This is a genomic window from Streptomyces sp. NPDC107765 (genome assembly GCF_055657085.1).
The window spans coordinates 848,224-902,627 of the sequence record NZ_JBVKBL010000001.1 but is presented as its reverse complement, the minus strand read 5'-3'; the positions used below and the strand labels follow the sequence as shown (position 1 = coordinate 902,627).

Sequence of the window (54,404 nt, the reverse complement as noted above, 5' to 3'; positions counted from 1 at the left end):
TCGTCCACGGCCTCGACATCACCGTCCCCCTGGGCATCGACCGCCGGGTCCCCGAGGACCGGCTGCGCGTCCTGCTGGACCACGTCACCCTCCGGTCCGCCAAGTTCTTCGGCGCCGACCTCCGCGGTCTCGCCCTGCACGCCGACGACCTCGACTGGTCCTTCGGCACCGGCACCCCGCTCACCGGCAGCGCCCAGGACCTGTTGCTGGTCGCCTTCGGCCGCAAGCTCCCGCCGGGCCGTCTGCACGGCGCGCAGCAGGACCGGTTCCTGGCCGCCTGAGCCGCCCGGCCCTGCCGCGGATCCCGGGAATCAGCCGGCGAGCTCGGGACCGTCCGCCCCGGCACCGTCCGTCCCGGGGCCGTCCAGCCCGTGCCGGGCCAGCAGCGGGGCGAGGTCCGGATCGCGTCCGACCACCGCACGGAACGCCGCCATGGCGTCGACGCTGCCGCCCCGGGCGAGGAGTTCCCGGCGGAAGATCTCCCCGCTCTCACGGACCGGCCGCCCGTTCTCCCGGAACCACCGCACGGTGTCCGCGTCGAGCACCTCGGCCCAGCGGTAGCCGTAGTAGCCGGCCGCGTAGCCGTGGGCGAAGATGTGGTTGAAGTAGCCGGTGCGGTACCGCGGCGGGATCGCCGCCGACGCCAGGCCCGCGCGCTCCAGCGCGGCCGCCTCGAACGCCTCGGCCCGGTCCGCGTCCGGCAGGCCGTCGTCCGCCGACAGCGAGTGCCAGGCCCAGTCCAGCACCGCGGCGGCCTGGTGTTCCACCATCCGGAAGCCCGCACCGAAGGTCGTGGCCGCGCGCAGCCGGGCCGGCAGCTCGGCGGGCATCGGCTCGCCGGTGCGGTGGTGCCGGGCGTAGTGCGCGAGGACCTCGGGCCGCTCCGCCCACATCTCGTTGACCTGGGAGGGGAATTCCACGAAATCCCGCGGCACCTGGGTGCCGGACAGCAGCGGGTACCGGACGTCCGAGAACAGCGCGTGCAGCGCATGCCCGAACTCGTGGAACAGCGTGGTGACTTCGCTCCAGGTCATGAGCACCGGTTCGCCGGCCGGTGGCTTGGTGATGTTCAGGTTGTTCACGACCACCGGCCGCTGGTGCAGCAGTTGGGACTGGAGGACCAGCGAGTTCATCCAGGCGCCGCCCCGTTTGGACGGGCGGGCGTGGAAGTCGCCGAGGTACAGACCGAGCGGGCCGCCGTCCGCGTCGTGCACCTCGAAGACCCGGGCGTCCGGGTGGTACGCCACCAGGTCGGGCCGCTCGGTGAAGGTGATTCCGTAGACCAGCCCGGCGGCGTGGAACACCCCGTCGTGCAGCACGGTCTCCAGCTCCAGATAAGGCCGCAGATCGGCCGCGTCGAGGTGGAACCGCTCCTTGCGGACCCGTTCCGCGTAGTACTGCCAGTCGGCCGCGCGGATCTCCGGCACCCCGGCCGCCTCGGCCAGCGCTGCGGCCTCCCGCTCCGCGTTGGCGAGGGCGGGCCCGGTCAGCCGGGCGAACAGCTCCTCCACCGCGTCCGTGGTGCCGGCCGTCCGGTCGGCGACCTCCCAGGCGGCATGGCTGGCGTGGCCGAGCAGCGCGGCACGTTCGGCGCGCAGCCGGGCCACCGCCACGGCGACCGGGCCGTTGGTGTCGGTGCCGCGGCCCAGCGAGGCGGCGAGCAGCCGTTCCCGCAGCGCGGGGTCGTCCAGCGCGGCCAGCTCGGTCTGCTGCGTGAAGTTCTTCAGCACCAGCGCGAACCGGCCCTCGTGTCCCAGCGCCCGGGCGTTCTCCGCCGCGGCGGCGATCTGCGCCTCGGGGAGTCCGGACAGTTCCCCGGCGCTGTCCACGATCAGCGCGGCGGCGGCGGTGGCCGCCCGGACGTTCTGCTCGAACCGCGTGGACAGCGTCGCCAGCTCGGCGTTGATCTCCCGCAACCGGCGCTGCTGTACGGCCGTGAGCCGCGCGCCGGCCCGCACCCGGAGCGTGTGATGGCGTTCCAGCAGCCGCAGTTGTTCCGGGTCGAGGCCGAGCTGCTCCCGCCCGGCGTGCAGCGCGTGCAGCCGCGCGAACAGGCCGGGGTCGAGCAGCAGCGCGTCGTCGTGGGCGGCCAGCCGGGGGGCGATCTCCGCCTCCAGCGCCTCGATCTCGTCGTCGGTGTCCGCCCCGGCCTTGAGGAAGAACACCCGGCGCACCCGGTTCAGCAGCACGCCGCTGCGTTCCAGTGCCTCCACGGTGTTCTCGAAGGTCGGCGGCCCGGCCCGGCCGGCGATCGCCGCGACCTCGTCCAGCTGCTCGGCCATGCCGCGTTCGAAGGCGGGCAGATAGTGATCGGTGCGGATCCGCGCGAAGGGCGGCAGCTCGTAGGGAAGATCACTCGGCTCGAAGAAGGGGTTCGACGTCACGGGATTTGAGCGTACGCCCGGGGCGGCGCGACCGGGCCCGTTCCCGGGAAGCGTCGGGGGGCCTTTCGTGGTGTCATCGAAGGGCGAGGCAAGCAACGCTCCTGAGACGGGAGGAATCATGGCCGGCAAGCTGCGAGCCCGAGAGATCATGACCGGCGGTGTGCGCTGTATAGGCGCGCACGAATCGCTTCAGGACGCGGCCAAGATGATGCGCGACCTGGAAGTCGGAGCCCTGCCCATCTGCGGTGACAACAACAAGCTCATGGGCATGATCACCGACCGCGACATCGTCATCACCTGCTGTGCCGAAGGCGTGGACCCGGCGACCGTGCAGGCCGGTTCGCTGGGCGGGGAACTGCACTGGATCGATGCCGACGCGGACGCCAACGAGGTCCTGCAGACCATGGAGAACCACCACATCAAGCGTCTGCCGGTGATCGACGTCGCCGGTGGCCACCGTCTGGTGGGCATGATCACCGAACAGAACCTGGCCAAGAACCTCAGCGACCGCCAGATCGCCGAGTTCGCCACCCGCGTGTACGCGACCGCCTGAGGGGAACGCCCTCGGCGCGGCCCGCACCCGTCCGCCCGCGGGCCCGGCCCCCGGCCGGGCATGCGGGCAGGCCGTCCGCGGCGCCACGGACGGCCTGCGACCCTCACCGTGCGTCAACCGGTGACCCGGCGGCCCGGGTTACCCGGACGATCCGGCGCGCCGGACGTCCAGGAATCCATCCGGGAATCCATCCGGAAAATCCCCAACGTCCTTCGGTGGATACCGAATTCACTCGGTGGCGCCGGAGTGTGAGCGCGGTACGGCGAGCCGGGTCCCCGGGAAAATGAGGTCCGGATTGGCGCCGATCACCTTGCGATTGGCCCGGTAGAATTCCTGCCAGCGGAATCCGTGGGCGGCGGCGATACCGCACACCGTGTCGCCGGAATTGACGACGATCGAGCCGTGGGTACCCCGGTGCCGAATGGCCTTTTTGGTCTTGTTGGCCATTTTCGCCTTGTTGGCAGGGTTGGTCTTGTTGGGCTTGTACCGCTTTTCGTGGAACTGCGGGTGGTGGACCCGGGCCCGGGCCGGCGCCTGGACGTGCCGCCGGGGCGCCGTGTGCGCGGTGCCGGACGGTGGCGTGCCGTGCCGGGCCGCCGAGTTGAGCCCCAGCCGGGCCGAGCAGGCGGGCCAGGCCCCCCAGCCCTGGCGCGCCAACACCCGTTCCGCCACCTGGATCTGCCGTGCTCGGCTGGCGTGCGCGGCTCGCGAGCCGTACGCCTGGCCGCCGAACGAGCGCCAGGTGCGGTGGGCGAGCTGGAGCCCTCCGGAGAATCCGTTGCCCGTGTCGATCCGCCAGTTCCCGCCGCTCTCGCATCCGGCCAGCCGGTCCCAGGTGCCGCTGCTCACCGCGCCGGCGGGCTGCTCGGCCGCCACGTTCAGCGCCCCGGCCGCCAGCAGGACGGCCGCCGCCGTGATGCCCCGGACCCCATTGCCCCGGAACTCTCCCCGGGTGGTCGATTCCGATACCTGAGGAAATTCCATGCGTTGCTCCCCTCGCTCGCCGCGCAGTTCCCTGGCGGCTCTTCGGAACGCCTGACGCCTATCGGATTTCCCGGCCGAGTGCGGTGGTGCGGGGTGCCCGTGCACTCGTCGGTGAATTTCCGGTGCGGCGCCATGAATTCGACGGGCAAGAGACAACCACGCGCCGAGTTCGGCTCGGCAGAGCGCGCGGTAGCGCCGTCGCGGCCCGCCCTGCCCCCTTGTCGCGGCGGCCGGGCCGTGCCTGCGCAGGGTGCACCGGCCGTGACCGGCAGGGGCGCATCCCCCGTGCCGTGGCGCATCCGTCCGGGGCTGCCGGCGATCACCCACCCGCTCCGGGGGTGTCCGCCGAGCGCATCCGGACCTCTCGGTGCATGCGCTGCGCAGGCACGCATGCACCGCGCACAGACCTTTGGTCAGTGCTACGGCTCGTCGGACGGCGGGGTGTGCGGGCGACCACCCGTATCGCCGGGGAGCGAGGTGCTGCTGACGCACCGTCGCGTTCGGCGCGAACCCAACCGCCGGGTTTCGAACGCTAGTTACCGGTGATGAAACCTCGCGTCAATGTGGCGTTGATCACGCCGTGTGGGTAAAAGTGCAGGTCGGGAGCACACTGTGCAATTGATCGATCACTTTCTGCTGATTCTGTGCGAAGCCTGATTAACCCTGAGGCCCCCTCTCATCGGTGAGAGGGACAGGAACGGCTTTCCGTTCCGCCCCCTCCGCAACGACGCGGAGCGGGGCTGCACCTCACAAGAAGGGAGGGCTCGTGGAGCACTTGCGGCACGAATGGCCCTGGTACGCGCTGGCACTGGTCGGCGCCTACCGGTTGACCGCCACAGGACTCGACGCCCTTGTCCGCCACGTGGTCCGCGCCGCCTCGCAGGTCCGCGCGGAGCACCCGTACGCCCCCGCCCGTCCGTACGCCGGACCGGCCCCGCGCGGCCCCCTCGGCCCGTACCGCCCGCGCCCCGGCGCGTTCCCGGACGTCATCCCGCCGCCGCTGCGGCCCCCGGCCGGCCCCCGCTGTGAGGAGAGCCGGTGAACGAGCACTCTCCCCTGGCCAGCCCCACCGATCTGCCACTGGACTTCGAGGTCTTCTTCCAGCGCGAGCAGAAGGCCCTCCTCGCCGTCGCCGCGTCCCGGCTCAGGGACCGCCGGGACGCCGAGGAAGCCACGCTGGAAGCCGGCCGCCGCATGTACGTCAAATGGGAACGCATCCTCGCCCACGTCAACCCCAAGGCCATGACCTACACAATCCTGCACGGCGTGATCTCCGACTTCTACCGCCGCGAGATCCGCAACAGCCGGGTCCAGCCCTACGCCGACCCGCCGGACACCGCCTACCTCCAGGAGCTGCGCAGTTGCGAACCGCTCGACCTCGCCCTGGACGAACTGGAGGCCACCGCACCGCTGCAGGCCAACTCCGTGCGCCTGCGCCACCTCGCGGGCCTCTCCTACGAGCAGATCGCCGAGCGGCTCCACACCACCCCGGGCGCCGCCAAGGTCAGCACCAGCATCGGCCTGCAACGGCTCAAAGAGCTCATGACGAACGGTTCCTGCGGGACCGGAGAGGACGCGTGATGCCCGACGACCCGCTCGTGGACCTGCTGCGCCGGCAGGCCGAAGCCATCGGCCGGGAGTTCGCCGACCACGACCCGGTGGCCTTCACCCAGCGGCTGGCCGCCCGCATCGCCGACGGCACCGGCCGGGAACCCGACCCGGTCACCCGCGGACCGGTCGGCGGCATCCGCCCCACCCCCGTACGCCCGGCCGCCGCCCGCGGGCGCCGGCGCCGCCGACCCACCCCCCTCCTCGACCCGGACGTCCCTCCCGCGGCCGTTCTCGCCGAGGCCCGGCGGCTGTGCCACGTCGTGCTCCGCTCCAAGGACATCGACACCCTGGGCGCCTTCGCGGCCGACTACGACGCGGCCGGCGCACGCACCTTCGCCTGCCTCCTCTACACGCTCGACAAGTGGGACAGCGCCCTGTACTGGTGGCGGTTCGCGGCCGGCGCGGGTGACGAGCTCGCCGCCCACCTGCTGGCCGTGCACCACGCCGCGGTCGGCCGCAGCACCGACGCCCGGCTCTGGCGCGCCGTCGCCCGCATGATGGGCTTCGCCGCCGAACGGCACCTCCCGCTCCCGGTCCGCGGCACGACCGAACTCGCCCTGGGCTTCGCCCGCACCTGGGACCGCACCCTGCAGTCCTTCCTCCAGCACAACCACCTCCCGCGCGAACTCGCCGCCCACTGACCCCGCCGGACCCACCGCCCGGCAGGCACGCCATGCCTGCCGGGCCTCACCCATGGAGCGCAAAGATCGTTCACCACCGAGCTCCCCGGGTGATTCCGCCCCGAAGAGGGGTACGGGCAGGACGGGACCGGCACGGCTCGCCGCGCGCGTGACCGAGGCTGCGCGGGCGAATGATCAAGGTCCCGGGGCGAGCGACCAGGAGGAGCGGCGGACATGCACACCGAAGAGAGCGACCACGGCAGCGCGGCGGGCGGGTCCGGGACCGCGGCGCCGCCCGGTGGCGCCGGCCGCGCACCGCTGGCCGGCACCGTGGCGCTGGTGACCGGCGCTTCCAGCGGCATCGGCGCGGCCACCGCGCTGGCCCTGGCCCGCGAGGGCGCGTCCGTCGCGCTGGTCGCCCGCCGCCGCGCACGGCTGACGGAACTCACCGCGACCCTCGACGAGCTGCGCGCCCCGTCCCTGGCGGTGGCCGCCGACCTCACCGACCCCGCACTGCCGCAGCGCACCGTCGACGAGACCGTCGCCCGCTTCGGGCGGCTCGACATCCTGGTCAACAACGCGGGCCACGGCGCACGCAACCCCGTCGAGCACAGCGACCCCGAGGACTGGGACCGGATGGTCGACCTCAACCTCCGGGCCGTCCTGCGGATGTCGCACGCCGCGCTCCCGCATCTGCTCCGCGCGGCGGCCGACGCCCCGCGCGGCGTCGCCGACCTGGTGACCGTCAGCTCGGTCGCCGGCCGGGTGCCCCGGAAGGACAACAGCGTCTACTCCGCCACCAAGCACGCGGTGTGCTCCTTCAGCGAAGCGCTGCGGCAGGAGGTGACCGGCCGCGGCGTCCGGGTCGGACTGGTCGAACCGGGCTTGACCAGCACGGAGATGACGCTCGGCGGCCAGGCCGCCGTGGCGCACGGAGTGCCGCAGGAGAGCTGGCTGCGGGCCGAGGACATCGCCCGCTCCCTCACCTTCATGGTCACCCAGCCGGCCCATGTCGCGATCAACGAGATCACGGTCCGGCCGACCGCCCAGGAACGCTGACCCGCGGCGCACGGGGGAGGGGCGCACACCGGGCCGGGGAGGGGCGCACGCCGACATGCCGGGCGGCCGGGGGAGGGCTACCGTCGGGGCCGTGCGACTGCTGCTCCTCTCCGACACCCATCTGCCCAAGCGCGCCAAGACCCTGCCGCCCCAGCTGCTCGACGAGGTACCGCGCGCCGATGCCGTCCTGCACGCCGGGGACTGGGTCGACACCGCCACCCTGGACCTGCTCCAGGCCCGCGCCCGGCGGCTGATCGGGGTGTACGGCAACAACGACGGCCCCGAACTGCGCGCCCGGCTGCCCGAGGTGGCCCACGCCGACCTGGCGGGCCTGCGGTTCGGCGTGGTGCACGAAACCGGCCCCGCCCAGGGCCGGGAGCGCCGCTGCGCCGCCCGCTTCCCCGACCTCGACGTCCTGGTCTTCGGGCACAGCCACATCCCCTGGGACTCGGTCGCCGACGGCCGGCTGCGCCTGCTCAACCCCGGCTCCCCGGTCGACCGCCGGCGCCAGCCGTACTGCACGTACATGACCGTGGAGATCGCGTCCGGCCGGCTGACCGACGTCGAGCTGCACCGCCTGCCCCGGCGGACCTGAGCCCCGTCGGCGGCGCCCCTCAGTACCCGAGCAGCCCCCGTACGTACGCCGCCTGCCCCGCGTGCTGCAGACCGTCGGCGATCACGCTGACGAGGCGGACGCCCATGGTGACCGGCGGGGTCCAGGACCGGTCGACGACGCGCTTCAGGTCCTTGTCGGCGATGCCGGCGAGATACTGCACCGTGCTGTCGTGGACGGCCTCGTGATAGCCGGTGAGCAGTTCCTCGCCGATGTCCTTCACCGCCGCCACCTCCTTGCGGGAGTGGCCGTAACCGGTGTCATCGGCCGGGAACGGCAGGCCGAAGCGCTCGTACCAGCCGTCCGACGTCCACAGCTGCTCGGTGCCGGCCACCCCGGCCAGGTGATCGTCCTGGATCCTGGTCAGATGCCAGACCAGCCAGCCGATCGAGTTGGCGTCGGCCTCGGGACGGGTGCTGAGTTCGTCCGGACCGAGTCCGGTGACCGCCTCCTCGACGGCCTCCCGGATACGGCCGAAGGCATCGACGAGCAGGTCCGTGCTGGCGGTCATGACAGCCTCCTTGGCGGCGACACGGTTCCCCCGCGGCGCGCCCATCGTCGCAAGCCCGGCGCACGAATCGTGGGAGGCCGGTCCGTCCGCGTCAGCACCGCGGAGGCCACCGGCGGCCGGATCCGGCGTATCCGATATTCCGGGTCGGTCACGGCTGCAACCAGCGAGTGGGGCAAACAGTCCTACCGGGCATGAAAAGACGATTCTCGCTGCGCATACCTCGGCGCATACCGCGGCCGTCCCGAGCCGGACGCCGGGCCGCCGCCGCGCTCGCCCTCACCACGCTGACCGTTCCGCTGACGGTCGCCCTCGGCTCCCCGGCCCGGGCCGCCACCGCGGCCGCCGCCTGCACCGCGTCCCGCGGCCCCTACCAGAAGCAGGCCGAGCGCTTCCTCGGACTGCCCGTGGACGGCCGGCAGTCGGCCGCCGACTGCCGCGCGATCCGGGCCTTCCAGACCAGCCACGGCATCACCCCCAACATCGGTTACGCCGGGCCCGTCACCTGGGGCGTGATGAACCTGGTCGCCCAGCAGCGGGCGGCCGGCCACCACCCCAACAAGGCGCACCACTGCCCGACCACGAAGGGCCGCATCGCCTGCGTCGACCTCACCCGCCAGCTCAGCTGGATCCAGGACGGCTCCCGGCTGGTGTACGGGCCGGTGCCGATCCGCAGCGGCCGGGACGGGTACGAGACCCGCACCGGCGCCAAGAAGATCTACTGGCGCCATCTGCACCACGTCTCGACGCTGTACCACGTGGCCATGCCGTACAGCCAGTTCTTCGACGGCGGCCAGGCCTTCCACTCCATCAGCGGCAGCGTCTGGTCGGCCCCCGGCTCGCACGGCTGCGTCAACATGCGCAGCGGCGACGCCGCGAAGTACTGGTCCCTGCTGCGGACCGGTGACGACGTCCAGGTCTACGGACGCAAGCCCGGCACCTGACGGGCCGGGCGACGCGGTCGGGCGAGGGGCCGGGTGACGGCCGGGGGTGCGGCGCCGCGGAACGGACCGTCGCCCCCGGCCGCTCGCTCAGTCGGTGGCCAGCAGTGTGTAGAGCGCCATCGGCGTCACATAGCCGGACCAGCGGCCGTCCGCGAAGAGGTGCACCCCACCGTCCTGGTAGCACTGGTCGACGAGCTGGGAGCAGATCATGTGCCGGGTGCTGGTGACATAGCGGCGCAGGCCCGGCACGGGCACGTGGAAGCGGTGCGTGGCGATCGCGAGGTAGTCGAGGAAGCTGTAGGGCACGCCGACATAGCGCGTGGCGGCCCGGCAGATGGCCGAGCGCTGCTGTGCGGTGAGCCCTTCCGGGCAGACGTAGAGCACCTCGGCGCCGTCGTACCCGGCGAGCGGCCGGATGCGCGCCCCGCCCGGCTCGGCCTCCAGCAGCCGGTCGTCGGGCAGGACCAGGAAGGCGTGTTCGTAGTCGGCGAAGCCGTCGCCGTTGATCCACTGGCCGAAGCGGATCAGCCGGCCGGTGGCGCCGTCGATGCGGGTGAGCCCGATGTCGCCGGGCTGGGGGTGGGTGTGCTTCATGAGCGGCTCCCGGGAGCGCGGAAGGGTGAGGCGCGGAGGGGGAGAAGGAGAGAAAGGGGGAGGTGCGGAGAAGTGGTGCGGAGAGGTGATACCCGCTGTACGCGCCTGTGCACCCTGGGTGAGGGGACGGAAATTCGCTCAGTGCCGCCGGTCCGCCGCCGCTTCCCCGATGGCCGTGAGGATGTCGCGGGCCCAGCGGGCGGGCGGCGGATCGTCGAGCAGTGCCGCCAGGCGGCCGAGGTGGGCGGTGCGTTCGCCGGGTGTCATGGTCAGCGACCGGTACAGCGTGTCGACGAGGTCCTGCGGTGAGCGCGGGTCGGTGAGCAGTGCCGCGGTGCCCAGTTGGGCGGCCGCGCCGGTGTGCCGGGAGAGGATGAGGACCCCGGGGCGACCGGTCGCGGCGTGGCTGGCGATGAACTCCTTCGCGGTGAGGTTCATCCCGTCCTGGAGAGAGGTCACCCAGAACACCTCGGCCGCGAGGTACTGGTCGACCACCTCGGCGAACGGCAGGGCCCGCGGCAGATAGTCGATCGGCCGCCAACTGCCGCTGCCCCAGCGGTCGTTGACCTCATCGATGGTGTGCTCCAGAGCCGCCCGGGTGGTGTCGTGGATCCGGATCCCCGGCTCCGGCGGCGGGCACACCAGCCGGAACACCAACCCGCCGCGCAGCGACGGTCGTCGGGCAAGCAGTGCGTCGATCGCCCGGACCTTCTCCAGGGGTGCCTTGGCATAGTCGAGCCGTTCCACCGACAGGACCAGGAGCGGCCCGCCGCGGGCCGTACCGGCGCGGACGCTGCGCGCGCGGGCCAGCTCTTCGACGGCCCGGCGGTCGATGCCCAGCGGATGCACGCCCGTACGGGGCATCGGCGCGGCGCCGGCCAGCACCTGCCGGAAGTGGCCGGCGAACGCCTCGGTGTGGAACCCGGCCCAGTCCAGGCAGGCGAGGGAGTCGCGCAGCCGGCCCGCGGTCGGCAGCCGGCCGAAGGCGTCCGCCGGGGGAAAGGGCGTGTGGTGGAACAGCCCCAGCCGCAGATCCGGGCGCGCGGCGCGCAGCATGCCGGGCACCAGCCACAGGTTGTAGTCGTGCAGCCAGACCGTGGCGTCGCGGGCCGCATGGGCGCTGAGGTGGTCGGCGAAGCGGGCGTTGAACCGTTCGTAGTGACACCAGGCCGCAGCGCTGTACCGCATCCGGCCGGGCTGCGACATCAGCACCGGCCACAGCGTCTCCTTGCAGGCGCGGTGGAAGTACTGCGTCCACTGCACGCCGTTCACCGGCAGGAACGCCAGCGGAAGCCCGGTGCGGTGCGGACGTCCGGGCTCCGCAGCGGCATGCGGTGCGGTGCCGTCCTCGACCAGCGCGGTGGCCCACACCCCATCCGGCCCGTCGGCGCCGAACAGGCCCTGGAGGGTGGGTAGTACGCCGTTGGGGCTCACCGGACGCCGCCACCGCCCGTCGGCCCAGCGCACCGGCGGGCGGTGGTACCCCACCACCACGGCGTGCGTGCGCTCGACCCAGCCCAGACCCTCCAGGGCGGCGAGGATGCCGGCCGCACCGGCCCGGTCCGGCCGGAACACCTCGGCGCGGTCCGCGATCCGCTTCCGCAGGGCCGGCTCCGCCCCGCTCATCAGGACGCCGTGGGTGCCGAGTTCGAACAGCGACAGGTCGTTCAGCGAGTCGCCCGCCACCAGCACCGACCGCAGGGACCACTGGAGCTTGCGGGCGAGCAGGGCGAGCGCCCGGCCCTTGCTCGCCGGGGCGGGCAGCACGTCGAAGTAGCGCCCCGCCGAGTACGTCCATCCGCAGCCCAACTCCCTTACGGCGGCGGTGATGTCGTCGGTGAGCCGCCCGGGGCGCAGGAAGAACGAGCAGCGGCCCTCCTGGACCACCCCCTCCTGGTACTCCAGTTCCGGGAACCGCGCCATCCGCTCACGCACCCGCCGGTGTCCAGGCCAGCCTTCGCGCAACTGGTTCTGCACCACGTCGACGCGGCTCCGGTCCGATCCGTCGATCACGCTCGCCCCGACGTCGGCGATGATCCACCGGGGCCGGGGGACCAGCGGGTCCCGGTCCAGGATCCGCTCGACGGACGCGAGCGAACGGCCGGTGGCGAACACCACGGTCACCTCGGGGTGCCGGTCCAGCGCCGCCCGCAACCGCCGGCGGTCCGCGCGGTCACCGCCGAGCAGGGTGCCGTCCAGGTCGGTGACGAGCACCTTCGGCGCGGGGGCGGGCCGCTCGTCCGGTCGCAGCGATGTCATGGTGCCCCCGTTGTCCTCTGAGCCGTGGGTGGTGGAACGGGAAGACGCTCAGCCGTGGTGCGTGACCCCAGGCGACACCGGCGGCCGGCACCTTCCGGCTGAGCGGGTCGGTACCGAAGTCCGTCGCCCGCACTTCCTTCCCGTACGCGACGGGTTCCGCCGGCTCCCGGAACACCGGAGCCACCGAGTAGGACCCGGCCACCTGCACCCGGCCGGCCACCGCGCCACGCCCATGCGTCATGGCGGGACTGTAGGCAGCCACGCGGTGCAACAAACCTGTTACGAAGGCGAATTGGCCGAAATGGTGGTCTTTCCCGGCCGGTGCGGCCCGAAGTGAGGTCTTGGGAAACGGCCTGGGATCGTGCCCCCGCCGGTGCGCGGGCGGTGAGACTCCCCCTTCGTCCGCGACGTCGAGGCCACCACTACGGGCGCATGACCTGCTGCCGTCCGCGGGCCGCCCCCGCGGCGAACCGTGCCGGTGTCGTGCCCATGTGACGGGTGAAGTGCCGGTTCAGATGCGCCTGGTCGTGGAACCCGACCGCCGCCGCGACCGCGGCCGGCCGCCGGCCGTCGAGCAGCAGCCGGCGCGCCCACTCGATCCGTTTTCCGGTCAGATAGGTGTGCGGCGGTATCCCGTAGGTCTGTTTGAAGCAGCGGATCAGATGCGTCGGGTGGGCGTGCAGGGTGGCGGCGGCCTCCTGGAGCGACAGGCCGGCGCTGACGCGGGCGTCGAGCAGCTCCCGCAACTCGGCGGCCAGCCGGCTGCCCTCGCGGCCGGGCGTGCGCGGCCGCCAGGTGGCGAGGTGCCCGTGCAGCCGCTCCCGTATGAACGCCAGCCGGGATTCGGCCTCGAACGTGTCGCCGGTGGCGCCGAGGGCCGTGTGCAGCTGGTGGATGCGCCCGCGCAGCAGGGCGTCGTCGAGCAGGGGGCGGTCCACCGCGCGGCCGGTCAGCCGCTCGGGCAGCACGGACGTGTCGAGGTAGAGCACCCGCTTGCGGAAGCCGCCCGCGGTGACCGTCCGGCCGTCGTGGGGGACACCGGGCGGCAGCAGGACGACCGTCCCCGTGCCGGTCGCGCCATGACGGTCGCGGTCGAGCGCGAAGTCGACCGTTCCGTCGTCGAGGATCATCAGGTCCCAGGTGTCATGGGTGTGCGCCGGGTAGGCGTGGTCGGTGAAGTGCGCATGCAGGACTTCGGAGATGCCCGGCACGGAGGGCCGCCAGGCCGTCACCGATGTACGGGGCGGGAGGACCGGCGTACGGGGCCGGGAGGCGGTCGGGGGCCGGTCTGCAGTCATGCCAGGAACGTACAAGACCGGTGAGCGGGGTGTCCGGGAGGCTGTCACCAGCCCGGATGCGAACGGTCCGGGCCGACGTACGGTAAGGAAGGACCGGTATGCCCCAGGCTCCCGTCGCGATCAATCTCGCGGACAAACTCGCGCAGTTCTCCGACCTGTGGTCGCAGAAGAAGGTGGCCGACCTCAATGACTACGAGGTCAAACTCGCCAAGCTGAAGGGGGAGTTCGTCTGGCACACCCATGAGGACACCGACGAGCTGTTCCTGGTGATCAGTGGCCGGCTCACCATCCAGCTGCGGGACGGCGATGTGGTCCTCGGCCCCGGCGAGTTGTTCGTCGTGCCCCGCGGTGTCGAGCACTGCCCGGTGGCGGACGAGGAGACCGCGGTCCTGCTGCTCGAACCGGCCGGCACGCTCAACACCGGTGACGCCGGAGGCCCGAGGACGAAGGCGGCCGAGGTCCTGGAGTAGGGGAGCCGCCGGCCGCCTCGGGTCGATGTGCCGCCTCCCGTCGTCCGGGAGGCGGCACCCGGTGCAGGCGTCAGTGCTGCACCACGAACGCCCGTCCGTGCTTGCTGCCGCCCGCGCAGGACGACTTCTCGGCGGCCGTCATCTTGCGGGTCTTGACCGTCACCGCGTTGCTCTGCCCGTCCGTCCCGTTGGTCGCGGGACCGGTGACGGTGTCCGGCACGAACCAGTAGTAGTGGCCCCACTTCGGGCTGTCGTAGTGCGTCTGCCAGGTGCCGGAGACCGTCTGCATGACCTGCGCGCGGGAGATCCAGCCGACCTCACCGGGCTTGACGGTCATGGTGAGGGAGCTGTTCTCGGTGTGCGAGCTGGACCAGGTGTGGCTGTACGTCGCGGTGACGCTCAGGTCGATCAGGCCGGCGATCTTGCCGCCGGCGGTCACCGAGGCGCCCGCGGAGTCCGTCGAACCCACCGTGTCCGACCAGCCCATCGACTGGGTGGCGTCCGACGTGCTGCAGTTGTAGAGCGAGTCGGAGACCTGGTGGAAGTCCCCGAGGTACGCCTTGCCGAGCACCGGCTCGTTGAAGCTGCACTTGCCCTCGCCGGAGGCGCAGTCCGCCATGAGCTGCTCACGCGTCGGATCGTCCGCCGCGACGGCCGGTGCGGCCATCGCGGTCACCAGTCCCAGCGCCACCGCGGACAGCACCGCTCCTCGGCCCGCCGACCGTATGCCGCCCCTCGTCCACCGGCTCGTCCCCCGGGTCATCGTGGTCATCGTGCGCCCGCTCCTCGTGTCTCTTCCCCCGTGTCCATCGCTGTTGCATTTGAGACTGGAGTGAAAAGTGATTCAACTACACCAAGAATTCGTAAAGTTGTAGTTGATGAGGCAACAGAGCGTTTACATGCGCTCCGAAGTGCCTGCGCCGTTGAGGACGGTGTGGACGGTGCGGGCCACGAACTCCTGGTCCAGCGGGAGTTGACGTAGCGTCAGGCGGAACCAGGCGGCGCCGGCCAGTAGATCCACCAGCAGTGTGGGGTCGGCGTCCGCCGCGAGTTCGCCGCGGGCGACGGCACGGTCGAAGACCGGCAGCTCACGGGCGAGCCGGTCGGCGAAGAACTCCCTTATGTGGCCCGCGAGTTCGGGGCTGTGGGTCACGGCGCCCAGCGTCGCCACCGCGACATCGCAGGACGGCGGGGCGGTCAGAAGGGTGACGATCGCCCCCAGCAGGGCCTCCAGATCACCCTGGAGGCTCCCTGTGTCAGGCAGGTCGAAGTCGAGCCGTCGCGCCCCGATGAGCGCGGCCCCCAGGAGGGCCCCCTTGGACGGCCACCAGCGGTAGATCGTGGTCTTGTTGACGCCGGACCGCTGGGCGACGCCCTCGATGGTCAGCCCCTCGTAACCGTGGGCCGCGAGCAGATCCAGCGTCGCTTCGAAGATCTCCTGCGCCTTCCGTGGCCCCCCGGTCCGCCTCCCGCCGGGATGTCCGCTTGGCTCACCCCGTCCGGTCCGCCGCTCCTGTCCGCCCTGCTGCCCACTTCCGTCCATGGAGGAAGTCTAACGGCAAAGAACAACGCAACGTTGCGTTGCATTTCCTGTTAGCGTGCCGGGCATGACACCACCACCCTCAGACGCCGGGCTGCCTCTCGTCTTCGTCCACGGCATGCGCGTGAGCGGCACGATGTGGCACCCCGTGATCCACGCCCTCGGCACCCGCCATCCCGCGGTCGCGCCCGACCTGCCGGGCCACGGCTCCCGGCGCGGCGAACCGTTCACCCTGCCCGCCGCCGTCGCGGCGGTCACCGACGCCATCGACGAGGCCGGCGGCCGGGCGATGCTCATCGGCCTGTCCCTGGGCGGCTACGTCGCGACGGCCACCGCTGCCCGCCATCCGGAACGCGTCGGCGGACTGATGGCGATGGGCTGCACCGCCGTACCCCGCGGCGTGCTCCGCACCGCCTACCGCCAGGCGGCGCGCCTCGGCGGCAGGCACCCCGAGGCGGCCAACCGGCTGAGCGCCTACGCCTTCCGTCGTGCGCTGCCCGCCCCGCTGGCCGAGGCCATGGTCGCCGGCGGTCTGAGCAGCGAGCTGATGCCGAGCGTCATCGAGACCGTCTGCGCAATGGACCCGGTGTCCCTGCTCGCGGCCTACCCGGGCCCGGTCTGGCTGGTGAACGGCGCCCGCGATCAGCTCCGCCGCGACGAGCGCCGCTTCCTGGCCGCATGCCGGGACGGCCGCCTCGTCGTCCGGCCCCGCTGCGGACACCTCTCCGTCCTGTCCGACACGGCCGCCGTCACGCGCCAGATCCTCGACGCCGCCACGGTCGTGGCCGCCCGCACCCACGCCCCCGCCACCGCGGACGGCACGATGCAGGAAGGAGCCGGACGATGACCGCACGTGAATGGACCGTCGAGGAATCCCTGGAGTGCGCCGCCCCGCCGCACGTCCTCCACCGGGCCGTATCGGACCTCCGGCGGATGAAGGAGTGGAGTCCGGAGGTCATCGGGGTGTGGCGGCGCGGTGACCGGTTCGTGGGATTCAACCGCCGGGCCGGCTGGGTGTGGTTCACCCACTGCCGGATCGTCGTCGACGAGCCCGGCCGGGAGTTCGCCTTCGACGTCGCCACCTTCGGCCTGCCGGTGGCCCGTTGGGGCTACCGCTTCGCCCCGGCGGCGGACGGCAGCGGAACCCGGGTCACCGAGTACTGGATCGACCACCGGCGCGGTGGCTGGCGCGCCCGGATCGCCGAAACGCTCGGGCTGCTCTTCACCGGCACCCCGGCCGGGCGGCGCGCCACACGCAACCGCGCCGGTATGCGGGCGACCCTGCGACGACTGTGCGCGGCCTGCGAAGTCCCTTGATGCTGCGCACCTTCGAGGGCTGCGCAGCCGGGGCCGGCGGGGCTGCGCGCGCACGCGGACCACGCACGCGGCCGGCACCGCGTGCGGGCCTCATTCCGCCCGGGTGGAGGTGGCCACCACGAGCCGGCAGCGGGGGCTGCCGTCCGGGCGCCGGCCGAGCTCCGGCAGGGCGTGCAACCGCACAGTGAAGCCGGCGCGGGTCAGCTCCGCATGGACGTCACTCAGCCGGAACGGCCGGTAGTACATGACGAACGGCGGGTGCCACAGCGCGTTGCGGACCCGCATCGCCGCGTCGAAGGCCGCCAGCATCCAGTACGCCGCCGACCCGGGCCGGGACGGCGCCGCGATCGGGAACGCGAACCGGCCGCCCGGCCGCAACACGGAGTGGACCTGCGCGAACAGCCCGGGCCGCTCCCTCGGCAGGAAGTGCCCGAACGCCCCGAAGCTCACCACGAGGTCGAAGACCGGGCCGAACGGCAGGGCCCGCGCATCCGCGCGTACCCACTCCGACCGTGGCGGCCGGGCGGTCACCGTCTCGCGGGCACGGCCCACCGCGAGCATCCCCGCACTGAGGTCGACCCCGGTCACCCGCTCCCGGCACACCTGCCGCAGCACGTCCATGCCCGCGCCCGTACCGCAGCACAGATCGAGGCCGCTCCCGAACGGACCGAGCTCGCGCAGCGCTCGCGACACCGGAGCCAGCACCGACTCCGGCGTCCGGAACGGCGTGTGGTCGAACTTCGGCGCCAGCAGGTCATAGCCGTGCTCGACGGACGACAGCGCCTGCACGGCGAGTTCACGGAACGTGGGACCTTCGGGTGCGAACATCCGCCTCAGCATAGGTCGGTCCACGGCCGAAAGGGGGCGGGCCGGCCGGCGTCACAGCGCCAGGAGCTGGATGAGTGCGGCGCCGAGTCCCCCCGCCCCCAGGGCGAAGGCGGCACAGCCCAGACCACCGTCCCGCCACCGGAACGGTCTGTCGAGCGCGAAGCGGCCCGGGCCGATCGCCGCGATCGCGAGTGCCACGGCGGCGAGGCAGAGCGGGTACTCGATGCCGCCGCCGGTCGACCACAGCCCCTTGGGTACGCCGAGGATCATCGCGTTGATCATCACGCCGATGACGGCGGCCGCGGCGAGCGGCGTGAACAGACCGGCCGCGAGTCCGAGGCCGCCGAGGAATTCGGAGGCTCCGGCCAGACCCGCGTAGAACCTGCCTGGATGGAAGCCGAGTCCGGCGAACGCCTTGCCGGTTCCGCCGAGCCCGTAGCCGCCGAACAAGCCGAAGAGTTTCTGGGCGCCGTGGCCGGCCATGAGCAGGCCGACGGACAGGCGCAGGAGGAGCAGACCGAGGTCCGCGCCGAGCGGGGGAGAGCGAAGGGTGTCCGAGCGGGCCTGTACGTCCGGCCGTCGCTCAGCGAGCAGTCTCATGATGGTGTCGATTCCGGCACCGGCGCGTCGGGTGCCGCGGTGTCGAACACCGGCGCCGGTGCGCTCACAGTGGGGGAACGTCGAGGTGGTGGAGCAACGTCGGCCTCTGCCGACCTGTCGGGTGCTGTGTCGGGAGGGGTCGGCCGGAGCGGGTTCGGGCCGGGCCCTCTACGGCCGATGGTGCTACGCCCGGCAGCCCCTGCCTAGAGGCTCAGGAAAATTTCCTTTCTTCTTCAAGGGGGCGGCCCCGCCCCGGCAGCCCGGCCCCGGAATCGATGCCCAGCCGTTCGTCGAGCCGGTCGAAGACGCCAGCTGCGGCCGCCAGCTCGCCACCACCTCGACGACCCCGGGGTCGGCGACCGCGGCGGTGATGGGGGCGGCCACCGCACCGCGCCCGGCGCCGCCCGCGCGTAGCGATCACCGCACCCTGTGCGACTTCGCCCCGAGGCCCCTGGCCTGGCATGATCGCGGGCATGGCTGAACGCGTGATTGCCGCATGTGACGGCGCCTCCAAAGGAAACCCCGGGCCCGCCGGCTGGGCCTGGGTGCTCGCCGATGCCGGCGAAGCCGTGGTCCGCTGGGAGGCCGGTCCGCTGGGCACCGCCACCAACAACGTGGCGGAGCTCACGGCACTGGAACGCCTGCTCACGGCCACCGACCCGGCCGTGCCGATGGAGATCCGGATGGACTCCCAGTACGCGATGAAGGCCGTCACCACCTGGCTGCCCGGCTGGAAGCGCAAGGGCTGGAAGACCGCCGCCGGCAAGCCCGTCGCCAACCAGGAACTCGTCGTCCGCATCGACGAACTGCTCGCCGGCCGCACGGTGGAATTCCGCTATGTGCCCGCGCACCAGGTGGACGGCGACCGGCTCAACGACTTCGCCGACCGCGCCGCCAGCCAGGCCGCGACCGTCCAGGAAGCCGCCGGCAGCGCCCTCGGGTCGCCGGAGCCCCCGGCCGCGCCGGACACCGCCCGGCCGGCCGGCACCCGCCGCCGCGCCACCACCGGGCCCACCGCGAAAACGGCCTCCTCGCCGCGCCGCCGCACGTCCGGGAACGCCGGGCGCACACTCAACGCGAAGTTCCCGGGCCGCTGCCGCTGCGGACGCTCGTACGCGGCCGGCGAACCCATCGCGAAGAACCCGGACGGCTGGGGCCACCCGGACTGCCGCGACGGTGTCGGAGCGGCCGCGGACTGACCCGGCCGCCTTCGCCGGGGCTCCGGTGGACGAACCAGGGCAGGAAGAACTGCGTCGCCGGGCCGACCGCGAGCGCGTACAGCACGGTCCCGGCACCGACGCTGCCGCCGAGCAGCCCGCCCACGACCAGCACACCGATCTCGATCAGCGTCCGGACCAGCCGGAGCGAACGCCCGGTGGCGGCGGACGCGCCGGTCATCAGCCCGTCCCGGGGGCCCGGGCCGCACCGCGCGCCGACGTAGACGGCGATGGCGAACGCGTTGAGGAGGACGCCGCCGGCGAGCAGGCCGATCCGGGCGGGGAGCCCGAGGTGCTGGGGGAGGAGCCGGAGCCCGAGGTCGGACGAGCCCGCCACCACCACGAGGTTGGCGAAGGTGCCGAACGTGGGCCGCTGCCGCAGGGGGATCCACAGGAGCAGGACGAGTGCCCCCACAAGGCCGGTGAGGGTGCCGAAGCTCAGGCCGGTGCGCTCCGCCAGCCCCTCGTTCAGCACGCTCCACGGACTGAGGCCGAGCCCGGCCCGCACCATGAGCGAGAGGCTGGCTCCGTAGAGGGTGAGGCCAGCGAACAGCTGGGGCAGCCGCCGCAACGGGCGCTCGGCGAGGGGGAGCGGGGTGAGCGGGGGAGGGGCGGGAACCGTGGCCCTTCGAGGGCGACCATCCCGGTCCGTAGTGCTGATGTCCTGCCGCATGGGCGTGCTTGCCTCCTGCCGTGCCGTACGTCTGTCTCCCCGTACGGCGTCATCCGTCGTCGTCCCACGTGCTTGCCAGGCCCGCTCTCCAGGCCAATGCGGCCACTTTGTAGAGTGATTGGCCCGGATGACACGGCCAATCGCAGGAGAATGGTGTGGTGGACGCAGCTCCGTCCCGGCCCGCGGGCCGGGCGCCCCGTCCGGGCCGGACGGTGGGGGCCCGGCAGCTCGCCGCGTTGCTGCCCGATCCGGCGGGCACCCGGCCCGCCTACCGCCATCTCGCCCAGGCCCTCAGCACGTTGATCCTCGACGGCCGCCTCGCGCTGCACACCAAGCTCCCCGCCGAACGGGAACTGGCCGTCGCACTCGGCACGAGCCGGACCACCATCACCGCCGTGTACGACCTGCTGCGCGAGAGCGGCTACGCGCACAGCCGACAGGGCTCCGGCACCTGGACGGACCTGCCCGAGGGCGGTACCCCGCGCGGCATCTCACGGCTCATCGGTCCGCAGGACACCGCCATCGACCTGGCCCGAGCCGCCCCGGGCCTGCCGGAACGGACGCTCGTCGACGCCCTCACCCGGGTCGCCCCGCAACTGGCCGAGCACGCCCCCACCCCCGGCTACCACCCCTACGGCCTGCCGGACCTGCGCGCCGCCGTCGCCGAGCGCTTCACCCGGCGCGGCCTGCCCACCCTCCCCGAGCAGATCCTGGTGACCTCCGGCGCCCAGCACGCCCTGACCCTCGTCATCGGACTGCTCTGCCGCCCCGGCGACCGGGTCATGGTGGAGAACCCGTCCTACCCGAACGCCCTCGATGCCCTGCGCCGCGCCCAGCTCCGTACCGTGTCGGTCCCGGTGACCGACGAGGGCTGGGACATCGAGATCATCGAGTCCACCCTGCGTCAGGTCGTGCCCCAACTCGCCTATCTGATACCGGACTTCCACAATCCGACCGGCTGTCTCATGCCCGAGGAGGAACGCGTCCGCACCCTGCGCGCGGCCGCGCGGTCCGGCACCTGGCTGGTCGTCGACGAGACCCTGACCGACCTCGCCCTCGACGTCCCCGCGCCGCCGCCGTTCGCCGCGCACGCCACTGCCGCAGGGACCGGGCAGGTCATCACCATCGGCTCGATGAGCAAGACCCACTGGGGCGGTCTGCGCATCGGCTGGCTGCGGGCCCCCGCCCGGCTGGTCACCGAACTCGCCGGTCAGCGCGTCGCCACCGACATGGGCGGCTCCGTCGTGGACCAGCTGCTGGCCCTCACCCTGCTGGCACAGGCCGAGGACCTGCTGCCGCCCCGCCTGGAACAGCTGCGCCGGCAACGCGCCGCCCTCGCCGCGGCGCTGGCCGAGCACCTCCCGCAGTGGAGCTGGCGGCTGCCGCCCGGCGGGCTGTCGCTCTGGGTCGACCTGGGCGAGCCGGTCGCCTCGGCGCTGGCGGAACGGGCGCTTGCGCACGGCGTACGGATCGAGGGCGGTGCCTACTTCGCCACCGACCCGGGCATCTTCGAACAGCGCCTGCGCATTCCCTACACCATGCCGGCGGACACCCTGCGCGAGGCGGTGCGGCGCATGGCCACCGCCCTCGCCGACGACCTCACGGACCGGTCCGCCGCCCGTCGGCCGCACTGGGTGGCGTGAGTGCCGCCGCGGTGGCCCGTACGAAACCCGTCGGGTTGTCGAGCATGATGTTGTGCCCGCAGTCCGGGACGGCCACGACGTGCACCCCCGCCCGGACGAGTTCGTCGGCACCGGGGAGCGGACCGTCGGCCTCCGGCAGCAGGTAGGTGCGCGGGACCGCAAGCTTCAGCAGGAGCTCCCGCATGGTCGGCGAGGTGCCGCGGACGAGGTGGGTGGCACTGCGGTGCAGCGCCTCCCGGCCGGCCAGGCGCATGGTGGACCACCAGTGCGGCCCGGCCCGCTCGCCGGTCTCCGCCCAGCCGCGGGAGAGGAACTCCTCCTCGGAGTACGCGGCGATCCCTCGGCTGCCCCCGGTGCCGGGCGCCGCCGTGAGGGGATCGAGGTTGGCGTCGACGAGCACCAGGCGGGACACCAGCCGCGGATGCCGGGCGGCCAGGACGATGGCCACCGAGCCGCCCATGCTGTGCGCGATCAGCTCGGCACCGGCGACCCCGGCCGACTCCAGGGCGGCGGCCAGGGCATCGGCGTGCGCTTCCAGGGTGTAGTCGAAGTCCGTGGGGCGGTCGCTGATGCCGTGCCCGAGCAGATCGACGAGCAGGGAGCGGCGGCCCGCCAGTTGGGGGTGCACCGCGACCTCGGCGAAGTACGGGAGCGACGCGGCGCCCAGCCCGTGCACATACACCCGGCAGGGCTCGTCCCCCGGCAGTTCCACCCATCGCATCCGGTCGCCCCCGGGCGTCACCACGGCACTGTGCACAACCTGCTCCCCTCGCAGCGTTCCACTTGCCCACGTCGCTCCACGCGGCGTGCCCGGGATGCCCCCGCACGCCCGTGCGCAAGGTCATTCTCTCGCCCCCTTCCCGCACCGGTCCCGGGAGGTCCCCCCTCGCCCCGGTTACGCCGATTCGGCCGGTTACCGCGGAACGGCCCGCTGAATGCGGTCCGCGCCGGGGACGATGGACCTCAGTGACGATGTTCCCGGCACCAGGAGCCCCGATGACCACGGACCGCCACGGGCACGTGATGAGCGACACCAGTTCCGAAGCCCTCGTCCTCTACGAACAGGCGCTGGACGACCTGCTCTTCTTCCGCCCGCGGGTGGTGGACTCGGCCCGGGCCGTGCTCGCCGACTCGCCGCGGTCGGTCATGGGCCAGGCCCTCGCCGCGTACCTGGGGGTGCTCGGCACCGAGGAGAAGGACGCGGCCGAGGCCCGCACCGCCTTCCACGGCTTCCTCGCCGGCCTGGACGAGGAGAAACTGACGCCCCGTGAGCGGATGCACCTCGCCGCCGCGACGGCCTGGCTGGACGGCGATATGCACGGCGCCGGCCACATCCTGGGCGACCTCACCGTGGCCTTCCCCCGCGACGTGCTCGCCCTCGTCGCCGGGCACCAGCACGACTTCCTCACCGGCGACGCCCAGCGCCTGCGCGACCGGGTCGGCGGTGCCCTGGACGCCTGGGACGAGCACGATCCGCACCACGGCCCGCTGCTCGGCATGTACGCCTTCGGCCTGGAGGAGTCCGGCCACTACGAACGCGCGGAGGAGACCGGCCTGGCCGCCCTCGCGCAGCACCCGGACGACGTCTGGGGCATCCACGGCGTGGCGCACACCTACGAGATGCGCGGACGCTTCACCGACGGCATCCGCTTCCTGGACGACCGCACCGGCAACTGGTCCGGTGACACCCTCCTGACCGTCCACAACTGGTGGCACTACGCCCTCTTCACCCTGGAGACCGGCAACACGGCCCGGGTACTGGAGATCTACGACGCGGCCCTGCACCACGACGGGTCCCCGGGCGCGGCGATGCAACTGCTGGACGCCGCGGCCCTGTTGTGGCGGATCCGTCTGGCAGGCGACGACCAGGGCACCCGCTGGGCCCGGCTCGCCGATGCCTGGGAGCGCCGCGCGGACGGTCCGCACTACGCCTTCAACGACGCCCATGCCGTCATGGCCTACGTCGGCGCCGACCGCATCGACCGGGCGGAGCGACTCGTCAAGGACCGGGAGGGCTGGGTGACTTCGGCCCCCGCGGTCTCCAACCGCTGGATGACCGCGGAGATCGGCCTGCCGGTCTGCCGGGCACTGATCGCCCACGGCCGGCACGACCACGCCGCGGCCGTCGAGCACCTGCTGCCCGTCCGCCACCGCCTCAACGACTTCGGCGGCAGCCACGCCCAGCGGGACGCCCTCCAGCGCACCCTCGTCGAGTCCGCCCTCCGCGCGGGCCGTACGGACCTGGCCCGTACGCTGCTCAGCGAACGCAGCAACCTGCGCCCGGTCTGCCCGTACAACTGGTCGGCCAAGGCCCGCCTCGCCGACCTGCTCGGCGACCACGCCGGAGCCACCGCGGCCCGCCGGCGCGCCGCCGACCAGGCCGCGGTGTGAGCCGCAGGGGACGAAGGGGGTAACGGGTCATGGACAGAGTGCTCAGGTGGCTGGTGTGGGCCATGGGGGTCGCGTGTGTGGCGATCGGGGCCTTCCACCTCGTGCTCGGCATCGCTTCGGTACCGGGCGAGGGCTCGGCCGGGGCGACCGTGGACAGCCGGGAGCGGTTCTACAACGCGGTCTTCCTCGGGTACGGCCTGGCCTGGATCTGGGCGGCCCGGCAGTCACCGATCCCGGCGAAGGCGGTGCGCGCCCTCGCCGGGATCTTCCTGCTCGGCGGGATCGGCCGACTGCTCTCCCTGGCGGTGCACGGTCCGCCGCAGTGGTTCCAGCTCCCGCTGACCGTCCTGGAGCTCGTCCTGCCGCCGGTGTACTTCTGGCTGGCGGACGCGGAGGAGCGGGCCCGGGCGGCAGTCGCGGAGCGCTGATCGGCCCGGTACGCCTCGCGCGGCAGAACAGATTTTCGAATCTCTCGGTACGCTGGAGGCATGGGCACGCAACTCCAAGGCTCGCTCTTCGACCAGACCGACGAGATCCGACTCGGCCCGCTGCGCGGCATCCGCCGGACCGAGCTCGGTGACGGGGCCTGGATCGATCTGCTGCCCGGCTGGCTGAGCGGGGCGGACGCGTTGTTCGTCCGGCTCGCCGCCGACGTCCCCTGGCAGGCCGAGCGCCGGCAGATGTACGACCACGTCGTCGACGTCCCGCGGCTGCTCGCCTTCTACCAGGCCGACGACCCGCTGCCGCACCCCGTCCTCACGGAGGCCAGGGCGTTGCTCTCCGCCCACTACGCCGACGAACTGCGCGAACCCTTCACCACGGCCGGGCTCTGCTACTACCGCGACGGCCGGGACAGCGTGGCCTGGCACGGCGACCGGACCGGACGCGGCAGCCGGGCGGACACCATGGTCGCCATCCTGTCCGTGGGCGCGCCGCGCGATCTGCTGCTCCGGCCGCGCCGCGGCGGCAGCACCGTACGGCGGCCGCTCGGGCACGGCGACCTGATCGTCATGGGCGGCTCCTGCCAGCGGACGTGGGAGCACGCGATACCCAAGAGCACCCGGGCGGCCGGACCGCGGATCAGCATCCAGTTCCGGCCGCACGGTGTGCGCTGACCGGCCGGTCCGTGCGATGACCGGCGGCACCGTCCCGCGCCCGGCCGGTGACCCCCTTTTTCACGACAACTTCCGTCCCACGCTGACCGGAATGCGTCCCTCGGGCAACGTCCGTGCCGTCCCGTCGGTCCTACCGCGCGGACTTCATCCATCACCATCCTTTGGGGGCAGAAATGCGACGGTTGGCGACAGCGGCCACGGTGGTCGTCCTGACGGGCGCCGGGGTGCTCGGGACGGCCGGAATGGCCGGCGCCGCGACCGGCCCGGTGGGCAAGCACGGCACGGTCACCGCCTGCACGACGAACTGGGGGAGCCTCGACAAGACGGCGACCGAGGCGAACGCCCAGCCGCTGAAGAACATCACCACCAGCCAGAACACCTGCTACGACCGCATGGTCTTCGACCTCGGCGGCGCCACCGGCAAGATCGGCTACCACGTCGGCTATGTCGACGCCTTCCACCAGGACGGCTCCGGGGAGAAGATACCGGTCCAGGGCGGTGCCATCCTGCAGGTCTACGTCTCCGCCCCCAGCTACGACCCGGCGACCGGCAAGCAGACCTACGCCGGGACGGCCGGCAAGCCGCTGCCGGGCGTGAAGATCAGCGGCTACCGGACCTTCAAGGACACCCGCTTCGGGGCGAGCTTCGAGGGGCAGACGCAGATCGGCCTCGGTGTGCGGGCCAAGCTGCCGTTCCGGGTGCAGCAGTCCGGCAACCAGCTGATCGTGGACGTCGCCCACACCTGGTGAGCCGCCTCCGCCGGTGAGACCGTGAGCCACCTCCGGCACGGCCGACCCGGGGCCGCCCGGCCCCGGGTCTGGCTACCGGGGCGTACGGGCATATATGCCTGTGCCGATGCCCGTGCGCTTGCCGGTGCGGGTGTGGCGGACCCGGGCATTCCGCGGAAGGAGCGGTGGCGATGGAACGGACCACGTGCTGTGTGGTGGGCGGCGGCCCCGCCGGAATGGTCCTCGGCCTGCTGCTGGCCCGGGCCGGCGTGGAGGTCACCGTCCTGGAGAAGCACGGCGACTTCCTGCGCGACTTCCGCGGCGACACCGTGCACCCCTCGACGCTGGCGCTGCTGGACGACCTCGGCCTGGGCGAGCGGTTCGCGGCCCTGCCGCAACGGCGGGTGACGAGCGTCCAACTGCCGCTCGGGCCGGGCCGTTCGCTGGTCACCGTCGGGGACATCGGGGCGCTGCCGGGCAGGTTCAACTACATCGCGATGGTGCCGCAGTGGGACCTCCTCGACCTCCTGGCGGACGAGGCCCGGCAGGAGCCGTCGTTCTCCGTCCGTATGAGCACCGAGGCGACGTCGTTCCTCATGGATCAGGGCCGAGTGAGCGGCGTGCGGTACCGCACGGCCGACGGGCGGACCGGGGAACTGCGGGCCACCCTCACCGTGGCCTGCGACGGCCGCGGCTCACTGGCCCGGACGCTGCCCGAACTGGGACGGGAGGAGTTCCCCTGCCCGATGGACGCCTGGTGGTTCCGGCTGCCGCGGCACGGCGGCGATCCGCACGGGCTCGTGGGCGGCGTCGGCGACCGTTTCCTCACCGCCATGATCGACCGCGGTGACTACTGGCAGTGCGCCGGACTGATCCCCAAGGGGACCGACGCCGCACGCCGCGCCGCCGGCCTCGACGCGTTCATGGCCCAATTCACCGCCGCTGTTCCCTGGCTCGCCGACCGGGCGCACGCCGTGCGGTCCTGGGACGAGGTCAAGCTCCTCGACGTACGCATCGACCGGCTGCGGCGCTGGCACCGGCCCGGCCTGCTGTGCATCGGGGATGCCGCGCACGCGATGTCGCCGGTCTTCGGCATCGGCATCAACCTCGCCGTCGAGGACGCGGTGGCCGCCGCCCGGTACCTCGTCGAACCGCTGCGCGCCGGGGCGGTGGGCCTGCGGGACGTGCGCGGGGTCCAGCGCCGGCGGTGGCCGACGACGGTGCTCACCCAGGGCCTGCAACGGGCGGCGCACGCCCGGGTCATCGAGCCGGTGCTGACCGGCCGGCCGCCGTTCGGCCACCCGCGGCGCGCCGAGCGGCTGGCCGAACTGCTCACCCGTTCCCGGTGGTTGAACCGGGTGCCGGCGTACTTCCTCGCCTACGGCGCCCTGCGCGAACGCCCGCCGGCCGCCTCGGTGCGCTGACCCGGTTGGCCGCGCCTACCGGTGCGCCGGCCCCGAAAAGCGTTTGACGCCCGCCACCGTCCGGCGGTCGGATGGCGCCCCATGAGCAGCACAGGGCCGATGCATCCCGGCCTGCACCCCCTCGACGACGACCTCGTACGGCGGCTGGTCGCCGGGCAGTTCCCGCGCTGGGCGGGGCTGCCGGTGGAGCGGTTTCCGTCCGGCGGCACCGTGAACGCCATGTACCGGCTGGGCGACGACATGGTCGTACGGCTGCCGCTGGTGCCGGGCGGGGCGCCGGACGTCTCGTTGGAGCAGGAGTGGCTGCCCCGCCTCGCGCCGCGGCTCCCCACGGTGATCCCCGAGGTGCTCGCGGCCGGGGAGCCGGCCGAGGGGTATCCCTGGCCGTGGTCGGTGTACCGGTGGCTGGCGGGGGAGAACCCCGCGGCGGGTGCGCTGAGCGAGCCCGTGCTGCTGGCCGAGGACCTCGCCCGGTTCGTGACGGCGATGCGGAGCCTCACCTTCTCCGGGGCGCCGGCGGCCCACCGCGGCGGGCCGCTCGCCTCGCTCGACGCGGCGACCCGGTCGGCCGTCGAGGAACTGCGCGGCATCCCGGAAGAGGCCGTGGACGGCGATGCGGTGGCCGCCGTATGGGAGGACGCGCTGCGCACCCCCGCCTGGGACGGGCCGCCGGTCTGGCTGCACGCCGATCTGATGCCGGGCAATCTGCTGGTGGCCGGCGGCCGGCTGACCTCGGTGATCGACTTCGGCTGCATGGGGGTGGGCGATCCGGCCTGTGACCTGTTCCCGGCGTGGAACCTGCTGCCGGCCGACGCCCGGAAGGTCTTCCGGGCGGCGCTGGGCGTGGACGACGCGACCTGGATCCGCGGCCGGGCCCGGACGCTCTCCCAGGCGCTGATCGCCCTGCCGTACTACCGGCGGACGAACCCGGCGATGGCGCACAACGCCCGGCATGTGATCCGGGCGGTGCTGGCCGAGGGCTGAGGTTCCCGGGAGAGGCCAGGGCCCCGGCAGCGGGCCGAGCTCCTCAGCCCTCGTCCGCGCTGTCGTCGGGCACCCAGCGCAGCACGTCGCCCGGCTGGCACCGGAGCGTGCGGCAGATCGCTTCGAGCGTGGTGACCCGCACCGCCTTCGCGCGTCCGTTCTTCAACACGGCGACGTTGGCGGGCGTCATGCCCACGGCAGCGGCGACGCCGACGACGGCGACCGTCACGTACGGCGCGGCGAACGCCGAGCCACGGGTGGCGCAGCAGGGTGGTCCGCACCTGCCGGGCCACGTTCGCGGCAGGGCACTGGCCCGTCATCCGGCGGCCGCGCCCGGTAGCCGGGCCGCCCGCCCCTGCAATGGCCCCGCCCCTCCAACGGCCCCGCCCCACCTGCCCCGCGCCCCGTCCCGGGATAGACAGGAACGACGAGCCGACGCCCACCGCGCGCATGCCGCTCACCGCACGCATGCGCCGCACACCACGCGTACCACGCGGACGTGCCGGGCCCTGAGGGTGAGAGGAGTGGCAGCGGACCGATGAACGTCGTCGTCGACCTCAATCGCTGTCAGGGGTACGCACAGTGCGCCTTCCTCGCCCCCGAGGTGTTCACGATGCACGGCGAGGAGGCCCTGCTGTACCGCCCGGTCGTCCCGGACGGGCAGCAGGAACGCGTGCTGCGCGCCGCCGCCGCGTGCCCGGTGCAGGCCATCCTCGTGGGAGCGGAGGCCGGTACCGGTGAACGGTGACCCGCGCGACGGCCGGATCGTCATCGTCGGTGCCTCGCTCGCCGGTCTGCGGGCCGCCGAGACGCTGCGCGACGAGGGCTTCGCCGGCTCGCTGACCCTGATCGGCGACGAGGCCCAGCCGCCGTACGACCGGCCGCCGCTGTCCAAGCAGGTGCTGCTCGGGCGGGTCTCCGCGGCCGACACCGGGCTGCCGCAGCGCCGCCCGGTGGACGCGCACTGGCGGCTCGGCGTACGGGCCACCGGGCTCGACCCGATGGGCAAACGCGTGCTGCTCGCCGACGGCACCGAGGAGCCGTACGACCGGCTGCTGATCGCCACCGGAACCCGGGCCCGGCCCTGGCCGAACCCGGAAGAGGCCGCACTGGAGGGCGTGTTCACCCTCCGCACCAGCGGCGACGCGGCCGGGCTTGCCGCGCGGCTGGCCGCCGGGCCGCGCCGCGTCCTGGTCATCGGCGCCGGCTTCACCGGCTCGGAGATCGCATCCGGCTGCATCGAGCGGGGCCTCGCGGTGACCGTCGCCGAGCGCGGACCGGCGCCGCTCGTCGGGGCGCTCGGCGGCACGCTGGGCGCCCTCGCCGCCAAACTGCAGCGTGCGCACGGCGTCGACCTGCGCTGCGGCGTGACGGTCACCGCCCTGGAGGGCGACCGCGCCGGGCGGCTCATCGGCGCCCGGTTCTCCGACGGGACGCGGATCGACGCCGAGGTCGCCGTGGTCGCCCTGGGCGCGGTCCGCAACACCGAGTGGGTGGCCGAATCCGGCATCGCCGCCGGGCCGCGCGGGGTCACCTGCGACGCGGGCTGCCGGGCGTTCGACATGTACGGGATCGTCACCGACGACGTCTTCGCGGCCGGCGACGTGGCGCGGTTCCCGCACCCGCTCTTCGAGTACCAGCTGCTGTCCCTGGAGCACTGGGGCAACGCCGTCGCCCAGGCAGAGGTGGCAGCCCACAACATGGTCAACCCCGGGCCGCGCCGACGCCCGCACCTGACCGTGCCGGCCTTCTGGTCCAGCCAGTTCGGCCTGAACATCAAATCCGTCGGCGTCCCCACCTTCTCGGACCAGGTGGTCATCGCCCAGGGCTCCCTCAAAGAGCTCCGGCTGGTCGCCGTCTACGGCTACCGGGGGCGGGTCACCGCGGCGGTGAGCGTCAACCAGGCCAAATCGCTGGAGTACTACCAGCGCCTGATCGAGACCGCGGCACCGTTCCCGCCCGGGCCGGGCGCCGCCGACCAGGGCGAGTCCCCGTCCCCGGTCCCCTCCGACGTCCCGGACCCCAAGGTGCTCTCGCACGGCCCGACCGTCGCCCTCACCGGCCATCTGCCCGACCGCCGCCTGACCCTGGTCCAACCGGGCCGCTGAGACCACGGACGGACCACCGTCCCCCACCGCGTGAGGAGCCCCGCCCATGGCCGCGGACCCCGAGACCCTCTTCGAGCGGATCACGGACTACGCCAGCCGCCCCGACCCCTACCCGCTCTACGCCGAACTGCGCGAGCACGGCGTGGCCCGGCAGCAGGACGGCAGCTACCTGGTCGGGACGTACCACGACATCAACGCCCTGCTGCACGACCCGCGGATCAGCTCCGACCGCCGCAACCGCACCGAACCCGACGAGCTGGGCGACGCGGAGCGGGGCATCCCGCCGTCCTTCATCGGCCTGGACGACCCCGAACACCACCGGCTGCGCAGCCTCGCCATGCGCTCCTTCGGGCCGCCCCACAACCCCGGCCGGATCGACGCCCTGCACGGCGAGATCACCCGCATCGTTAAGGACCTGCTCGCCCAGCTCCGGACCAAGGACCGCATCGACCTCGTCGACGAGTTCGCCTACCCGCTGCCGGTCACCGTGATCTGCCGGCTCCTGGGCGTACCGACCGAGGACGAGCCGAGGTTCCGCGGCTGGTCGGACGCGATCGTCTCCGGCTTCGACCCCACCCCGGGCGCGGACCCCGCCGAACGGCAGCGCGCCGCCGCCGACGCCCGCCGGGCGATGGGCCTCTACCTCGGTGAACTCGCCGAATCGCGCCGCGACAGCCCCGGCGACGACATGCTCTCCGCGTTCGCCACCGACCCGGGACCCGACCACGGCGGGTTCAACCAGCTCGAAATCATGACGACCGCCGTGCTGCTGCTGATCGCCGGCCACGAGACGACCGTCAACCTGATCACCAACGGCATGCTCACCCTGCTGCGCCACCCCGAGGCGCTGGCACGCCTCCGCAACGAACCGGCGCTGATGCCCCGGGCGGTCGAGGAACTCCTGCGCTACGAGCCGCCGGTGCAGTTGCTGCCGCAGCGCACCCCGCTCGCCGACATCGAGATCAACGGCGTCACCGTCCCGCGCGGCGCCCCGCTGATCCTCGTGCTCGCGTCCGGCAGCCGGGACCCGCGGCGGTTCGCCGAACCGGACCGGTTCGACCCGGGCCGCGAGGACAACCAGCACCTCGGCTTCGGCGGCGGCGTCCACAGCTGCTTCGGCGCCCCGCTGGCCCGGCTGGAGACCCAGGCCGCACTGACCGCCCTCATCCACGGCCTCGCCGACCCCCGGCTCGTCGAGGACCCGCCCCCGTACCGCCGCAGCCCCGTCCTGCGCGGCCCCCGGCACCTGCTGATCGACCACGACCGGGCGGGTGGCTGAGGGCCGCGCGGAACGCGGCGGAAGAACGGGACGGTGCGGGATACGAGGAATTCAGCCGGCCGTCATCCGGCCGTTCCGCAATTGCCTCAGCCGGCCGTGCCGAAGTCCTGCGTCCAGTAGTCCCCGGGCTGGGCGAGGCCGACACCGAGCTCCTTGAAGGAGCAGTCAAGGATATTGCGCTTGTGGCCGGGGCTGTTCATCCAGCCCTTCATCACGCTCGCCGGCGAGGAATATCCGTAGGCGACATTCTCGCCGTACGCGCTCCAGTTGTATCCGGCGCGGGTGATCCGCCGGCCGGGGTCCGACCCGTCGGAACCGGTGTGGGACATGTTCCGGTGCGCGGCCATGTCCTTGCTGTGGTCCTGCGCGGCCTTCGTCAGCTTCGCGTTGAGCTTCAGCGGGGAACAACCGGCCTTGCTGCGCTCGCTGTTGACCAGCTTGAGGATGCTGGCCGCCGCGCCGGAGGCCGGCGCGCTGCTGGGTGCCGCGCTCGTGGACGCGGCGGGCTTCGCCGTGGTTCCCGCGCTCGGCCTGGTGTGTGATCCGGTGCTTCCCGAGTGGTGTCCCCAGTGGTGGTGGTAGGCGTTCCGGTGCCATTTCCCGTGGCCCCAATGGCCTGCGTCCGGTCCGTTCAGGCATGCCATGGCGGCGGTCGGCACGGCGAGCGCGCTGACGGCCAGGGCGCCGATGGCTATTTTCCGGTAATGCCTCGTCCGGCGGTGCTTCGTCATCGATGACCTCACTCGGTGATGGGGCTCGTCATTTTTGGAAAGCCCCGCCACATAAGGCAAGGAAAGGCGGTGGGCGATACCTACTAATGCGTTTAGTAGTGCGTGCCGGCCCTTGTCGTCGGCGGTGAGGTGTGCTGCCCGGTACCGACAATTCCCGGGAATGCCTGTCGCCCCGTCAGAATGGCCCTCACGCTCGTCCCGTGAGGACAAAAGGCCGACGGGCCGCATACCGTCCGGGCATCCGCGGGGCATCGCCGCCCCAAGGTGGACAAATCCCTTATGTCAGTGGAAGGGATTCCTACTAGCCGGCTTAGTGGCGGCCGGTGGAGGTTATGGCAGATGTCACAGGGAGGTGTCGGCGAAGGCGGCGGTCAGCTCCTCGGCGACCGCCCGGGCGCCCGGCGAGACCCACCGCCGGCGGTGCCGGACGAGCTGGACGGGCACGGGCGGGGCCTCGGGCCCGTCCACCACGGCCAGTCGGCCGTCCGCCAGCTGCCCCTCGACCGTCATCTGCGGCAGCAGGGTCAGCCCCAGGCCCGCCGCCACGCACGAGCGGGCGGCATCGATGCTGCCAAAGCGGGTGATTCCGGGACGAGTTTCCGGTACGCCCTGCAGGGCGCGGACCAGCCGGTCGCTGTACGAGCAGCCCTCCTCGTGGACGAAGAAACTCTCCCGGGCCAGCTCCTCCCACCCGGCCGTCCGCCCGGCGAGCGGATGGTCCGGCGCCGCGACGTACGCCAACGGCAGCTCGGCGATCCGGTGAGCCAGCAGATCGCTCTCGGCCACCTCCGGCTCCAGCACCAGGGCCAGATCGAGCCGGCCACCGCGCAGCCCGTCCACCGCCGCCGCCGTACCGACGGCGTTCAGATGGACCTCCAGTCCGGGATGGGCGCGCCGCAGGGCGGCGATCACCGACGGCAGCCGCGAGGCGCACAGCGAGTCCGCCGCCCCGATCGTGACCTGGCCCGCCACGGCCCCGCCCGCCGCGTCCCCGTGCCAGGACGAGGCCGTGGCCCGCAGCCTGGCCACCGCGTCGAGCACCGCCTCGGCCTCCGCCAGCAGCCGCTGCCCGGCGGCGGTCGGGACCGTCCCCGACGGCAGCCGGTCGAACAGCGGCGTCCCCAACTCCTTCTCCAGCGTGCGGATCTGGACGGTGACCGTGGACTGTGCGAGGTGCAGGGCGCGGGCCGCGGCGGTGAAGCTGCCCGCTCGCGCGAGCGCCACGAACGATTCCAGAAGCCGGGTCTCCATCCCTCCACGCTATCGCGAAGCCTGATGGAGTCCAGCAAGATTTATCGTTGGACGCGATGGCCCGCGCGGTGACACGGTGAACCCATGACGAACCACACGACCTCCTCCCTCGACTCCCACGCCCACCCCGCCGCATCCGCGGACGCGGACGTCGAGGTGCTGCGCTACTCGGCCTTCACCACCGACCCCGCGGGCGGCAACCCGGCCGGCGTGGTGCTCGACGCCGAAACCCTCGACGACACCCGGATGCTGGCCATCGCCGCCGAGGTCGGATACTCCGAAACCGCCTTCGTCACCGCGCACGACACCGCCGCCCGCCGCTACCGGCTGCGCTACTTCAGCCCCCGCGCCGAGGTCGCCTTCTGCGGCCACGCCACCATCGCCACCGCGGTCGCCCTCGCCTCCCGGACCGGCACCGGAGAGCTGGTCTTCGACACCCCGGCGGGGGAGATCCGGGTCTCCACCACCGTCCAGGACGGCTCCCTGCGCGCCACGCTCACCAGCGTGCCCGCGCACTCCCGCCCGGCCGGCGACGCCCTCGTCGACACCGTCCTCGGCGCGCTGGACTGGAGCCGGGACGACCTGGACCCCCACCTCCCGCCGCACATCGCCTTCGCCGGCAACGACCACCTCGTCCTGGCCGTCCGCAGCCGGGAGCGGCTGGCCGCCCTCGACTACGACTTCGACGCCCTGCACGACCTCATGCGCGAGCACGGCTGGACCACCGTGCACCTCGTGCAGCGCCAGGCGCCGGACCGCCTCGACTTCCACGCCCGGGACCCCTTCCCGGTCGGCGGCGTCGTCGAGGACCCGGCGACCGGCGCCGCCGCCGCGGCCTTCGGCGGCTATCTGCGCACCCTCGGCCTGGTCACCGAGCCGGTGCGGGCCCACCTCCGCCAGGGCGAGGACATGGGCCGGCCCAGCGACCTGTACGTCGACATCGACCCCGACGACGCACGGATCAGGGTGACCGGCGCGGCCGTTCCGCTCACCGACTAGCCGTGGACGCGGGCCGGAATGCGCCCCGGCACACCGGCGTTACGGATCATGCGGACGGCCTCCCGCCGTCCGCACCGTCGCCCCCGAGGCGTCCCGGCAAGCGAAAGGCAGTCATGAGCGCATCCTCGTCGTCCGGTGGAGTCACCGTCCGGTATGTGGGCGGCCCCACGGCACTCCTGGAGATCGCCGGGGTGCGGCTGCTGACCGACCCCACCTTCGACCCGCCCGGCGACTACCCCATAGGCGGGCGGAAGTTGGTCAAGACGGCGGGCGCCGCGCTCACCCCGGAGGAGATCGGCCCGGTCGACGCGGTGCTGCTCTCCCACGACCACCACCCGGACAACCTCGACCGCACCGGCCGGGCGTACACCGCCGGGGCACCGCTGGTCCTCTCCACCGCCGCCGCGCGCGAACGGCTCGGCGGCCCGGTCCGGGCGCTGGCCGACGGCGAACGGATCACCCTGCCCCGCCCGGACGGCGGCACCCTCACCGTCACCGGAGTCCCCGCTCAGCACGGCCCCGACGGCACCGAGCACCTGGTCGGCGAGGTCACCGGCTTCGTGCTGTCCGGCCCCGGCCTGCCGACGGTGTACGTCAGCGGCGACAACGCCTCACTCGACGTGGTGCGGTCGATCGCCGAGCGGTTCGGGCCGTTCGACGTGGCCCTGCTGTTCGCCGGCGGGGCGCAGACCCCGCTGCTCGGCGACGCGTACCTCACCCTCCCCAGCGACCGGGCCGCCGAGGCCGCCGCCCTCCTCGGCGCCCGCCGGGTCGTTCCCCTGCACTTCGAGCACTGGGGCCACTTCACCCAGGGCGGCGACACGCTGGTCGAAGCCTTCCGGCAGGCCGGCATCGAGGACCGGCTGCGGCTGCTGAAGCCGGGGGAGCGGATCGATCTGTGACCGGCCGGGCCGGCCCGCGTGTCAGGCCCGCGGGCCGGTCTTCCGGCCGGCCACCGGCACGTCCAGCGGCCGGGCGATGCCCACCACGTTCTCGTCCAGCCGCTGCAGATGCCGCAGCACGCGGAAGGTGACGGTCCCCGACCGCAGCGCCGGGGAGTCGCTCGCCTCCAGCATCGCGGCGATGCTGGCCCCGGCCTCCACCTCGCCCTCGGCCGGCTCGTCCCGCACCCGCGCGGCGATCAGATCCAGGTTCCGCGCGATGCGCTTCCCGGCGAGCGAGAGCCGCGGATCGGCCGCGATGGTCCTGCTGAACGGCACGAGTTCGGCCGTCGCCGCCAGCGACCGGGCGTGATAGGCGCAGGTCTCCAGCAGCGCCACCAGATACTGCGCGGTCTGCCGCCGCACCCGCAGCGGCGTGATCGGATGCGTCAACGGCCGGGTGGAGGCCCGCAGTTCGTCCAGCGCCGTGTCCAGATCACGGGCCAGGCCCAGCAGGTCGACGGCGGGCCCGCCGCTCAGCTGCTCGACCGCCGCGGCCACCACCTCCCGCAGCCGTACCAGCACCGTGTCCAGGTGCTCGTCCGTCCGCCGGTCGGTATGCACCGGCAGCACCAGCATCGCGGCGATGATCCCGCAGGCCGCGCCCAGCGCCGTCTCCTCGATGCGCAGCACCAGCACGGACAGGCTGTAGGTGTCGAGGAGGGTGTAGAGCAGACCGAGCATCGCCGTGACGAAGAACGACATCAGCGCGTACGACAGCGGCGCGGTGAAGAACATGCCGAAGATGCACACCAGCACCAGGGCGAACGCGGTCCAGGTGTGGTTGCCGACCAGGCCGGCCAGCGCCACACCGGCGACCACCCCGAACACCGTGCCCACCAGCCGGCGGTAGCCCTTCACCAGGATCTCGCCCGTCGAAGAGGTGTTGAGGAAGACCACCCAGCAGGTGAGCACCGCCCAGTACCAGCGCTGGCTGGACAGGAACTCCCCGCCGACGATGGCCAGCGCCGAGCCCACCGCAACCTGGAAGGCCGCCCGGGTGGTGGGCCGCTCCAGCCCGGTGCGGTCGTCCTCGGGCTCGTCGCCCTCCACGCCCGCCCCGGCCACGATCGCGAGGTCCTCGGCGTCGAACTCCTCCCGGGACCGCGTGGTGGCCGGCGAGTCGTCGGACTCGTCCTGCGGCCCGTCCAGCGCCAGCCGCAGACCCAGCACGGCGCGCGCGGCCTCACCGATACCGCGGAAGGCGTCCTGGACGGCCGGCGAGGCCGGCGGCAGCTTGTCCTCGTCGCGGTAGCCGAGCAACCGGTTGCGTACGTGCGCCAGCGCCGTACCGCGGTCGTCCGGCGCCCGCCGCGCCACCAGCAGGTTCAGCGCCTCCAGGTCCCGGCGCAGCCTGGTGTGCACATCGCCACCGGTCTCCAGCACGCTCGTGGTGGTGGGCAGCGGGGCGTGCGGGAGGTGCAGGGTGAGGGTGTCCGCGCGTTCGGCGCTGCGGGCGTTGAGCAGCAGCATCCCCAGCCGCTCGGCGGCGATCTCGGCGTCCGCGACCCGGCGCTGCAGCAGCCCGGCCGTGGCCTCGTCCGGGGTGCCCTCCTCCAGGCGGCCCTGGATCATCAGCGCCGCCTCGTGCAGCCGCGCGGTGTCCCGGCGCAGGTCGTCGAGGACGTCGTCCAGCTGCCCGGGCTCCGCGTCCATCAGGGCGAGGTGCGTGGCCACCAGCTGCGCCAGCCGCGCCCGGAAGGCGGCGCGCAACCGGGCGAGGGTGCGCTGCGGGGTCTCCGGGACGACGGTGAACCGCACGACCGCGCTGCACGCGAAGGCGACGGCCAGGGTCAGCGCCACCTGGGGCAGCGCCGGCACGGTGGCCCGCACGAACAGCGACACGAAGTAGACCTGGAACCCGATCAGTCCGAGCGCCGTGCCGCGGTCACCGAACCGGCGGGAGTACACGGCACCGAAGATCAGGACCAGGAAGGCCAGGTCGCCGGCGATGACGTTGGCGTGCAGCAGCGCTCCGAGGGTCATCGCGGCGAGCGCGACGGGCAGGCCCAGCCCCAGCGTGATCGCCTGGCCGCGGACCTCCTTCTCCCGGATCGCGAAGGTCGCGGCCATCGCCGTCATCGCGCCCGCGACCATCAGGGTGACGCCGGTGTGGAGCAGCGCCAGGACGACGAGCGTGACCAGGATCGCCCCCACCGTCCGCAGCCCCGCCATCAACCGCAGCAGCCCGGGATCGGAGGCCGCGAAGCGGTCCCAGGTACCGGTCACAGCCCGTCGTATCGCTGACATCACGCCGCCCTACACTCCCGATTCTCGTCCTGAGCAGGGATGACTCAGCATCCCATGTCGGCTTTCCGGGGCCGCGGCCGGTCGGCGCGCCCGATCCGGAAGACGAAGAAACGGGCGAATTGCCCCGTCCGGCGGGTTATTACGGTACGGCGCCGAATGCCGCCCAATGCCGGGCCAATTCATGCGGCGAGACATTGTCCCGAAGGGCATTGCCCACCCGTTCAACTGCCCAAAGATTCAATACCCAGAAGACCGCGCACTCGGAAAACTCTTCACCAGTCGATCGGAACTTCCGGTCCAGGTAAGGCCGCTTCCGGACCCCCTGCGGGTACGGCCGTACCGCACAGTTGATTTGAGGAGTCTTCATGCGCAACAAGATGCGAATAACCGCAGCCGCCCTGACCGCCGCCGTGGCCCTCGGCGTCGCCGCGCCGGCCGCCTCCGCCGCCACCGAGGCCCCGGCCCGCACCGCCGCCGTGCAGACCCTCACCGTCGAGCAGGCCCGCACCGTCCTGCCGGCGAACCTGTCGCAGCAGCTCGCGGACGCCGCGGCCAAGACCGGTGGCGCCAGCACCGCCGCGCAGACCGGCGCGAGCCAGGTCAAGCCGCACGGCATCATCGACAAGCTGCGGAAGAAGGCCCTGAAGGCCGCCTTCAAGCGCCTGCCGAAGAGCTGGCAGAAGAAGCTCATCTCTTGGGCGAAGAAGGGCAAGGGCTACTTCACCAAGCAGTGGAACAAGCTTCCGAAGTGGATCCGGAAGACGCTGACGCTGGGCGGCATCATCTCCACGAAGGTCGCCATCGAGTGGCTGATCGACATCATCCTGTGAATTCCCGCCGCTAGCGGAATCCCAGGCTGAACGACGTGCGCCCCTGGTACGCTCCGGCGACCCGGGGCGCACGCCGTATATCCAGCAATTCCCGTTCCACCGCGGCGAGTTACGGGAAGGCCACGGGTGGCCGGACGCACCCTCGGCGGGCCTTTCCCGGACTCGCCGCCGACCCCGGGACGCCGGCGACGCCCGCCCGTCCACGTAACCGAGGAGCAACCATGGCGCACGAAACACAGCAGGCTTCCGGAACCGACGAATCGCCGCTGAACCACACCTGGCCCGTGCTGCTGTTCATCGTGGCGAACATCGGTACCGGCTTCGCCGCCGACAGCCCGGTCATCTTCTGGATTTCCGCGGCCGTCGGACTTCTCGGCATTCTGGCCACGGTCGGCTGCCTGAAGAAGATGTGGAACATCCGGAACGAACAGCCCAGTGCCTATTTCTGGGGCCTGGTGCTCATCGCGTATGCGGCCTACCTCATCTATTCCCTCGTCGACCACGTCGTCTGACCCCGGAGGAGGGGGCCGTGCTCGCTACTGCCCCTTGTTCAGCACCCGGCTGACCGGGGTGAGCAGCTGGAACACCGACGTGAGGGAGGTGGCCGCCCGGGCCACTTTCCCGTTGGGCCCCAGCTGGTTCAGCTTGGACAATTCGTCGTCCACGCTGAACAGCAGCGGACGGTCCGTCTGGGAGGCGCTCGCGGTGGGATGGACGGCGGCCGACGCCCCGGCAGCCAGCAGCAGTGCGGCGAACGTACGGTTCATTCTGGTCATGCCGTTCTCAACGACAGCGCGGCCCGATGGCAACCGCGGCCGCGAAACTCACACTTTATGACGCCCGGCCGCCGCCGGTCCGGGCCCGGGTTCGCCACAACCCCTCCGGGGGCCGAACTGTCTCCTTGGGCAAAGACACCTCGGGAACCCGCCTGACCACGGGCTCCCGGCGCAGAGAACGGACCTGCCATGCCCGCCGTGCCGCACATCAGTGGACCGACCAGGACGTTGAGCGAGGGGAAGCCGACGGAGGCCACCGGGAACACCACGAGCCCGGCCCGCACCGTCCGTCCCGCCGGACGCAGGAGGGCCACGCTCCCCTCGGTGGCCTGCTCGGTACTGCTCGCGGCCGGCCTGGTTTCCCTGGACACCGGCCCGGCCACCGCCGCCACGCCCGGCCTCCGTGGTGACTTCAACGGTGATGGCCACGGCGACGTGGTGGCCGCCTCGGACGGCGGGGCGGGCCGGATCACCGTGCTCTACGGCGCGGCCGGCGGCCTCGGCTCCCCACGAGCCGTCCTCGACCAGGAGTCGCCGGGCGTACCGGGCCACAACGAGGACGGGGACGGCTTCGGCCGGGCCCTGGCCGCGGCGGACTTCGACGCCGACGGATTCAGCGACCTCGCGGTCGGCATCCCGCACGAAGTGGTCGGCACCGGCCCCTGGGAGGCCGGCTCGGTGACGATCCTGTGGGGCGGACCGTCCGGCCTGTCCGGCGGTACGCCCCTGCCGACCGGCGCGTCGGACCCCGAGGGCCCGTACGGCACGGTCGGCGCGACCCTCGCCGCGGCGGACGTAACCGGTGACGGTCACCCGGACCTGGCCGTCGGCCACGAGGGCGGAGTGCGGCTGCTCAGGGGCCCGTTCACCCGCACCGGTGCGCACGGCGGCGTCACCGTGCACCGGCTCCCCGAGGGCAGCGAGTGGATCGACGCCGTCCGGGCCGCCGACATGAACGGCGACGGCCGCGCCGATCTGCTCGCCGAGGCGAATCCCCAGCCCGAGAACGACGCGGACACCTCCTCCGGCATCTGGTGGTTCGCCGGGGCGCCGGACGGGCTGGCAACCGGCAAGGTGGTGCCCGGCCTGCCGGACGGCGCCCACCTCGCCGGCCGCCGGGCCTTCACCGCGGGCGACCTCGACGGCGACGGACGGGCGGATCTCGCGGTCGGCAGCCGGGGCGACGACGGTGACGCGGCGGGCGGCCGGGCCACCGTCGTGTACGGGGCGGCAGCCGGCCCCGGCACCGGGCGCCCGACGCTCTCCGTCGACCAGGACACCGCGGGCGTCCCCGGCACGTCCGAGCCCGAGGACGCCTTCGGCGGGGCGCTCGCCATCGGTGACATGGACGGCGACCACATCGGCGACCTCGTGATCGGTGCCCCCGGGGAGACGCTCGGCTCGGGCACGGCGGCCGTGAAGTCGGCCGGCGCGGTGACCGTACTGCGCGGCTCAGCCGACGGACTCACGACGGCCGGGGCGCAGATGTACACCCAGGACAGCCCGGGAGTGCCCGGCGCCGCCGAGCCCGGCGACCGCTTCGGCGCGGCCCTGCTGCTCACCGACACCGACCACGACACCCGGGCGGACCTCGCCGTGACCGCCGACGGCGAGAACGGCACCGGCATGGTCTGGCGCCTGCCCGGCAGCCCGGCCGGCCCGACCGGCACCGGCTCGGCGTACTACGGGGCTCCGGCCGCTCCCGCCGTACGGTTCGGGGTGCCGCTGGAGGGCTGAGCCGGCCCGCCGGCTGCCGGTGGCCTCCCGGGGGCGGCCTGCGCCGCGATGCGGCCGAGCAGTTCCGTGGTGGCTTCGGCGATGTCGAGGAAGTCCCGCATGGCCTTCGCGAACACCGGGAACCTGCCCGCGGCGATCGCCCGCCGGCAGTCGGCACCCGCCTGCTCACCCCGTCGCTGGAGCTGCGCCCACCGCTGTTGGGCCCGCGGGTCCGGCAGCGGGAAGTAGCGGCCGGCCTCCGTCACGACCTGCTCGACGGCGAGACAGTGCGGACGTATCCGGCGGGCGGCGAAACCGCGGTCGGTGAGCGCCGACTTGTCCTGCAGCGCCGTGACGATCCCCAGCACCTCGGCCCCGAAGCGCCCCGTGAGGTTCCTTCCGCCGAGCCGGAGCCAGGCGTCCGTCTGCGCACCGAGGACCTGGGGCGAGGCGGCCGGGATCCCCTCACGGGGGACCAGCTGCTCCTTGGTGAGCGAGGCCCGGGCGGGCCGTCCGTCATCGCCCCTGGGCAGGCTCACCGTCGCGTTGAGCGCAAGGACGGCTCCGCAGGTCACGCCGACCCACACCCGTCGCGCGACCACCCGCTCCCGCCGGGGCCCGGGCCGTCTCGGCCTCCGCCGCACGTTCTGCCCAACTGACAGCGGACCGCGGGCAGTTCGACCACCCCGACGTAGCGCCCGCCGCCCCACCCGCCGCGCCCCCATACCCAGCAGAGCGGCCGCGGCGGAGACGAAGAGCCCGAGCCCCAGCACCAGGGGCAGCAGGATCTCGGTGGCCGACCAGATCCCGCCGGGCAGCCAATGGCACGTGGAGCTCAGCGTGTTGAGCGGGCCGAGGCAGCCGTCGAAGGACCCGAGCAGGAACAGGCCGGCCAGCCCGAGCAGCGCCGTGGTCCCGGCCGCCACGAGAGCGATGAGCAGCGGGAAACGGGCGGTGGACGCGGCGGTCAGCGCGGCCGTGACGGCCGTACCGCAGACCAGCACGATCAGCACGGACGCCAGGAAGACCAGCAGATAGGTGCCGTACCGACGGTCGACCGGCGGCTGCCAGGTGTGCATCGAGGCCATGACCGCGACCATGCCCGCCCAGCACACCAGCGCGCCGGTACCGGCGGCGTACAGAGGCCGTCGCAGCGGCGGCAGCGGCACCGCGGGCCCGTGGGCCGGCCCGGGCGCCCCGCGCAGCGCCCTGTGCACCCAGCGCGGCGCCGCCCCCTCCGTACTCCTCCGCCGCACCCAGACGAGCAGCGGCAGCAGCCACAGCAGCGCGGCGGCCCACAGCATCATCGGGTCCGTACCGATCGGCAGCAGTACCGGCAGAGCCATCGCGATCGCCGACAAGGCGCCCTCGTGCCCGGGCACCGTGCCCGGCAGATCGTGCTCCAGCGCCTCCCGGATACCGGTCCCGGAGTACGCCCACCCCATCGTCAGCACATGGCCGTCGGACTGCCACCAGGCGTACCACAGGGCGAACACCGCCCAGGTCGCGGCCAGCCCGAGCAGCATCGCCGGACGCAGGGTGCGGCCCCGCCACGACCGCACCGACAGCTCCGCGTACTGCGCCGTCCAGCACAGGATGCCGACGCTCATCACGATGAGCAGGGCGAACGCCTCCGGATGCCGGGGCAGCCACCGCGTGCTCCCGGACGTCGTGCTCATCAGCAATTCGCCGACGACCAGCCCCACCCCGAGCCACCACCCCGCCCGCGGCCCCGACGGCACCCGGCCGCCGGTCAGCACCGCACGCGCCACCCCGCGCCACAACGCCACGCCCGGAATCGCCGCGATCAGGCCCGCGAGCAGGGCCGTCAGCGGCCCGAGCACCCATCCCTGTCGCACGCCCGGCAACAGATCCGCCATCTGGTCGCCGACGATCGCCGACGTGGCACCGGCGACGAGGAGGGTGCCGGCGTGGGGCGCGAACAGTTCCCGCGGATCGCTGAGCGACGCAATCCGCCGGTCCCAGGCGGGATGCGTCCGCCACAACGCGACGAACGCCCCCCAGAGCCGGCGGGAACCGGAAGCCCGCGAGGATCCCGGGCCGCGCCACGCACCGGCATCCGCGCCCCAGGCAAGGGCGTCCAGATCCGCATAGGTCTCACGGGTCCGCAAGACGTCCGCACGGGCGAGGTGGACGAATGCGATCATCGCGGCCGACAGCACCAGCTCATGCGCCATCCCGAGCCGCTCCGCAGGCCCGAGGACCGCCGACGCCGCGGACGACCTGAGGTCCAGCGCGATCCAGACCAGGTACGCCGGCAGCACCGCGACCACGAACACGCGCCAGAGGGCGACCGTGGCATAGGTGATGTCGACATCCCGATTGCGGATGTGCGCGAGCTCATGCAGGACCACCGCACGGAAGCCCGCCGGATCCTGCCGTCTCCGCGCCACCAGCCCGCCGTGCAGGCAGACCGCATAGCGCCGCAGCCGTCCGAACACCACCGCACTGGCCGTGACCTCCGCCGGTGCGATCACGAACCGCGGCGGACGACCGGACAGCCCGGCCACCTCGACCAGCTCGTCCAGTACCGCACGCAACTCGCCCTGCCCGTCGGCCCCTTCGCCCGGCCCTGGACCGATTCCATCAAGGGGCCTCCCTTCCACCGGAACGACCCGCCCGCGGCGCCCCTTCCAAAGCGGCAGCATCCAGTAGAGCCCGCCCGCCGCGGCGAGCAGCGCGCCGAGCACGACGACCGGCACCCATCCCGCGGCCGACGGGACGAAGCGGTCCAGACAGTTCTGGTACGCGCCACCGGCGCGCACCGTGGTCAGCGCGATGCCCAGGTAGTCGCTGTCCGGATCGGCTCCGGCCGCGAGCGCACACCCGACCCGGATGTTGCGGGGATCGGCGACCGACTCCACGATCTTGTCCGTCACGGTGGCACTGCTGGTCACGAACAGCACCATCAGCAGGACGAAGCGCAGCCCCGTGCCCGCCCCGAGGACGCGCTCATCCACCCCCGGACCGGCAGCCGACCCCGAGCCCGCCCGACGCCCCCCTAACCCGTTCCCATTCCCTTCCCCACCTTCACCCATGACGGCCGCCCCTACGCCTCGGGCCCCGGCTCCCCGGACCCGCCCTCCCCGCCCTCCTGCGCCACCTGCCGTCGCACCGGCGGCAGCACCAGCCGTGCCACCACCCGCTCGGCCAGCGCGGTCGCCGTCTCCGGCGCCAGCCCGCTCTCCGCCCCCAGCTCCAGGACCCGTTGCCGTACCGACTCCAACTGCTCCGCCGTCAGTGGGGGAACGACCCTGACCGCCGCGGGCCGGCGCGCCACCCTGCGCAGCCACGCCTTCGACCGGCGGCCCACGTTCTCGACGGCCGCGCCGGCCACTTTCCGCGCCGCCTCGTCCAGCGCCAGCCACACCACCGGCGTCACCAGCGCCGTGACCTCCTGCACCCCGAACCCGAGAGGTTCCCGGGCCCGCCCGCGCCCCCGCAGCCGCGCCACGGCCCGCTCGTCGTCGATCCGCAACAGCCCTTCGACCAGGACGAGTTCGTCCGGCGCGGCCTCACCGACGACATCCCGGACCACCTCCCGCACCGGGACCCCGCCCCGGCCACCCCCGCCGACCCCGGCCCCCACGCCCGGCCCGTCCGCAGTACGACCGTCAGTCCCCCGCACCGAATCCATCCGCCCAGCCCCCTCGTCGCCCTCAACCTCACCCCGAACGAACGACCCACCGCCCCCACATCGTAGTAACGCTCTCCCTCTGGTGCCTCCGACAGCGGGCTTTCCGTCTTGGCAAGATGGCCGCAACAGGGGGAAGCCCTGGGGAAGTCCGAGAAGGGTCCGAGGCGCCATGGCCGTCGTCCACCACACCACACTCAAGCCCGGCAAATTGGAGCTGCTCACCTCATGGCTGCCCACGCAGCCGTGGTACCTCGGCACCGGGAGCGCGCCGGACCTCACCAAGGCCGGGGGCTTCCGGCTCGACGATCCGGACGGGGAAGTGGGCCTCGAATTCATGGCCGTCACCGACGTATCCGGCGACCGGCCCGTCACGTACCACGTACCGCTCAGTTACCGGGGCGCCCCGCTGGAGGGCAGCAGTGAGCACGCGCTCGTCGGAAATACGGAGCACGGGGTGCTGGGGCGCCGCTGGATCTACGACGGCACCCACGACCCGGTCCTGATCGCCCAACTCTTCGCCCTCATCGCCGGCAAGGCGCAGGCCCAGGACCAGAATGCGAGCGACGTCGTCGACCCGTCCGTCACCGCATCGTTCACCACCGCCGCCACAGAGGCGGGCGTCAGCGGCGGCGGCTCGGCCGCGCTCACCCTTGTGGACGTGGCCAACGGACCGCGCGGCACCGACGCCCTCGTGGCCATGGACGCCACCGGGCACCTCACCCTCTCCGTCCACCGCGTGCTCCAGCCGCAGCGCGAGGGCGAGCCAACTGCCGCCATACGTACGGCGGTTGGGCACGTCACCGCTGGCTGGCACCTGCCCGACGGCACTACGGCACACGGCCCGTTCGTCACCGGCCATGAGGGTGCGCCGGGCCGCACCACCGCATAGCGAGGAATAGCGGGGGAGTGCCGGGGGGGACCGACAACCCGTATGTGCCGGGCCGACCGCCCATATGGCCCAGAGCGGCAGAAGGCTCATCCGGAAGGGGACTGATGCTCGCCGTGCAGGTGGCGGCAGGTAGCCTGCCCCGGTCAACATCCTGTTGATCTTCAGTCACAGTCGAGCAGTCCACCATGGGGGACCCCCGGAATGTCCGCACCGCCGCCGTACCAGAACCAGCCGCCGCACCAGCAGTACGGCTATGCGCAGCCGGTCCAGCCGCCCGTCCAGCAGCCGTACGGACAGCAGCCCTACGGACACCCGCAGCCCCCCGGCGGCCCCCAGCGGCCGCCGCAGCGCAGCCCGTTGCGGGGTCTCCTCACCGCCGTCGTCATCCTGGCCATCTTCGGCGGCGGGGCCTGGTACGTGTGGGACTACAACACCAATCCCAACGGCGGTAAGGCCAAGGAGGAAGCCGATCGGGTTGCCCGGCGCGAGGCGGCGGACAAGAAGTACAACCCCAAGATCGGCGACTGCGTCAAGATCAAGGACCCCCAGGGCGAGCCGGTGACGCTGATCGTCGACTGTGGCTCTGCAGAGGCCGAGTACAAGCTGGGCGAGCGGCTGGACGGGCCCGCCCAGAAGTGCGGGCCGAAGTGGAACTACGGCATCGAGTACGTGGGCCGGCACACCGCCAGCTACACGTTGTGCTTCACCAAGGTCTGAGGGAACTGCCGCTGGCAACCCACGGCCGAGCAGGCCCGCCCGCTGAAGAGGGGCGCGTTCGGGTGCCTCCGGCGGGTGCGTCCGGCTGAACGGGGGAGCCGTGCCTGGCGGGGCGGGAGATCTGTCGGGCACGCCGCCCCGCCAGGTCGAGCCGGTGCCGTACGGCTCAGCCGATCAAGGGGATCCACCGCTGGTCGTCGGACCCCGTGCACGGGGCGAGTGCTACCGCGCTGCGGTTGCCGGCATCGGCGATGCAACCCCTGGCGAACTTACGGCTGATGAGGGCCGAGCCCTCGTCTCTGTTCGCGTAGTCCCAGTACTGGGCCTGGATTCCGGAATTGCAGTCTTCCAGGGCGATCTGCTGCCCGATAGCCTTGGCCGTGACGCACCGGCCTGGGTGGATGGCGCTTTCCAGCTGGTAACCCTGGAACCTTCCGGACTTCAAGTAGAAGTCCTGAGTTCCGGAGATGTCGGGAGTCCAGGACTTGAGGGTGTCGTTTCCGAAGGCGTCGAGGTTGCGGTCGCTGCCGACGTTCTGGAACGTGTACCGCACGTCCGGCCGGATCGTCGGGACGGTCGCCGCCTGGGCGCTGCCGGTGGTCAACAGACCCACGCTCAGCAGCGCGGATGCGGACAGAACAGCGGCGATGGCCTTGCGACTTGCCACGGGCTCCTCCTGACCCGGTGACGCTGTGCGCGTCACGCGAAAAGGTTGATTGTGCACTTTCCCAAGGCATGTGCCTCGGAAAGGAACCTATGGCTGCCGCTGCCCGCCCGGAAGCCGAGTTCCGGACGTCGAATAGGCCGAGCGGTTTTCCGTTCAAGGGAATTGCATTCCCAGGGGAGTGGCTTTACGCGCAAGGGGTCATTCGGCCTGTCCGAAGGCCGTCCGTCCGGAATGCCGGCCGGTTCGGCCGAATACGGAGAATTTCCGGCCAGTACTCGGTCGTCAGTATGCGGGGCCGGAGGGGAGGGGATAGGGGGCGGCCACTACGGGGACGGGGGTAGTCCGCTGGTCTCCGTACACGGAAGGAAGGTTTGCTCCGATGGTTGCGTCGCCATCAGGGCGTGCGTGAGGTGGGGCGAAACCCGCCCCTCGGCGCGAAACGGTGCGCGACGGCGACGGCGTACGTGGCCGGATCCCGGCAAAGCGTGACATCGCCGTAGGTGTCGGCGTAAAGCTGCCGGCACGAAGGGTGGGCGCCCCGGAGGACGGGAGGTGTCCGCGCGGGGCTCACGCTGTCCGTGGGGCGAGGGCACCCGCGGGGATATGGGTGCGGGCCGAACTCGTGATGCGGTAGCGGCCGTTCGGCACGGGCGCCGCGGTGACGTGGACGGTGAGCGGGCCGGCCCACTCGTAGGCGTGTTCGGCGGCGTGGTGTGCCAGTACGTCGGTGAGCCGCTGGCCTATCTGGCTGCCCTGCGCGGCCAGTTCGTCATGGACCTCGGGTGCGAGTTCGACCGTGTACTCATTGGGCACGAGGACGCGGTGCTGGCTGCAGACGATCGCGTGGTCGTCGCATTCACGCCGCAGGTGGTCGCACAGCTCGACGGGGTCGTTCCCCGCGATCTTGGCGATCAGCGCGCTCTCGCACTCCTCCACTACCTGTTCCATCTGCTTCAGGAGTCCCATGACAGGGCGCGTGCCCGGGAGCGCCGTGTGCATGCGGACACAAGAACTCCCTGTGCACGCACAACCCTTCCCCTCCTTCAGGGGTCTCGTGATCGGAGTCAGTGGACTCCACGACCGATCCGGGTTCCGCCGGCCGTCTTCGACGCCGGCGGTTCCCCTTTCTCCTTCGAGGAACACATGCGCATTCGTGCCACTGCCGCCGCACTGTCCGGCGCCCTGGCCATATCCGCCCTCGCCGTCCCGGCCGCACAGGCCGCGGACGCCCCGGGCGCCGGCGCCGCCAAGGCGAAGCTCTCGCCGTTCGTCGCGCAGTCCCCTGCCGTGGCCGGGGCGGACGACGTACAGGGAGACACCAAGATCACGAACGTCACCGTCAACGGCGGCAAGGACATCGTGGTCGGCACCAGCCTGAAGAAGACGTACACCGTTTCCGTCACCGCCACCGACCCGGCCGGCATCTACGACGGTTACGCCTTCCTGTGGCACGGCACCGACCTGGATTCCAAGACCGGTGTGGACGGGGCCATGACCCCGGGCACCGAGCACGGCAGCTGCCAGCAGGTCAACGCCACGACCTCCACCTGCTCGGTCACCCTGGTCGCCGACCCCGCCTCCACCATCTACGGCAACCTCCTCGCCGGCAGGTGGCACGTCTACGCTGCCGCGGTGGGCAAGGACGGTGACTACACCATCAAGGACACGTACAAGTCCGGCTGGGTGAAGCGTGCCTCCAAGCTGACCACGAACGCCGGGCCCGAGCCGGTGAAGGCGGGTGCGACCGTCACCGTCACCGGCGCCCTGACCCGGGCGAACTGGGACACCGACACGTACGGCGGGTACGGCAACCAGTCCGTGCAGCTGCAGTTCCGCAAGCAGGGCGCCAGCAGCTACAGCACCGTCAAGACCGTGACGTCGGACAGCCGCGGCAACCTGAAGACGACCATGAAGGCGTCGGCCGACGGTTCCTGGCGCTACGTCTTCGCCGGCACGCCGACGTCGTCGGTGGCGACGTCCACGAGCGACTACGTCGACGTGAAGTAACGCGCCGAGGTGAGGTGCCCGGCCACGTGAGGTGACTCGCCGACGTGGAGCCGGGGACACCGGGGCGGGGCGGCCGGTCGTCGGCCGCCCCGCCCGCGGTCTTCGGTGCGGGGCCGTGGTGTCGGCCCCGCTGCCGCTCACGCCCCCGTGACGCCGTCGATGCGCTCCCGGAGCAGATCCGCATGGCCGTTGTGGCGCGCGTACTCCTCGATCATGTGGACCAGGATCCAGCGCAGGGAGACGTCCCGGCCGCCGACATGGCCGGCCTCTCGCTCCGAGAGCCGGCCGGAGTCGTCCAGGGAACGGCCCGCGATCAGCTCGCGACTCCGGGCGACTTCCGCCCGCCAGACCGCCAGCGCCTCGTCGATCCCGCGCCCGGGAACGAGTGCGAACTCATCGCCCGCGCCCTCGCCGTGGTCATCGGCGAAGACCGCGGGCACGTCCTGGCCGGCGAACACCCGCTGGAACCAATTGCGTTCCACCTCCGCCATGTGCTGCACCAGGCCCAGCAGCGTCATCGGTGACGGCGGCACCGAGGCCACCCGTAGCTGCTGATCGTCAAGCCCCTCGCACTTGAGGGGGAGCGTGGCGCGATGGAAGTCCAACCAGGCCTCCAGTGTGGCGCGTTCATCGGCGTGCGGTGGCGGCACGGTGCGTCCGTCCGGTGTCATGACCATGAGCCATACCTTCGCACAGGGGGCGGGACGGGGCCTTCTCCTACTCCTCGATGGCACCGCCGATGCGGCGGAGGTGCTGCCGGAAGGTGTAGGTGGGGTCGGTGGCGCGGCGGGCCAGGTAGTCGTCGAAGGCGGTTTGGTGGCGCAGGGTCTGGCCGGCGCGGATCTTGCGGGCCTGTTCGCGTTCCGTCCGCCGGATCTCGCGTGCGGTGGCGAGGACCTCTTCGGCATTTTCGGCGGCGAGGAACAGCACGCCGTCGTCATCGCCGAAGACCAGGTCGTCGCGGCCGACCAGGTGCTCCCCGAACCGTGCCGTCATCAGCGCCTCGGGCTCCCGCTCGTCGAGCCGTACCGGGCCGGGCGGACAGGCGCCGTAGCTGAACACCGGGCGGCCGATGCCCACCAACTCCGGTGTGTCGCGGTGCAGGCCCCACACCACCAGCCCCGCCACGCCCGCCGCTTCGGCCTCCAGGACCGTCAGGTCACCGATACACGCTTCGTCCGTCCGTCCGCCGTTGTCGATGATGAGTACGTCGCCCTCTTCGGCCCGGGCGAACGCCTCCAGGAACACGTCCACGCTGCCGTAATGCCGCACCGGCAACGCGCGGCCGGCGACCTGCTGACCGGGGACGACGGGGGCGATACCGGCCGGTGCCGGGCGCAGCGGTACGCCACGGCGGACGCATGCGTCGGCCACCAGTGGGGTGGACAGGTCGGTGAAGGAACTCAGCATCGTGTGTTTCCCGCTCTCTGACGTGCGGCTTCCAAGATCTCTTACCGGTCGGGACGATACGCGTCGACGCCGGACCGTGGTGAGGAGTGCCGTGCCGGTCCTCCTCCTGGCTCATCGCCCGCGCTGGGCCCCGTGCTGGAGCAGCCCCTCGGTGAAGTCCTCGGTCGCCGCTTCGTGCCGCGAGGTGTACGGGCACGTCCAGTCCTCCTCCGTGAACCGGCCGGAGAAGTGCCGTGCGGGCTGCTCGTATTCGTACACCGTGAAGCTCGGATTGACGGAACCGTTGTTCGTGGTCTCCCGTCGGCGAATGGCGCCCTGCATCGAGTAGAACTTCTCACCGAGAAGCATGAACTGAGTCAGGGAGTTGAAAGCGATCGCCGACGTCGAGAAGCGACGGCTCGCCCTGGACGCGCCCGGGTGCATTCCCACGACGAAGAACGCGTGACCGCCCGTGTGAAATCCGAAGTTCGGTGTGCGGGGGTCGGACGAGGCGCCCTTGTCCAGGCCGAAGGTCTGGCTGTCGAGGTCATGCATGAGCTGGAGGTGCTGCCATATGAGCCCCTCGTAGGTGAGCTCGTCGACGTGCCCCGGCTCGTCGAACGTCGCGACGAACGTACGAAAGCTCTGGTCCGACAGCAGGGGCCGCACGGCCTCCACATAGGCAAGGAGGTCGCGGTAATTCTCCTGGGCCGACCTTTCGTCCCCCATTCTTCTGTAGTGCCGGTGCGTGATGGTGTCGCGTTTGAGTGCGGCGCGGGCGCCCAGGCAGCTGAACTCCCGGGTTTGAATGAAGCGGTCCAGTTGGCCGCGTATGGCTGCGGTGCTGCGCAGGGCGGTGTCGGGTTCCGTCATCGTGAGACCTTGCCTTGGCTGGATGTGAGCGCTTGAGGTCAGCGGCGCGGGCGGGCCGGATGCGTCCCCTGCCTCAGGGGTGCCGGTGGCGCGCCGGTGGGGGAGCGCCGGCCACGGTGGCGGCTGATCGCCGCCCTCCCGGGACGTGATCAACGGCTGACCGAATCGACATTGAGGGGTACTAGTCCCCTAGGCAATACCTAAAGCGGACAAAGTGTGGTTGATGGCGGCATCCAGCCTTAGGGCGGGCAGCCGAGTCCGGCCATGCGGAGGGTCTGGGGGTGGTCCGGGGGGTAGGCGGTGCTGCTTTTCCGTCGAGCTGTCGGTGCGCGATGCCGCAACGTGCCGAATTCTTAAGGGCGTTGGGTGCCGGCCTTTCGTCGGGCGCCCTGCCGGGATCGCTTGCGGTGATGATCGCCAGGGCCGGCAGGACTGCCCGTCCGAGTTGCGTCCTCCGAGAGGGCGGCTTCCCTCTTCCTTCCCGTCGCGACTACCCCGAATGGCGGCCCTGAGCAATACCTGCCAGGCCAATTTATCCGCCGTGAATGTTCAAATGTTTGCCAACTCGAATTCCAGAATGACAAGCCTGTTCCGAGTAATCGGCCGGTAGCTCTCTGGTGTGCAAGGGTGGCTGTGAGGCTCAACTGGGCGCCGTGTGCCGCCCGAATGGCCCGACGCCAAATCTCTGTACTGGGCATGTATTGCCGCCGAATGTAACTATTCAGTCAACGGCTCTGTGCAGGGCTCTGAATGCTCTCTAATCTGAGGCAACTTTTCGGCCAGCCCTGTCTTGAAAGGCCTCCTATGGCAAGCGTTGACCAGATCGCTCCCCTGAAGACACGCGATCCGGGCTCCCTCCGCAGGGACGTGGGACTGATCGGCCTGATGTGGGCCTCGGTCGGTTCGATCATCGGCTCCGGTTGGCTGTACGGAGCACAAAAGGCCGTGGTCGTGGCGGGCCCGGCCGCGATCATCTCCTGGAGCATCGGGGCGGTCGCGATCATCCTCCTGGCCCTGGTGCACGCCGAGCTCGGCGGGCTGTTCCCGGTGGCCGGCGGCACGGCGCGGTATCCGCACTACGCCTTCGGCGGCCTGGCGGGGATGTCGTTCGGCTGGTTCTCCTGGCTCCAAGCCGCCACCGTGGCCCCCATCGAGGTCGAGGCGATGATCGGTTACGCCGGTCACTGGTCCTGGGCCCAGGGCTTCCTGAATGCCAACGGCACCCTCACCACCAGCGGTTTCATCGTGGCCGTCATCCTGATGGCGATCTTCGTCGCGGTGAACTTCCTCGGTGTGAAGGTGCTCGCCCACACCAACAGTGCCGCCACCTGGTGGAAGATCGCCGTACCCCTCGGGGCGATCTTCGTCATCGCGGCGACCAACTTCCACCCGCACAACTTCACCTCGCACGGCTTCGCGCCGTTCGGCGCCAAGGGCGTGCTCAGCGCCATCAGCACCAGCGGCATCATCTTCGCGCTGCTCGGCTTCGAGCAGGCCATCCAGCTGGCCGGCGAGAGCCGCAACCCCAAGCGTGACCTGCCGCGCGCCACGATCGGCTCGGTCGTGATCGGCGCCGTCATCTACACGGCCCTGCAGGTGGTCTACATCGGCGCGCTGCCGCTGGCGTCCTTCGCACACGGCTGGGCCAAGCTGGACTACGTCGGCATCAGCGGCCCGTGGGCCGGTCTGGCCACCGTGATCGGACTGGGCTGGCTCGGCTGGGTCCTGTACGCGGACGCCATCGTGTCCCCCGGCGGCACCGGCCTCATCTACACCACCTCCACCTCGCGGATCTCCTACGGCCTGAGCAAGAACGGCTACGCCCCCAGGCTCTTCGAGCGGATCGACAAGCGCGGTGTGCCGTGGTTCGGCCTGATCATGTCCTTCGTGACCGGCGTGATCTGCTTCCTGCCGTTCCCGAGCTGGCAGGAGCTGGTCTCCTTCATCACCTCGGCGAGCGTCCTGATGTACGCCGGCGCCCCGCTCGCGTTCGGCGTGTTCCGTGACCGCCTGCCGAACCGTGAGCGTCCGTACCGCCTGCCCGGCGGCAAGATCATCTCGCCGCTGTCCTTCGTGGTGGCGAGCCTGATCATCTACTGGGCCGGCTGGACCACCCTGCAGCGGCTCGGCTGGGCGATCATCCTCGGGTACGTGCTGCTCGGCAGCTACGCCTGGTACGCCACGAAGAAGCAGCTGCCGAACGCGCCCCGGCTGGATTGGAAGGCCGCCCAGTGGCTGCCGGTCTACCTGATCGGCATCGGCCTCATCTCCTGGCAGGGCGGTTTCGGCGGCCAGGGACACCTGCCGCTGTGGTGGGACATGGTGGTCGTCACGGCGTTCTCGCTGGTGATCTACTTCTGGGCCCGCCGCACCGCGGTCTCGACCGAGGCCATTGAGCAGAACATCGAGGAGGTCGCAGTCGTGGACGAGGGCGGCCACTGACCGCACTCAACCCTCCGCCTGCACGATGAGGAGCCGAGGGGCCCGGCCGGTTTTCCGGCCGGGCCCCTCGGCTTTCGCGTGGGCCTACGGCTTTCGCGTGGGCCTCCGCTGCTCTCTCGTCAGGGTGCCGAGGCCCGGATCCCGCTACCCGTCCGCCTTCCCCTGCTCGTCCGCCGAGGCTCCCTGCGCCCCCTTGAGCACCGCCAGGGCGGCCTCCACGTGCTCCTGCGTCGCGGCCTTGCTGAGGCCCGTGCCGGTGAGGATCCCCGAGCCGTTCTCGTGCTCCAGGAGTGCCAGCAGGATGTGTTCGGTGCCGATGTAGTTGTGGCCCAGGCGCAGGGCCTCGCGGAAGGTGAGTTCGAGGACCTTCTTCGCCTCGGCGTCGAACGGGATGAGCGCGGGGACCGTCCCCCCGGAGGGAGGCAGGGCCGCCGTCGCCGCCTCCCGGACGGCGTCCAGCGACACGTCCTGCTGGAGGATCATCTTCCCTGCGAGCGCATCGGGTTCGGAGAGCAGCCCGAGGA

At 72.2% G+C, this 54,404-nt stretch carries 55 protein-coding genes and 1 pseudogene (2 of these 56 only partly in view); 31 read left to right on the top strand and 25 right to left on the bottom strand.

Annotated features, from left to right (window positions below; all coding sequences use genetic code 11):
• Window positions 1–281: the 3' portion of a maleylpyruvate isomerase family mycothiol-dependent enzyme gene (locus tag ACZ7MX_RS04165; protein ID WP_472129119.1), read on the top strand. Its footprint begins 337 nt before the window's first position; 281 of the gene's 618 nt are visible here — the last part of the coding sequence; its start codon lies beyond the left edge, outside the window; it ends in the stop codon at window positions 279–281.
• A 30-nt stretch (window positions 282–311) separates the two neighbouring features.
• Here ACZ7MX_RS04165 and ACZ7MX_RS04160 read toward each other — a convergent pair whose 3' ends face one another.
• A complete protein-coding gene (locus ACZ7MX_RS04160; protein ID WP_472129117.1) occupies window positions 312–2,384 on the bottom strand; it encodes a M3 family metallopeptidase in 2,073 nt (690 codons plus the stop codon).
• A gap of 118 nt (window positions 2,385–2,502) precedes the next feature.
• On the opposite strand from ACZ7MX_RS04160, the gene ACZ7MX_RS04155 reads away from it, so the two are divergent.
• On the top strand, window positions 2,503–2,937 hold the full coding sequence (locus ACZ7MX_RS04155) for a CBS domain-containing protein (protein WP_030411793.1): 435 nt from the start codon (window positions 2,503–2,505) through the stop codon (window positions 2,935–2,937).
• A 228-nt stretch (window positions 2,938–3,165) separates the two neighbouring features.
• Here the strand turns inward: ACZ7MX_RS04155 and ACZ7MX_RS04150 are convergent, their stop codons facing one another.
• On the bottom strand, window positions 3,166–3,921 hold the full coding sequence (locus ACZ7MX_RS04150; RefSeq protein ID WP_472129115.1) for a transglycosylase family protein: 756 nt from the start codon (window positions 3,919–3,921) through the stop codon (window positions 3,166–3,168).
• Between the two features lie 766 nt (window positions 3,922–4,687).
• Here ACZ7MX_RS04150 and ACZ7MX_RS04145 point away from each other — a divergent pair.
• From ACZ7MX_RS04145 to ACZ7MX_RS04125, 5 genes are all read left to right on the top strand, one after another.
• On the top strand, window positions 4,688–4,963 hold the full coding sequence (locus tag ACZ7MX_RS04145; protein ID WP_472129113.1) for a hypothetical protein: 276 nt from the start codon (window positions 4,688–4,690) through the stop codon (window positions 4,961–4,963).
• Window positions 4,960–5,502 (top strand): RNA polymerase sigma factor, encoded by a 543-nt coding sequence (locus tag ACZ7MX_RS04140; protein ID WP_472129112.1) that lies wholly within the window; start codon window positions 4,960–4,962, stop codon window positions 5,500–5,502. The genes ACZ7MX_RS04145 and ACZ7MX_RS04140 overlap by 4 nt, the downstream gene beginning before the upstream one ends.
• A complete protein-coding gene (locus ACZ7MX_RS04135; RefSeq protein WP_472129111.1) occupies window positions 5,502–6,173 on the top strand; it encodes a hypothetical protein in 672 nt (223 codons plus the stop codon). Before ACZ7MX_RS04140 ends, ACZ7MX_RS04135 begins: the two co-directional genes overlap by 1 nt.
• Before the next feature lie 213 nt (window positions 6,174–6,386).
• Entirely contained in the window at window positions 6,387–7,211 is an 825-nt protein-coding gene (locus ACZ7MX_RS04130) for an SDR family oxidoreductase (protein ID WP_472129110.1), read from the top strand.
• A 91-nt stretch (window positions 7,212–7,302) separates the two neighbouring features.
• Window positions 7,303–7,806 carry a metallophosphoesterase family protein gene (locus tag ACZ7MX_RS04125; RefSeq protein WP_472129108.1) on the top strand — a complete coding sequence of 168 codons (504 nt, stop codon included), beginning with the start codon at window positions 7,303–7,305 and terminating at the stop codon, window positions 7,804–7,806.
• Between the two features lie 19 nt (window positions 7,807–7,825).
• On the opposite strand, the gene ACZ7MX_RS04120 is transcribed toward ACZ7MX_RS04125, so the two are convergent.
• Window positions 7,826–8,335 carry a mycothiol transferase gene (locus ACZ7MX_RS04120; RefSeq protein WP_472129106.1) on the bottom strand — a complete coding sequence of 170 codons (510 nt, stop codon included), beginning with the start codon at window positions 8,333–8,335 and terminating at the stop codon, window positions 7,826–7,828.
• Window positions 8,336–8,526: 191 nt separating this feature from the next.
• On the opposite strand from ACZ7MX_RS04120, the gene ACZ7MX_RS04115 reads away from it, so the two are divergent.
• Window positions 8,527–9,276 carry a L,D-transpeptidase family protein gene (locus ACZ7MX_RS04115; protein WP_472129104.1) on the top strand — a complete coding sequence of 250 codons (750 nt, stop codon included), beginning with the start codon at window positions 8,527–8,529 and terminating at the stop codon, window positions 9,274–9,276.
• An 87-nt stretch (window positions 9,277–9,363) separates the two neighbouring features.
• Here ACZ7MX_RS04115 and ACZ7MX_RS04110 read toward each other — a convergent pair whose 3' ends face one another.
• The 3 genes from ACZ7MX_RS04110 to ACZ7MX_RS04100 all read right to left on the bottom strand — a co-directional run bounded on the left by ACZ7MX_RS04110 (window position 9,364) and on the right by ACZ7MX_RS04100 (window position 13,427).
• Complete coding sequence (locus tag ACZ7MX_RS04110) at window positions 9,364–9,870, bottom strand: hypothetical protein (RefSeq protein WP_472129102.1); 507 nt, start codon at window positions 9,868–9,870, stop codon at window positions 9,364–9,366.
• Window positions 9,871–10,008: 138 nt separating this feature from the next.
• Window positions 10,009–12,129, bottom strand: coding sequence for a trehalose-6-phosphate synthase (locus ACZ7MX_RS04105; RefSeq protein ID WP_472129100.1), 2,121 nt, complete (start codon window positions 12,127–12,129; stop codon window positions 10,009–10,011).
• Window positions 12,130–12,551: 422 nt separating this feature from the next.
• Window positions 12,552–13,427, bottom strand: a complete 876-nt coding sequence (locus ACZ7MX_RS04100; protein WP_472129098.1) for an AraC family transcriptional regulator — start codon at window positions 13,425–13,427, stop codon at window positions 12,552–12,554.
• Window positions 13,428–13,525: 98 nt separating this feature from the next.
• Here ACZ7MX_RS04100 and ACZ7MX_RS04095 point away from each other — a divergent pair, with 98 nt between their 5' ends.
• Window positions 13,526–13,897 (top strand): cupin domain-containing protein, encoded by a 372-nt coding sequence (locus tag ACZ7MX_RS04095; RefSeq protein WP_472129097.1) that lies wholly within the window; start codon window positions 13,526–13,528, stop codon window positions 13,895–13,897.
• A 70-nt stretch (window positions 13,898–13,967) separates the two neighbouring features.
• Here ACZ7MX_RS04095 and ACZ7MX_RS04090 read toward each other — a convergent pair whose 3' ends face one another.
• Entirely contained in the window at window positions 13,968–14,669 is a 702-nt protein-coding gene (locus ACZ7MX_RS04090; RefSeq protein WP_472129095.1) for a hypothetical protein, read from the bottom strand.
• Between the two features lie 123 nt (window positions 14,670–14,792).
• Window positions 14,793–15,440, bottom strand: coding sequence for a TetR/AcrR family transcriptional regulator (locus tag ACZ7MX_RS04085; protein ID WP_472129094.1), 648 nt, complete (start codon window positions 15,438–15,440; stop codon window positions 14,793–14,795).
• A gap of 64 nt (window positions 15,441–15,504) precedes the next feature.
• Between ACZ7MX_RS04085 and ACZ7MX_RS04080 the strand changes: the two genes are divergently transcribed.
• Window positions 15,505–16,284 (top strand): alpha/beta fold hydrolase, encoded by a 780-nt coding sequence (locus ACZ7MX_RS04080; RefSeq protein WP_472129092.1) that lies wholly within the window; start codon window positions 15,505–15,507, stop codon window positions 16,282–16,284.
• Window positions 16,281–16,754, top strand: coding sequence for an SRPBCC family protein (locus tag ACZ7MX_RS04075; RefSeq protein WP_472129091.1), 474 nt, complete (start codon window positions 16,281–16,283; stop codon window positions 16,752–16,754). Before ACZ7MX_RS04080 ends, ACZ7MX_RS04075 begins: the two co-directional genes overlap by 4 nt.
• 90 nt (window positions 16,755–16,844) lie before the next feature.
• Here ACZ7MX_RS04075 and ACZ7MX_RS04070 read toward each other — a convergent pair whose 3' ends face one another.
• Window positions 16,845–17,582 carry a class I SAM-dependent methyltransferase gene (locus tag ACZ7MX_RS04070; protein ID WP_472129089.1) on the bottom strand — a complete coding sequence of 246 codons (738 nt, stop codon included), beginning with the start codon at window positions 17,580–17,582 and terminating at the stop codon, window positions 16,845–16,847.
• A gap of 51 nt (window positions 17,583–17,633) precedes the next feature.
• On the bottom strand, window positions 17,634–18,182 hold the full coding sequence (locus ACZ7MX_RS04065) for a DoxX family protein (RefSeq protein ID WP_472129088.1): 549 nt from the start codon (window positions 18,180–18,182) through the stop codon (window positions 17,634–17,636).
• Between the two features lie 461 nt (window positions 18,183–18,643).
• Here ACZ7MX_RS04065 and ACZ7MX_RS04060 point away from each other — a divergent pair, with 461 nt between their 5' ends.
• Window positions 18,644–19,381: a ribonuclease H family protein gene (locus tag ACZ7MX_RS04060; protein WP_472129087.1), complete on the top strand. Its 738-nt coding sequence runs from the start codon at window positions 18,644–18,646 to the stop codon at window positions 19,379–19,381.
• Here the strand turns inward: ACZ7MX_RS04060 and yczE are convergent.
• Window positions 19,371–20,072 (bottom strand): annotated as a pseudogene (gene yczE / locus ACZ7MX_RS04055) (membrane protein YczE); the annotation flags it as partial. The gene ACZ7MX_RS04060 and the pseudogene yczE sit on opposite strands and share 11 nt — an antisense overlap.
• Window positions 20,073–20,227: 155 nt before the next feature.
• Here yczE and yczR point away from each other — a divergent pair.
• Window positions 20,228–21,715, top strand: coding sequence for a MocR-like transcription factor YczR (gene yczR / locus ACZ7MX_RS04050; RefSeq protein ID WP_472129086.1), 1,488 nt, complete (start codon window positions 20,228–20,230; stop codon window positions 21,713–21,715).
• On the opposite strand, the gene ACZ7MX_RS04045 is transcribed toward yczR, so the two are convergent.
• Complete coding sequence (locus tag ACZ7MX_RS04045) at window positions 21,672–22,472, bottom strand: alpha/beta fold hydrolase (RefSeq protein ID WP_472129085.1); 801 nt, start codon at window positions 22,470–22,472, stop codon at window positions 21,672–21,674. The two genes, yczR and ACZ7MX_RS04045, sit on opposite strands and share 44 nt — an antisense overlap.
• Before the next feature lie 239 nt (window positions 22,473–22,711).
• Here ACZ7MX_RS04045 and ACZ7MX_RS04040 point away from each other — a divergent pair, with 239 nt between their 5' ends.
• From ACZ7MX_RS04040 to ACZ7MX_RS04015, 6 genes are all read left to right on the top strand, one after another.
• Window positions 22,712–24,106, top strand: coding sequence for a tetratricopeptide repeat protein (locus tag ACZ7MX_RS04040; protein WP_472129084.1), 1,395 nt, complete (start codon window positions 22,712–22,714; stop codon window positions 24,104–24,106).
• 29 nt (window positions 24,107–24,135) lie between these two features.
• Window positions 24,136–24,534 carry a DUF4345 domain-containing protein gene (locus tag ACZ7MX_RS04035; RefSeq protein ID WP_472129082.1) on the top strand — a complete coding sequence of 133 codons (399 nt, stop codon included), beginning with the start codon at window positions 24,136–24,138 and terminating at the stop codon, window positions 24,532–24,534.
• Between the two features lie 60 nt (window positions 24,535–24,594).
• Window positions 24,595–25,221 (top strand): alpha-ketoglutarate-dependent dioxygenase AlkB, encoded by a 627-nt coding sequence (locus ACZ7MX_RS04030; RefSeq protein ID WP_472129080.1) that lies wholly within the window; start codon window positions 24,595–24,597, stop codon window positions 25,219–25,221.
• A gap of 173 nt (window positions 25,222–25,394) precedes the next feature.
• Complete coding sequence (locus ACZ7MX_RS04025) at window positions 25,395–25,970, top strand: AMIN-like domain-containing (lipo)protein (RefSeq protein ID WP_472129078.1); 576 nt, start codon at window positions 25,395–25,397, stop codon at window positions 25,968–25,970.
• A gap of 170 nt (window positions 25,971–26,140) precedes the next feature.
• A complete protein-coding gene (locus tag ACZ7MX_RS04020) occupies window positions 26,141–27,373 on the top strand; it encodes an FAD-dependent oxidoreductase (protein ID WP_472129076.1) in 1,233 nt (410 codons plus the stop codon).
• A 99-nt stretch (window positions 27,374–27,472) separates the two neighbouring features.
• On the top strand, window positions 27,473–28,357 hold the full coding sequence (locus ACZ7MX_RS04015) for an aminoglycoside phosphotransferase family protein (protein ID WP_472129299.1): 885 nt from the start codon (window positions 27,473–27,475) through the stop codon (window positions 28,355–28,357).
• Window positions 28,358–28,400: 43 nt separating this feature from the next.
• On the opposite strand, the gene ACZ7MX_RS04010 is transcribed toward ACZ7MX_RS04015, so the two are convergent.
• Window positions 28,401–28,586, bottom strand: a complete 186-nt coding sequence (locus ACZ7MX_RS04010) for a helix-turn-helix domain-containing protein (RefSeq protein ID WP_472129074.1) — start codon at window positions 28,584–28,586, stop codon at window positions 28,401–28,403.
• Window positions 28,587–28,895: 309 nt separating this feature from the next.
• Between ACZ7MX_RS04010 and ACZ7MX_RS04005 the strand changes: the two genes are divergently transcribed.
• From ACZ7MX_RS04005 to ACZ7MX_RS03995, 3 genes are read left to right on the top strand one after another with little or no spacing between them, the layout of a single operon-like run.
• A complete protein-coding gene (locus ACZ7MX_RS04005) occupies window positions 28,896–29,105 on the top strand; it encodes a ferredoxin (protein ID WP_393564891.1) in 210 nt (69 codons plus the stop codon).
• Window positions 29,095–30,465 (top strand): NAD(P)/FAD-dependent oxidoreductase, encoded by a 1,371-nt coding sequence (locus ACZ7MX_RS04000; protein ID WP_472129072.1) that lies wholly within the window; start codon window positions 29,095–29,097, stop codon window positions 30,463–30,465. The genes ACZ7MX_RS04005 and ACZ7MX_RS04000 overlap by 11 nt, the downstream gene beginning before the upstream one ends.
• A 46-nt stretch (window positions 30,466–30,511) precedes the next feature.
• Window positions 30,512–31,744, top strand: a complete 1,233-nt coding sequence (locus ACZ7MX_RS03995) for a cytochrome P450 (RefSeq protein WP_472129071.1) — start codon at window positions 30,512–30,514, stop codon at window positions 31,742–31,744.
• 86 nt (window positions 31,745–31,830) lie between these two features.
• Here ACZ7MX_RS03995 and ACZ7MX_RS03990 read toward each other — a convergent pair whose 3' ends face one another.
• On the bottom strand, window positions 31,831–32,475 hold the full coding sequence (locus ACZ7MX_RS03990; protein ID WP_472129069.1) for a CAP domain-containing protein: 645 nt from the start codon (window positions 32,473–32,475) through the stop codon (window positions 31,831–31,833).
• A 342-nt stretch (window positions 32,476–32,817) separates the two neighbouring features.
• Window positions 32,818–33,726, bottom strand: coding sequence for a LysR family transcriptional regulator (locus ACZ7MX_RS03985; protein WP_472129067.1), 909 nt, complete (start codon window positions 33,724–33,726; stop codon window positions 32,818–32,820).
• Between the two features lie 84 nt (window positions 33,727–33,810).
• On the opposite strand from ACZ7MX_RS03985, the gene ACZ7MX_RS03980 reads away from it, so the two are divergent.
• Both ACZ7MX_RS03980 and ACZ7MX_RS03975 read left to right on the top strand, forming a co-directional pair.
• Window positions 33,811–34,725 carry a PhzF family phenazine biosynthesis protein gene (locus ACZ7MX_RS03980; protein ID WP_472129065.1) on the top strand — a complete coding sequence of 305 codons (915 nt, stop codon included), beginning with the start codon at window positions 33,811–33,813 and terminating at the stop codon, window positions 34,723–34,725.
• Window positions 34,726–34,838: 113 nt separating this feature from the next.
• Window positions 34,839–35,627: an MBL fold metallo-hydrolase gene (locus ACZ7MX_RS03975; protein WP_472129064.1), complete on the top strand. Its 789-nt coding sequence runs from the start codon at window positions 34,839–34,841 to the stop codon at window positions 35,625–35,627.
• A 21-nt stretch (window positions 35,628–35,648) separates the two neighbouring features.
• Here ACZ7MX_RS03975 and ACZ7MX_RS03970 read toward each other — a convergent pair whose 3' ends face one another.
• On the bottom strand, window positions 35,649–37,916 hold the full coding sequence (locus tag ACZ7MX_RS03970) for an FUSC family protein (protein WP_472129062.1): 2,268 nt from the start codon (window positions 37,914–37,916) through the stop codon (window positions 35,649–35,651).
• A 365-nt stretch (window positions 37,917–38,281) separates the two neighbouring features.
• Between ACZ7MX_RS03970 and ACZ7MX_RS03965 the strand changes: the two genes are divergently transcribed.
• Together ACZ7MX_RS03965 and ACZ7MX_RS03960 are read left to right on the top strand one after the other, a co-directional pair.
• Window positions 38,282–38,746 carry a hypothetical protein gene (locus ACZ7MX_RS03965; protein ID WP_030411834.1) on the top strand — a complete coding sequence of 155 codons (465 nt, stop codon included), beginning with the start codon at window positions 38,282–38,284 and terminating at the stop codon, window positions 38,744–38,746.
• Window positions 38,747–38,967: 221 nt separating this feature from the next.
• Window positions 38,968–39,258: a hypothetical protein gene (locus tag ACZ7MX_RS03960; protein ID WP_472129060.1), complete on the top strand. Its 291-nt coding sequence runs from the start codon at window positions 38,968–38,970 to the stop codon at window positions 39,256–39,258.
• 24 nt (window positions 39,259–39,282) lie between these two features.
• Here the strand turns inward: ACZ7MX_RS03960 and ACZ7MX_RS03955 are convergent, their stop codons facing one another.
• Window positions 39,283–39,522, bottom strand: coding sequence for a hypothetical protein (locus ACZ7MX_RS03955; RefSeq protein WP_472129058.1), 240 nt, complete (start codon window positions 39,520–39,522; stop codon window positions 39,283–39,285).
• Window positions 39,523–39,720: 198 nt separating this feature from the next.
• Between ACZ7MX_RS03955 and ACZ7MX_RS03950 the strand changes: the two genes are divergently transcribed.
• Entirely contained in the window at window positions 39,721–41,259 is a 1,539-nt protein-coding gene (locus tag ACZ7MX_RS03950) for an FG-GAP repeat domain-containing protein (RefSeq protein WP_472129056.1), read from the top strand.
• On the opposite strand, the gene ACZ7MX_RS03945 is transcribed toward ACZ7MX_RS03950, so the two are convergent.
• Window positions 41,205–44,219 (bottom strand): M48 family metalloprotease, encoded by a 3,015-nt coding sequence (locus ACZ7MX_RS03945; protein ID WP_472129054.1) that lies wholly within the window; start codon window positions 44,217–44,219, stop codon window positions 41,205–41,207. The genes ACZ7MX_RS03950 and ACZ7MX_RS03945 overlap by 55 nt on opposite strands.
• 89 nt (window positions 44,220–44,308) lie before the next feature.
• Window positions 44,309–44,806, bottom strand: a complete 498-nt coding sequence (locus ACZ7MX_RS03940; RefSeq protein WP_472129052.1) for a hypothetical protein — start codon at window positions 44,804–44,806, stop codon at window positions 44,309–44,311.
• A gap of 259 nt (window positions 44,807–45,065) precedes the next feature.
• Here ACZ7MX_RS03940 and ACZ7MX_RS03935 point away from each other — a divergent pair, with 259 nt between their 5' ends.
• Both ACZ7MX_RS03935 and ACZ7MX_RS03930 read left to right on the top strand, forming a co-directional pair.
• Window positions 45,066–45,785, top strand: coding sequence for a maltokinase N-terminal cap-like domain-containing protein (locus tag ACZ7MX_RS03935; RefSeq protein WP_472129050.1), 720 nt, complete (start codon window positions 45,066–45,068; stop codon window positions 45,783–45,785).
• A 201-nt stretch (window positions 45,786–45,986) separates the two neighbouring features.
• On the top strand, window positions 45,987–46,502 hold the full coding sequence (locus tag ACZ7MX_RS03930; protein WP_472129048.1) for an LppU/SCO3897 family protein: 516 nt from the start codon (window positions 45,987–45,989) through the stop codon (window positions 46,500–46,502).
• Window positions 46,503–46,668: 166 nt separating this feature from the next.
• On the opposite strand, the gene ACZ7MX_RS03925 is transcribed toward ACZ7MX_RS03930, so the two are convergent.
• Entirely contained in the window at window positions 46,669–47,169 is a 501-nt protein-coding gene (locus ACZ7MX_RS03925; RefSeq protein ID WP_472129046.1) for an RICIN domain-containing protein, read from the bottom strand.
• Between the two features lie 567 nt (window positions 47,170–47,736).
• Window positions 47,737–48,135: a DUF3662 domain-containing protein gene (locus tag ACZ7MX_RS03920; RefSeq protein ID WP_472129044.1), complete on the bottom strand. Its 399-nt coding sequence runs from the start codon at window positions 48,133–48,135 to the stop codon at window positions 47,737–47,739.
• 177 nt (window positions 48,136–48,312) lie between these two features.
• Between ACZ7MX_RS03920 and ACZ7MX_RS03915 the strand changes: the two genes are divergently transcribed.
• Window positions 48,313–49,176: a calcium-binding protein gene (locus ACZ7MX_RS03915; RefSeq protein WP_472129042.1), complete on the top strand. Its 864-nt coding sequence runs from the start codon at window positions 48,313–48,315 to the stop codon at window positions 49,174–49,176.
• Between the two features lie 137 nt (window positions 49,177–49,313).
• Here the strand turns inward: ACZ7MX_RS03915 and ACZ7MX_RS03910 are convergent, their stop codons facing one another.
• The 3 genes from ACZ7MX_RS03910 to gntA all read right to left on the bottom strand — a co-directional run bounded on the left by ACZ7MX_RS03910 (window position 49,314) and on the right by gntA (window position 51,438).
• Window positions 49,314–49,853 carry a DinB family protein gene (locus ACZ7MX_RS03910; protein ID WP_472129040.1) on the bottom strand — a complete coding sequence of 180 codons (540 nt, stop codon included), beginning with the start codon at window positions 49,851–49,853 and terminating at the stop codon, window positions 49,314–49,316.
• A 40-nt stretch (window positions 49,854–49,893) separates the two neighbouring features.
• A complete protein-coding gene (locus ACZ7MX_RS03905) occupies window positions 49,894–50,586 on the bottom strand; it encodes an RraA family protein (RefSeq protein ID WP_472129038.1) in 693 nt (230 codons plus the stop codon).
• 111 nt (window positions 50,587–50,697) lie between these two features.
• Window positions 50,698–51,438 carry a guanitoxin biosynthesis heme-dependent pre-guanitoxin N-hydroxylase GntA gene (gene gntA / locus ACZ7MX_RS03900; RefSeq protein WP_472129037.1) on the bottom strand — a complete coding sequence of 247 codons (741 nt, stop codon included), beginning with the start codon at window positions 51,436–51,438 and terminating at the stop codon, window positions 50,698–50,700.
• An 804-nt stretch (window positions 51,439–52,242) separates the two neighbouring features.
• Between gntA and ACZ7MX_RS03895 the strand changes: the two genes are divergently transcribed.
• Window positions 52,243–53,880 (top strand): APC family permease, encoded by a 1,638-nt coding sequence (locus ACZ7MX_RS03895; RefSeq protein WP_472129036.1) that lies wholly within the window; start codon window positions 52,243–52,245, stop codon window positions 53,878–53,880.
• A gap of 144 nt (window positions 53,881–54,024) precedes the next feature.
• Here the strand turns inward: ACZ7MX_RS03895 and ACZ7MX_RS03890 are convergent, their stop codons facing one another.
• Window positions 54,025–54,404, bottom strand: partial view of a Clp protease N-terminal domain-containing protein gene (locus ACZ7MX_RS03890; protein WP_472129034.1) — the 3' portion only. The gene runs 385 nt beyond the window's last position; 380 of the gene's 765 nt are visible here — the last part of the coding sequence; its start codon lies off the right edge, out of view; it ends in the stop codon at window positions 54,025–54,027.

Coding starts and splice junctions, on each gene's coding strand:
- ACZ7MX_RS04155 (WP_030411793.1), top strand. CDS start 2,503: ATGGCCGGCAAGCTGCGAGCCCGAGAGATCATGACCGGCGGTGTGCGC.
- ACZ7MX_RS04150 (WP_472129115.1), bottom strand. CDS start 3,921: ATGGAATTTCCTCAGGTATCGGAATCGACCACCCGGGGAGAGTTCCGG.
- ACZ7MX_RS04135 (WP_472129111.1), top strand. CDS start 5,502: ATGCCCGACGACCCGCTCGTGGACCTGCTGCGCCGGCAGGCCGAAGCC.
- ACZ7MX_RS04130 (WP_472129110.1), top strand. CDS start 6,387: ATGCACACCGAAGAGAGCGACCACGGCAGCGCGGCGGGCGGGTCCGGG.
- ACZ7MX_RS04120 (WP_472129106.1), bottom strand. CDS start 8,335: ATGACCGCCAGCACGGACCTGCTCGTCGATGCCTTCGGCCGTATCCGG.
- ACZ7MX_RS04115 (WP_472129104.1), top strand. CDS start 8,527: ATGAAAAGACGATTCTCGCTGCGCATACCTCGGCGCATACCGCGGCCG.
- ACZ7MX_RS04110 (WP_472129102.1), bottom strand. CDS start 9,870: ATGAAGCACACCCACCCCCAGCCCGGCGACATCGGGCTCACCCGCATC.
- ACZ7MX_RS04105 (WP_472129100.1), bottom strand. CDS start 12,129: ATGACATCGCTGCGACCGGACGAGCGGCCCGCCCCCGCGCCGAAGGTG.
- ACZ7MX_RS04100 (WP_472129098.1), bottom strand. CDS start 13,427: ATGACTGCAGACCGGCCCCCGACCGCCTCCCGGCCCCGTACGCCGGTC.
- ACZ7MX_RS04095 (WP_472129097.1), top strand. CDS start 13,526: ATGCCCCAGGCTCCCGTCGCGATCAATCTCGCGGACAAACTCGCGCAG.
- ACZ7MX_RS04090 (WP_472129095.1), bottom strand. CDS start 14,669: ATGACCACGATGACCCGGGGGACGAGCCGGTGGACGAGGGGCGGCATA.
- ACZ7MX_RS04085 (WP_472129094.1), bottom strand. CDS start 15,440: ATGGACGGAAGTGGGCAGCAGGGCGGACAGGAGCGGCGGACCGGACGG.
- ACZ7MX_RS04080 (WP_472129092.1), top strand. CDS start 15,505: ATGACACCACCACCCTCAGACGCCGGGCTGCCTCTCGTCTTCGTCCAC.
- ACZ7MX_RS04075 (WP_472129091.1), top strand. CDS start 16,281: ATGACCGCACGTGAATGGACCGTCGAGGAATCCCTGGAGTGCGCCGCC.
- ACZ7MX_RS04070 (WP_472129089.1), bottom strand. CDS start 17,582: ATGTTCGCACCCGAAGGTCCCACGTTCCGTGAACTCGCCGTGCAGGCG.
- ACZ7MX_RS04065 (WP_472129088.1), bottom strand. CDS start 18,182: ATGAGACTGCTCGCTGAGCGACGGCCGGACGTACAGGCCCGCTCGGAC.
- ACZ7MX_RS04060 (WP_472129087.1), top strand. CDS start 18,644: ATGATCGCGGGCATGGCTGAACGCGTGATTGCCGCATGTGACGGCGCC.
- ACZ7MX_RS04040 (WP_472129084.1), top strand. CDS start 22,712: ATGACCACGGACCGCCACGGGCACGTGATGAGCGACACCAGTTCCGAA.
- ACZ7MX_RS04035 (WP_472129082.1), top strand. CDS start 24,136: ATGGACAGAGTGCTCAGGTGGCTGGTGTGGGCCATGGGGGTCGCGTGT.
- ACZ7MX_RS04030 (WP_472129080.1), top strand. CDS start 24,595: ATGGGCACGCAACTCCAAGGCTCGCTCTTCGACCAGACCGACGAGATC.
- ACZ7MX_RS04025 (WP_472129078.1), top strand. CDS start 25,395: ATGCGACGGTTGGCGACAGCGGCCACGGTGGTCGTCCTGACGGGCGCC.
- ACZ7MX_RS04020 (WP_472129076.1), top strand. CDS start 26,141: ATGGAACGGACCACGTGCTGTGTGGTGGGCGGCGGCCCCGCCGGAATG.
- ACZ7MX_RS04015 (WP_472129299.1), top strand. CDS start 27,473: ATGCATCCCGGCCTGCACCCCCTCGACGACGACCTCGTACGGCGGCTG.
- ACZ7MX_RS04005 (WP_393564891.1), top strand. CDS start 28,896: ATGAACGTCGTCGTCGACCTCAATCGCTGTCAGGGGTACGCACAGTGC.
- ACZ7MX_RS03995 (WP_472129071.1), top strand. CDS start 30,512: ATGGCCGCGGACCCCGAGACCCTCTTCGAGCGGATCACGGACTACGCC.
- ACZ7MX_RS03990 (WP_472129069.1), bottom strand. CDS start 32,475: ATGACGAAGCACCGCCGGACGAGGCATTACCGGAAAATAGCCATCGGC.
- ACZ7MX_RS03985 (WP_472129067.1), bottom strand. CDS start 33,726: ATGGAGACCCGGCTTCTGGAATCGTTCGTGGCGCTCGCGCGAGCGGGC.
- ACZ7MX_RS03980 (WP_472129065.1), top strand. CDS start 33,811: ATGACGAACCACACGACCTCCTCCCTCGACTCCCACGCCCACCCCGCC.
- ACZ7MX_RS03975 (WP_472129064.1), top strand. CDS start 34,839: ATGAGCGCATCCTCGTCGTCCGGTGGAGTCACCGTCCGGTATGTGGGC.
- ACZ7MX_RS03970 (WP_472129062.1), bottom strand. CDS start 37,916: ATGTCAGCGATACGACGGGCTGTGACCGGTACCTGGGACCGCTTCGCG.
- ACZ7MX_RS03965 (WP_030411834.1), top strand. CDS start 38,282: ATGCGCAACAAGATGCGAATAACCGCAGCCGCCCTGACCGCCGCCGTG.
- ACZ7MX_RS03960 (WP_472129060.1), top strand. CDS start 38,968: ATGGCGCACGAAACACAGCAGGCTTCCGGAACCGACGAATCGCCGCTG.
- ACZ7MX_RS03955 (WP_472129058.1), bottom strand. CDS start 39,522: ATGACCAGAATGAACCGTACGTTCGCCGCACTGCTGCTGGCTGCCGGG.
- ACZ7MX_RS03935 (WP_472129050.1), top strand. CDS start 45,066: ATGGCCGTCGTCCACCACACCACACTCAAGCCCGGCAAATTGGAGCTG.
- ACZ7MX_RS03930 (WP_472129048.1), top strand. CDS start 45,987: ATGTCCGCACCGCCGCCGTACCAGAACCAGCCGCCGCACCAGCAGTAC.
- ACZ7MX_RS03920 (WP_472129044.1), bottom strand. CDS start 48,135: ATGGGACTCCTGAAGCAGATGGAACAGGTAGTGGAGGAGTGCGAGAGC.
- ACZ7MX_RS03915 (WP_472129042.1), top strand. CDS start 48,313: ATGCGCATTCGTGCCACTGCCGCCGCACTGTCCGGCGCCCTGGCCATA.
- ACZ7MX_RS03910 (WP_472129040.1), bottom strand. CDS start 49,853: ATGGTCATGACACCGGACGGACGCACCGTGCCGCCACCGCACGCCGAT.
- ACZ7MX_RS03905 (WP_472129038.1), bottom strand. CDS start 50,586: ATGCTGAGTTCCTTCACCGACCTGTCCACCCCACTGGTGGCCGACGCA.
- gntA (WP_472129037.1), bottom strand. CDS start 51,438: ATGACGGAACCCGACACCGCCCTGCGCAGCACCGCAGCCATACGCGGC.
- ACZ7MX_RS03895 (WP_472129036.1), top strand. CDS start 52,243: ATGGCAAGCGTTGACCAGATCGCTCCCCTGAAGACACGCGATCCGGGC.